Raw genomic sequence first — 46,936 nt, 5'->3', positions numbered from 1 at the left:
CGAAAAAATATGACGAAGGTTATATGTGCGAATTTGAGAAAGACGAGGAGCCGTAGGCGACGAGGCTTTCTCAAATTCGGCGCGGCTCGGTCTGGCCCTCTGTGAACGCAGCAAGCACCTCGTTCGGCGACTTGTAGTCCAAGCAGACTTTGGGGATTGTGTTCGAGAATCGGTTGTACTTCTTAAGCTGCTTGCGTCCATCCTCAAGGTTGTACATCCGCAGCTTCTTATAGAATCGCTTCTCGTCTGTCCGATGCTGGCGTTCAACCTTGCCGTTATGTCGAGGTGTAGCAACTCTGATGCGGGTATAAGCGATCTTGGCGCTCCGGAGCTCTTGTTCAAACAACGTCGGCGTCGGGTCGTCGCTTATCAGAGCTTTCGTCCACTCCGTTCCGTTGTCTGTCTGCACCATTTCAATTCTGAATGGGAAAAACGAAATCGCTTTCCGTATGAAGTCCCGGGAACTGTACGTACTGTGTTCATCGTACATCTCTCGATATACCAGCCTCGAATACTCGTCTATCGCCGTGTATTGGTAGTATTTTTTGTCTCCGGCCACGCAATAGCTCGGCACGAATTTGACGTCGATCTGTACTTTTTGACCTGGATATTCTGCCTTCGCGTAAGGCTTCGGCTTATACGCATGGCGAGCCTTTTCCTCGCTCTTGAGCTGCATTCGCTTCAATGCTCGACACATGCTCTTGTAGCTCCGCCTGTATCCTCGCTCACGGATCTTCATCCACAAGATCATTAGGTCGTCTTTGTTTCGCTGCCATTACCGTCGGATGAGTTCATATTCTTCCTGCGTATGCTCGGATGGATGATGGTGCGGACGGTGCGACCGATCCTGTAAGCTCTGCCAGCTCCCGTCGTATCGTTTCAACCAGCGATAGATGCTGTTGCGGCTAACATGGTATCGGTTTGCGGCTTTTGTTACTCCGTTCTTCTCTGAATACTTGATTACCTGTTGACGGAAATGCGCGCTAGATGCTAAACTGGTCATGGAAATTCATCTCTTTCATGGCTGATTTGTGTGGTAACTTCATCATACCATGTTCGAGTTGAATTTCCATTCTCTTTTGTCACATATCATTTGTACCATAACAATTAAGAAAAATATATTCATATAAATGTTCGGGCGTCAAACGATATGAACTGCTTTCTTAGAATAAAAGGCGAGCTTTTCTTGTGCGCTTAAAAAGAATATGCTAATATTAAAAGAAAACAAGCTATGAGGAAAATGATATGACGGACGACGAAAAGCTGCTTATAAAACGCTTAACAGAGCTTTCGCTTAGAGCATATAACCGTAATATACCGACATATTCCGGATTTTTGACTCTTACTGAGCAGAGCGCGCTCATAAAAACAAAGGCGGCTTCTTCATTTACGCTTTGGGGCGGATATCCGGCGGCCGAAAGGAAAGTCGCCTGCTTTGGTGAAGACAGCGAAGCGTCTGCACCGATAAGCCTCGTTAAAATCGCGCCCTCCGCGCCGAAATTTGCCGAAAAGCTTACTCACCGCGACTTTCTCGGCTCTCTTATGGGCCTTGGCATAAAGCGTGAGTTTTTGGGCGATATCGTCATATATGAAAACTGTGCCTTTCTTTTCTGTATTTCGTCTATAGTCGCTTATATAAAAGAAACGCTTGCGTCCGTAAGGCGCACAGGCGTTTTCGTATCAGACGCCCAAAGTCTCCCCGATGAGGCATGTAAGCAGCCCGAAAAAAGCCTTATCGTCGTTTCCTCAGAGCGTCTTGACGCAATAATCGCCGCAGTATATAAAATGTCCCGCACGCAAAGTCAAAAGCTGTTCGCCGCCGAAAAGGTATTTGCAAACAGCCGTCTTATACTCAACACGTCGTATGAACCGAAAACAGGCGAGATAATCTCGGTAAGAGGTCAGGGGCGCTTCATTTACGAATCGGTGGAGCGTGAAACGAAAAAGGGACGCCTAAGATGCGCCGTGCGAATATATAAATAGAAAATCGTCAGCGAAAAATTGCGCTGACGATTTTTACTTACAGTACGTGGTTCAAAAAATCCCGTGTTCTCGGTTCCTTTGGATTTGTGAATATCTCGGACGGAGGTCCTTCCTCCACTATGTAGCCGTCGGACATAAACACTATCCTGTCGGCCACGTCGCGCGCAAAGCCCATCTCGTGAGTCACAACGATCATCGTCATGCCCGCCGCCGCAAGCTCCTTCATTACCTGAAGAACGCCGCCGACCATTTCGGGGTCCAGCGCGCTCGTAGGCTCGTCAAAGAGCATGATATCGGGGTTCATCGCAAGCGCCCTTGCTATTGCCACGCGCTGCTGCTGACCGCCGGAGAGCTGTCTCGGATACGAATCGGCCTTATCGGAAAGACCAACCCTTTTTAAAAGCTCAAGCGCCTTTTCTTCCGCTTCCTTCTTTGAAAGCTTCTTTCTGTCGATAGGCGCCATCATGATGTTCTTCTTCGCCGTTAGATGATGAAAAAGATTGAACTGCTGAAACACCATGCCGATATTCTCGCGTACCTTATTTATATTCGTATGTTTATCGGTTATAAGATAACCGTCGATTTCAATTTCACCGGAAGTGGGCATTTCAAGCTGATTTAAGCATCTCAGAAAAGTTGATTTGCCCGAACCCGAAGGGCCTATAAGACAAACGACCTCGCCCTCGGAGACTTCCAGATCCATGCCCTTTAAAACCTCCGTATTGCCGAAGGATTTGCACAGATTTTTTACTCTAACCTTTTTTGCCATAATCAAGATTCCTCTCAATTCGCTTTATGATATAAGAAAGTATCGTTATTATCAAAAGATAAACACATCCGACTATTATGTACGTTTCAAAGCTTCTGAACGTGCGTCCAACATATATCTTGCCCTGATAAAAGAGCTCGGGAAGACCTATTACCTGAGCAAGCGAAGAATCCTTTAAAGAAATAATAAACTGATTGCACAGCATAGGTATGCTTATTTTAAGCGCCTGAGGAAGTATTACCTTTATCATGGCGCGCGTTTTAGGCAGTCCCAGGCTTCGCGCCGCTTCCATCTGTCCGGGGTCTATCGCCTGTATGCTTCCTCTGAATATCTCTGACATATATGCGCCCGCGTTAAGCGAAAGCGTGGCCACCGCCGCCTGAAAAATAGAAAAATTAAAGCTCGGGTCCCAAAGCTGAACGACTTGGGGTATACCGTATTTAATAATGAAAAGCTGAACGATAAAAGGCGTTCCTCTTATTACCCATACGTAAAACTTCGATATGAGCGACAGCGGAACGATTCGCGACATGCCCATGATGCACGACAGAAGACCTAAGAAAAAAGCGATGAGTATCGCAAGGAGCGACGTCTCCAGCGTCATTACAAGGCCGTCGAGCAGCATGGGGTAAATATTCGTAAGTACGCCGTAAAAATCCATACGTATTTCCCACGCTTTCAGTCTGATTAAATTCGTTCACGTAATGCGAGGACGCGCCTCGCATTACGTGACTTATAAAACGATTTTGATTAAGGTTTTTAAAGAAGATTAGTCCTTTAATTCGTCTGCTGCGCCCTGTACTGCGTCTGCCGCTGCATCTGCTGCATCGCTTACTGCGCCTGCTGCGTCGCTTACTGCGCCTGCCGCTGCATCTGCCGCGTCGCTTGCTGCGCCTGCTGCTGCATCTGCCGCATCGCTTACTGCGCCTGCTGCCGTGTCTGCTGCATCGCTTGCTGCGTCTGCCGCTGCGTCAACTGCTGCGTCTGCTGCTGCGTCTGCTGCGTCGCTTACTGCGCCTGCCGCCTGTTCGAGAAGGCTGCCCTCTGCGTCGGTGTTGTCAGCGCCGTACTTTGCAAGGATCTCCTTGTAGGTGCCGTTTGCCATGATGTTGTCAAGACCTGCGTCGAACATAGCTAAAAGCTCTGCATTCTGGCCCTTTAATACTGCGAAGCCGTAGGAAGAACCTCTTACCATGTCGCCGACGAGCTTAAGACCGTTGCCCTGGGATACTGCGTAGCCCATTACCGGATAGTCTTCGAAGCAGCCGACAGCGTCGCCGGTCTTTACAGCTTCGTACATATATGCGGAGTCGTCATAGTACGAAAGCTCGAGCGAATACTCTTCCATGATGGACTCAGCGTAAGCCGCGCCCTCGGTGCCGGTCTTAACGGCGATCTTAGCGCCTCTTATACCCTCGTAGGAGTCGATGGGCGATGCTGCGGAAACTGCAAGCACAACGCCGCTGTCATAGTACGGGTCGGAGAAGTCGTAAGTCTCTTTTCTCGTTTCGTTGATGCTCATGCCGGCGATCATACCGTCAGCCGTACCAGACTGAACTGCCGTCAGAGATGCGTCGAATCCGAGGGACTGAAGCTCATATTTAAAGCCCTGATCCTCTGCAACAGCCGCTAAAATATCAACGTCTATGCCTACGAAATTGCCGTCAGCGTCCGTAAATTCAAACGGTGCAAACGTGGTGTCGGTGGCGATAATGTAGACCTTCTCTGCATTGTCGCCCTGTGCATCGCTGTCGCTCTTATTATTCGAGCAGCCTGCCATAAACGCAAGGATCATTGCCGCCGAAAGAACGAGCGCCAGTATGCGAAGTTTCTTGTTCATGATAAATTTCCCCTTTCAAATTATTATTGAATTTAGAGACATTATATCAAACACATATTTCAAATGCAATAGCGAAGCACAGATTATGCAAAAATCTATAGTTTTATGTGCTTACTGATAATATAACTCATTTAATTTGATATTTCAGTATTATTACATCTTGCCGGATAATATGGACATAATGAAAAATGCGTGATATGCTTCACATATAAAGGAGTGATATTTAATGAAAAAATTTGTTCCCTACGAAAAGCTGTCGAAAAAAGAAAAGCGCGCGCTAGACTTGAAAAAACGCGGCACTTGGCAGAACATAAGCCCGGTAACGAGGGTATCGAAAAACAAAAAGGCATACGACCGCAAGAAGTCCCGAAGCTTTAACGAAAAAGAGCTTCGGGACTTTACTTTTTTGCGCTGTACACCGTAAACATGCCGTCGCCCACCGTGTCTATCACAACGGTACCGTCGTTATCGGTGCGCCAAACATGCGCGCCGAGTCTCTTAAATCTATCAAGCGTTTCGTCGGAGGGATGAGAGTAGGAATTGTCGCTTCCCACCGAGATCACGGCTATATTCGGAGTTGACATGTTAAGAAAATCAGCGTATGACGAATACTTTGAGCCGTGATGCGCGACAATAAGCACATCCGTATCCAAATCGTTCTTCTCGGCGATATATCCCTCGTCTTCGCCCGGCATATCGCCTTCTATAAGAGCGCTGGACTTATCATATTCCACATATACTGCCAGATTCTTCTCATTAGCATTATAATCTTTTTTGGTCTCCCCGGCTGCGTTATACATATGGTCGGCATAAATTCGCATAACAAGATCCCCTGCCGCCGTCTCGGAATCATGCTCCACTTTGCAAACGCTGATACCGAGTTCTTCGGCCGTTTCTGTCAGGCTTTCCATCATGCCGTCATCGTCGTCCCATGCCGGCATTATTATCATATCTGTTTTTATACCGGCTGCAAGCTTTTTGGCGCCGTTTGCATGGTCGTCGTGATAATGGCTTAGAATAAGCGCGTCTATATGATTTATGCCGTTTCTTTTCAGATACTCCGTTGCCGTTTGTCCCGCGTCGCAGCCGTAAGACGACGTGCCGCAGTCAATAACAAACGTCTTCCCCTCACTTTGTAAAAGCACACATTGTCCCTGACCTACATCAAGCACCGAAAGTCTGAAGCCCGTATCCAACAAGGCCGAAGGCACGCTGGGACCGGAAAACAGGCCTGTAAATAAAAGCGACGCAAGTATTATGCATACTGCCTGCCCTGTTCTTATCTTTTCTTTCGACGCGATGCATATCATAACTACAGCCGCCGCAAATGCAATCCACACATAATATATATCGCCTTTTGTAACGAGATACGAATAAGGCAGCTTTGAAAGCGACTCAGCCGCATATATAATATATCTGCATATCCCTTCAAGCAGTATTTGAAAAAACTGCGTCGCAGGCGTCGCGGCGAAAATCGCCGAAAGCGCACACAAAATAAATATAACTGGCAAAAGAGGCGCAACAAGCAGATTTGAAATCGGCGAAATAAGCGACAAACCTCCGAAAATAAACATAGAAAAGGGCGCCGCAAGCGACGTCGCCGCAAGAGTTACACAGATTATTCCTATAAAATAATTAAAAACCTTAAAAATCACGCCTTTTCTTTTTATTGTAAGAACACGCATCAGTTTTTGCGAAAACAGCAGTATGCCCAACGTCGATACGGCGCTTAAAATAAAGCCCGCATCGCCTATGGCAAAGGGGTTTTGAAAAAGGATACATACAGCGGCGCATCCAAGCGCCGTATACGGATCGTAGCTTTTGCCAAAAATAGAGGCGCCTGCCATAACGAAAAACATCGCGCCTGAACGCACCACAGATACGGAAAAGCCGGCTAAAGCCGCAAATCCGACAACGACAAAAAGCGCGGCGCACAGCGCATATCTGCGCCTAAGCCCCATCATGCGAAAGAGAAGCAAAACCGAGAATACGAGTATTGATAAGTGCATGCCCGAAGCGGCAAGCATATGCGAAAGGCCGACGGATGCAAATACTTCCTTTTGGTGTGGCGTAAGTCTCCCCTTGTAATTCATCGTCACTGCGCTTACAAGCGCCGCACTGTCATTTGACATAACTTTGCCAAGGAGCATCGCGTCAGAAACATATCTTTTAAGGCCCAGCGCCGTGCGCATGAACAAATTGCCGCATACCTCGTCGGTCCTTTTCATAAGCAGGTCGGATTTAAGTGTTGCTTCAAGATATATGCCTTTTGAGCGAAGAAAGGCTCGGCTGTCAAAATCACCGTCTTTGTCTGCCTCTTCGGGAAGCGAAGTTACGGCGGTTATCTCTATGCGCTCATAGGGCCTTGCCGAAATGGGAGCGTCGGTATAAAGCGCGATATCAAACGGCCGCGCATACGATACTCCTTTGCTTTCTATACTCTCGCATCTTAAAGTATATTTGTATCCGTGGTTTGTTTTTGATTCAAGGTCGCTTATATAACCCACAATGTGCGACGGTTTGTCTGCAAAATAATATACCGGCTCAATATAGCAGTGCGTCCAGACAAATAAAAGCCCTCCGGCAAAGAATACTGCAAACAAAACGATAAAATATGGACGGCTTATAATATTTCTTTTAAAGAACAGTATTATAACAACAGAAACGGCGGCACATACTGCGCACACAGCAAGCGAAATATAAGCGGGCGCAAATTGCAGGACCGCCACAGACAGAGCCAATGATAGCGCAAAAAGAAACAAAGGCCGCCGCGTTGTCATATTTTCCTCCTTCGTTTTCTATCAAAAGGTAAAAAGGGTGTTTTTTCGTTTGGGAAACTGCTATACTATTTTAATAAAAACTCATATATGCACTTAAATTGTACACCAATTACGAATATTGGCAACGGTTTTCGCGTAAAAATGATACAAAACAGCCTTATCGGAGGTAATTTCCCTTGAAAAAGAAATATTCTCGACTGATCGCAGCATTCTTATGCCTCATTTTTGTCATGTTCTGCGCCGTGCCGTCAGTACCGGCCGCCGCAAGCGGATCAAATGAAGAAAAAACATCCCCTGCCTCTGACGACAGAGGGCTTCTTGCCCAAAGCGCAATACTTATCGACGCCGAAACGGGCAATGTGCTTTACGAGCACAACGCAGACGAACGTCACGGCCCCGCCAGCGTCACAAAAATAATGACGCTGCTTTTAATAGTTGAAGCGCTCGAACGCGGCGAGTTTTCTCTCGATGATACGGTCTCCGCCTCAGCGGAAGCATCCTCGCTCGGCGGCTCTCAGATATACTTAAAAGAGGGAGAAACTTTAAGCGTGCGCGATATGATAAAATCCATTGTTATAGCCTCGGCCAATGATGCGGCCTATGCCATGGGAGAATTCGTGTCGGGTTCAAACGACGCTTTTGTAAGGCGCATGAACGAGCGCGCGCACGAACTCGGCATGAACAATACCCACTTTGTAAACGCACACGGGCTTGACGATGACGACCATTACACGTCGGCGCGCGATATCGCCGTTATGTCAAGAGAGCTTATCTCTCATAAAATGATATTCGACTATACTAAAATACGGCTTGATTCCATAAGAGACGGCGCTTTTACATTGACCAGCACCAACAAGCTTTTAAGATCATATGAAGGGATAACCGGACTTAAAACAGGTTCCACGAGCAAGTCTCTCTTTTCCATGAGCGCTACTGCCGAGCGAGACGGCGTAAGCCTTATCGCCGTTGTAATGACGTCGCCCACAGGCGACGACAGATTCAAGGATGCGGCGCGGCTCCTCGATTACGGCTTTGAACGATATACGAAATTCACAGCCGCAGAAAAGGAGGAGAACCCCGAACCCATGACCGTTTTGAACGGAAAATCAGATCTTTTAACGCTTTCTTTAGAAAAAGAACCCGGATTTTTGGTATTAAAAGAAGACGCCCCGCGCATAACAGGGCGCGCCTTACTTCCGGACAGCGTAAAAGCGCCCATAAGCCAAGGGCAAAAGGTAGGAAATCTTATCTATACGCTGGACGGCGAGGTTATAGCCGACGTGCCGATAATCGCCGCCGAGAGCGTGGAAAAGCTCAATGTGGGATACTGCCTTATGCTTCTTTTAAAAAGCGTCTTTTCGATCGGATGACACGCCATAAACCTCTGTATATGTAAGCCTGCCTTCTATGCGCTCCGATTTCATAAGGCTTATTCTCGATATGTTCATTGAAATAGGCCAAAGAGAGCTTCCGAATGCTTCAAGATCGAATTCTCGGCGCATCACGACGCGCCTTCCCAAAGTTATATGCGGCTTAAAGCGGCGCTTATCAATATTGAACCCCGCCGACAAAAGCCCGCGTGAAAGCTTATTTGCAATATCCGAAAGCTCGCCGTTTTCTTTCACGCCGATCCAATATATTGCGCCTTCGCCCGATGAAAAGCGTCCCAGCCCGCAAAGCTTCAAAGAAAAGGCGTTAAAAGAAAGCTTGTCCATGATGCGTTTCACATCGGATACTCTGTCTGTTTCTCCTATGAAGCAAAGCGTTAAGTGGTAGTTTTCTCTTCTTGAAAAGCTGCCGCCTGCGCTTTGCTTTTTTAGCTGCTTCGCCGTTTCATAAAGCTTATCTTTGACCTCATCCGAAAAATTGACTGCTATAAAAAGCCGCATTTTCTCTCACCCAATATATTAAAAGCCCGCGGGGTCAAGATCCCGCAGGCTTTTTACTCTTTATTCCTCTATGTCCTCTTCGTCGTATTCAACGGCTATCATTACTTTACAGTTGGGACATTCGATGCGCTCGATCTCGGCGGACTCAAGCGGAATAAGAACGCCGCAGTTCGGACATGCGACCTCAAGCTCCTCCTCGCAGCCGCATTCGGCGCCGTGGTCGTGGTGATGATGGTGGTGGTCGTGATCATGGTCATGCTCGCCGAACACAGCCTCTTCTACCTGAGCCAGATCCTCGTCGAAAAGCTGGAACGCTTCGTCTATGGCGTCAAGGTCGTCGTTTATATCATCTATTTCATTGGTGACGTCTGCTAATATATCCAGAACTATTGCAAGCGCTTCTTTGGCTTTTTCATCCTTAACTTCGGATATGAGCTTCACAAGCTTATCTAATTTTTCTTCCATGTCAATATCCCTTTCAGTTACACGTATATATGTATGCAAAGACGCCTAAAATTATGCGCGGCCCATGTATTCGCCCGTTCTCGTATCTATCTGTATTCTGTCGCCTTCATTTATGAACAGAGGAACTCTAACCTCTGCTCCCGTCTCAACGGTAGCGGGCTTCAGTACATTCGTTGCCGTATCGCCCTTTACGCCGGGCTCGGTAAAGGTTATCTCAAGCTCAACGAAGTTGGGCGCTTCAAGAGCGAACACCTTGCCCTTGTAGCTTAAAAGCTTTACGACAACGTTCTCTTTTACGAATTTGAGGTTGTCGCCTACGGTGTCGGGGCCTAAAGGCACCTGCTCGTACGTCTCACAGTCCATGAAATGATAAAGCTCGCCGTCAGTATAAAGATATTCTACATCGCGTCTTTCAACGAACGCCTGTTCAAATTTTTCGGTGGGGCTGAAGCTCTTTTCAACAACGCCGCCGGTGATAACGTTCTTTATCTTCGTTCTTACGAAAGCCGCTCCCTTGCCCGGCTTAACGTGCTGGAACTCCACTACCTGATATACGTTCCCGTCCATTTCAAATGTCATGCCGTTTCTGAAATCGCCTGCTGATATCATATATTTTCTCTCCCATATCCGCCGCACTGCGGTGAATCAAATTTTTACACCTTCATGGTGCGGTAGATTTCATGAAGGCAATCATTCATACTTATACGATTATATTTTAAATTATTATTGCACTTATTTCAAGCCTTTTTTACCACATTTTTAGGGTTAAAGCTCTATAAGCTCGGTCGTCATCGAATTAAGGCTTACGGCGGCGTCCTCGTCAACGAAGACAAGATCCTCGATCCTCACGCCGAATCTGCCCTCAAGATATATGCCCGGCTCTACCGATACAACGGCGCCCCCGGGGATCTCGCGCTCGTACATGGGTGCAAAATTGGGCTGCTCATGTACGACCACGCCTACTCCGTGGCCGAGGCTGTGGCCGAAAGCGGCGCCGTATCCCGCTTCCTCTATGATCGCGCGCGCCGCGCGGTCTATCTCGCTTCCTTTAAGGCCTGCGCGTATTATGCGCTCTGCCGCATTTTTGGCTTCTCTTACCGTCTCGTATACGCTGCGCATCTCGTCGGATGGGCTGCCTATCGAAAAAGTGCGCGTCATATCGGCGCAGTAGCCTTTGTATTTTGCTCCGAAGTCTATCGTAAGGAAATCTCCGCGTTTAAGCCTTCTGTCGGTAGGTACCGCATGAGGCTTAGAGGAGTTTTGGCCGCTTGCCACGATAAAATCGAACGACGCGTCCATGCCGCGCGTCCTAATTTCCCATTCAAGCATAAGCGCGATCTCCCTCTCCGTCATGCCTTCGCCAATGCGCCCCATGACGCGCATGAGCGCATCCTCGCTTTCCTTTTGGGCTCGGCGTATGTTTTCAAGCTCGCGCACAGTCTTTATCATGCGAAGATCGGATATAAAAGCGCCCATCTGCTTAAGCTCTATCTTTTCAAGCGCCATATGAAGCGCTCGGAAATCGGCAAACGATATGAGGTCGTCCTCAAAATAGAGCACGGATATATTTTTGTCCTTCATCAGCGCCGTTATGTACGACGTGATTTTTCCGCGAAACAGTCTTACCTCATAGGAAAGAGACGCGGCGCAAAGCTTCGCCGCCTCATAATAGCGCGAATCCACGAAAAGATACGCGTCGTTTTGGAAAACGAGCATAAATCCCGCGCTGCTTTTAAAGCCCGAAAGATAAAAGCGCTGCTCATCCGAAAGTATGAGCGCCGCAGGCATGCCGAAGCGTCTCATTTTCTCCTGAAGCCTTTTAAGCGTATCCATATCTTATACTCCTTTCAGAAGATGCGCCATGCCGTCTATCGCCATAAGGTACACCGCCTGCCCAAAGCCCGTGATCTCTCCTACGCATACGTCGGAAAGCACCGAGCGGCCCCTGAATTCCTCGCGCGCGTATATATTGGTCTGGTTTGTCTCAATGCAAGGCACCATAGACGCATACAGCGCGTCGCGTATCGCATATGAATAAACGGAATACGAGCCTGCGTTTATTATTATCCCTTCGCAGCAGCCTCTTGCTGCGTGTATCTTATCGACAAGCTCGCCCTCTATATTCGAATGAAACGCAGTGATCTCAAATCCGCGCTCCTGTGCGTACTCCTCCATTTTCTTTATAAGCTCTTCAAGAGACGCGTCGCCGTATATATTTGTCTGAGACTTTCCCATAAGGTCCATGTTCGCGCCAAATAAAACGAGTAATTTTTTCTTCATGCTCCCACCGCCATAAATATACTTTTGTTTTTTTAGACCGCAAAAAGACCGCGCGTGTTTTAAACGCCGGTCTTTGGCTTCATTCTTTTCATTTTATTTCTTTTTCTTTCGTACTGCTTGATGAAGGGCATTTCAAGCATCCTTCTCATTGCAAGCAGCTTGTTCCACGTCCTGCTTTTCGAGGTTATCATTATAGTGTACATGCCCACGTTATTGCCGCCCAAAACGTCGGTGAATATCTGGTCTCCCACTACGGCTATGCGGTTATGATTGAGGCCCATCTTCCGCGCGACCTCAATGTAACCGCGCTTGAAAGGCTTATTTGCGCGCGCAGCATTAAACTGGAGACCGAGCTTCGCGTTGAACTGCTCTACCCGCTCCTGTTTGTTGTTAGATATTATTCCCAATTTTATGCCGCTGTCGCATATGCTTTTTACCCACTCTATCGTATCGTCGCCGGGTTCGCGCTCGTCATAGCAGGCCAAAGTATTGTCAAGGTCCACCATAACTCCTCTTATGTTATTGTCAATAAGCAGCGAAGGCGTGATATCATGGATATCTGCAACTATGAGATCGGGCACCAGCTTTATCGCCATAAAATAACCCCAAATACTAAAACTTTAAAAAAACTGTTTTTTTATTGTATCACTGTTTCGTTTTCATTTCAACCACAAAAATCTGCGCGCACGCGCCGGCTCTCGGGCTTTTTAAGAATTACAGCAAAAATATCCCGTTCTTCTTTGCCTCGTTTCTAAGCTCGCTCGGCCATTCGCTCGTCTGCACTTCGCCTATATGCGCCTTTTTAAGGAGCATCATGCACATTCTCGACTGTCCGATGCCTCCGCCTATCGTAAGAGGCAGCTCGCCGCTTAAAAGCGCTCTGTGGAACGGCAGCTTTTCTCTTTCGGGGCAGCCCGCCTTATTAAGCTGCACGCGCAGGCTTTCCTCGTCCACACGGATACCCATACTTGATATCTCAAGCGCTGCCGAAAGAGGCTCATAATAAAATATCAGATCGCCGTTTAGGCGCCAATCGTCGTAATCGGGCGCGCGTCCGTCGTGCGGTAATCCGTTGGAAAGCTTATCCCCGATCTCCATAATAAAAACGCATTTCTTTTCACGCGCGATCTCTGTCTCGCGCTCTTTCGGAGAAAGAGACGGAAAACGTTTTAAAAGCTCCTCAGATGTGATAAAGAAAACATCGTCGGGAAGCGTGGGCTTAAGCACGGGGAACGCCTCATACACCGTCTTTTCAGTGTTCTTAATAGCCGAGAACAGCTTTAATACTACCTGCTTTAAAAAATCCTCCGTTCTGTCGGCTCTGCTTATGCACAGCTCCCAGTCCCACTGGTCAACATATATCGAATGGAGATTATCAAAATCTTCATCGCGCCTTATAGCGTTCATATCTGTATAAAGTCCCTCTCCGACATTAAAGCCGTAAGTCTTCAGCGCGTTTCTTTTCCATTTTGCAAGCGAATGCACTATCTCCAGGTCGACGTCCAAATGCTTCACATCAAATTTTATCGGGCGTTCCACGCCGTTTAGGTCGTCGTTCAATCCCGAATTGGACCGCACGAACAAGGGCGCCGATATGCGCTCCAGATTGAGCGCGGAAGAAATTTCGTCTTCAAATGTGTCTCTTATTATCTTTATGGCTCTTTGCGTATCTCTTACCGAAAGCAAAGATCTGTACTCTTTCGGTATCGTAAGCTTATGGCTCATAACATATCTCCGTTTCATAAAAATAGCATCAATCTATATAATATGTCAAAAGCCCGTGCTTTTCAAGTATTTATTATCCTTTTTGCCTATGTTTTTTCTCTCTTTTGATCATTCGATTCAATATCTTTATCCCTTGTTCGTCGATATCGTTTGACTTAGGTTCATAAAACACTCCCAGCTCATCTGAAAGCTCTTGACGGTATCTGTAAAACGCTTCCCTTAATTCCTGCGCGTTTCTTCTGTTGCTTTTCATAAATGATCACCTCCGTGAGTATTATCTCTCACGGAGGCTTAATTTATCGTCAGTTAAAAGTATTTTTCTTTTCGTCGTCAAAAAACATGCTTTCTATTTTTTTGAATATCAAGAAGTTTTCCTCTTTTGAGAGGGCAGGGTCCTCTCTTAAAAGCGCGTAAGCCCTTTTCTTTGAAAGCTCTATCATATCCATATCCGTAAGCTCTGCAAGTCTTAAATACGGCAGGCCGTGCTGGCGATTGCCCAAAAAGTCGCCCGGACCGCGCAGCTTTAGGTCAGCTTCCGCTATTCTAAAACCGTCGTTTGTTTCGGTAAGCGTTTTTAACCGTTTGAGCGTCTGCTCGTTTTTCGAGTCGCTTATAAGTATGCAGTAGGATTTTATATTTGAGCGTCCCACCCTGCCTCTTAACTGATGAAGCTGTGAAAGGCCGAAACGGTCGGCGTCCTCTATAACCATAAGCGAAGCGTTTTTTACGTCTACGCCCACCTCTACCACGGTCGTAGCTATTAAAGCCTGCACATCTCCCCTTGAAAAGCGTTCCATTATCTCCCGCTTCTCATCAGGCCTCATTCTGCCGTAAAGCACGCCCAACCTAAGCTCGGAAAGCGCTCCGTCTTTAAGTTCTTCATAAAGCCGCATTACCGACGTCATCGTGCTTTCTTCATCATATTCTACGGCAGGGCATATTATGTATACCAAATGCCCCATAGCCGCTTGCTTTTTTATAAAATTATATATGCGCTCCTTAAAGCTGTAGTCCACAAGAAACGTATCGATCTTGATACGTCCCTTCGGCAGCTCGTCTATCACGGAAATATCAAGATCGCCGTACATAATAAGGCCCAGTGTGCGCGGTATCGGAGTTGCCGACATTACAAGCGTATGCACTCCGTCGCCCTTTCCGATAAGGCTTGCGCGCTGTCTTACTCCAAATCGGTGCTGTTCATCCGTTATAGTCAGTCCCAACCGGCAAAACCTTACGCCCTGTGTAATTAGCGCATGCGTTCCCACAACAAGGTCTGCATAGCCGCTCTCTATCTTTTCATACGCCTCGCGCCGTTCTTTCGCCGTAAGCGAACCGGTCAGAAGCACGGTATTTATTGAAAGCTTTTCAAAGAGCCTGCTCATATTCTCATAGTGCTGGCGAGCGAGCACCTCCGTCGGCGCCATGAACGCCGACTGCGCGCCCGAACGCGCGCATCTGTATATAAGAGCCTCCGCCACGGTAGTTTTGCCGCATCCTACGTCTCCCTGCACGAGGCGGTTCATCGGCACACCGCGCGCCATGTCGTGCTCGCACTCCGCTATCGCCCGCTTTTGGGCGTTCGTCGGCTCGAATGCGAGCACGTCGTAAAATGGTTTCATATCTATATCGGGCATCATCTTTATTGCATTATGCTCGCGCCGGCGGTTCTTTAAAAGCGCCATACCAACCATAAGATAAAACAGCTCGTCAAAAATAAGCCTTTTTCGCGCCGCGCTTTGAAGGTCGGCGTTTTTTGGGAAATGTATTGAATTGATCGCGTCATAAAGCGGGATAAGGCCTTCTTTTTCGGCAATATAAAAAAGGGGGTCCTCTATCGTATCCGAAAACAATTCAAGCGCTTCGCGTATAAGCTTTCGCATATAATTCTCTGTAAGGCCCTCGCAAAGCGGATAAAGCGGCAGTATCCGCGTTTCGGGATCGTATGACGTCATAGGCTCCGCCGTCGGATTTATAAGTTCCTTTTTATACTCCGTGCCTGTGACTTTGCCGTAAAAGATATACTGTTCTCCCTGTTTTAATTTATCTGCCGCATATTTTTGATTGAAATAAACAATGGTTATGCGCCCCGTATCGTCAAACGCCTCTGAGCGAGACATTATACGCCGCCCCGGCAGGCGCGCATGAGTAAAGTCGCGCGCAAGCGTCGCGCTTATAGATACGCTTTGACCGGTTTCGGCGTCGCGCACCCGCGCAAACACGCTTCTGTCCTCATATGCCCGCGGATAGTAATATATAAGGTCCTTTGGAGTAAAAATACCCAGCTTATTCAAAAGCTTTTCTCTTTTCGGGCCCACGCCCGACATATCGCGAAGCGTATACAAGCGCTTTTCACCTCTTCTTCTTTTGCATATAGAAAATGCGGCGCGGGTATTGCCCGCGCCGCATGGACAAGCTCTATCCTATTCGGCAGAAATTATGTAGTAATAAACGGGCTGTCCGCCGTATACCAAATTGACCTCGATATCGTCTCCCAACCGTTCACGGCAAATTGCAAGCAGGGCCTCCGACTCATCTTTAGGAGCGTCCTTGCCGTAATAAATCGTAACGAGGCCCGCGCCGCTTTGGCACATGTCCGTTATGAGCTTTACCGTAGTTTCCACTCTGTCGGCGCTCACATCTACAAGCTCGCCTTCCGAAAGGGCAAGAAACTCGCCCTTCTTTATCTCTTTTTCAAAGTAAACGCTGTCTCTGTCGGCATAAGTGACGGATCCGCTTGATACCATGGATACCGACTCGTTCATGGCGGCGACGTTGTTCTCCACGCTTTGATCCGCATCGAAGCCGAGCATTGCGCCTATGCCCTGCGGCACGGTCTTCGTCTCTATGACTTCTATCCTTTTATCCTTTGTAAACTCCGCCGTCTGCTTGGCCGACATGATTATATTCTTGTTGTTCGGCAATATGAACACAACTTCACTGTTCGTATCGTTCACGGCTTTTAAAATGTCGTCTGTCGAGGGGTTCATCGTCTGTCCGCCGTCTACGACTATATCTGCGCCCATATCCTCGAATATACCCTTTAAGCCCTCGCCCGCGCATATCGCCACGATGCCGTAAGGCTTTCTTGGGGTGGGCAGCTTGTTCTCCGACGCGCTTATCTCAAGCTGCTGCGTATGCTGCTCGCGCATATTCTCTATCTTGATTTTTGAGAGCGTACCGCGGGTGAGCGCCTCCTCGATAACGCGGCCGGGATTGTTCGTATGTACATGAACTTTTATTATGTCGTCGTCGGCTACTACAACTATGCTGTCGCCTATATCGTTTAAAAACGTCTTGAATTCCGGCAGGCGTTCCTCTTTGTCTGCGTCTTTATTGATAAAGAACTCGGTGCAGTATCCGAATTTTATATCCTCGGTATCGACGAATGAAAAATCGGCCTCGTTCATCTCCTCGTATGAATCCGAGATCTCGGCAGGCTCTATCATCGTACCGTTCATAAGATAATGAAGCATTCCTCGGTATATTACCAAAAGTCCCATACCGCCCGCATCGACCACGTTGGCCTGCTTCAATACCGGCAGCATATCGGGCGTAGCCTTTAACGCCTCATCGGCCTTTGCGGCAAGTTGCTCGAAAAACGTCTCCATGCCGTCGCATTCCGGCGCTATTTTCTTCATATGCTCCGCCGAAAGCCTTGCCACAGTGAGCATAGTGCCCTCCGTCGGCTTCATAACGGCCTTGTACGCCATCTCTACTCCGAGCCCAAGCGCTGACGCCATCATTGCCGTGTCGGCATTCTTCGCGCCTTTAAGCCCCTGCGCTATACCTCTGAACATAAGCGAAAGTATAACGCCGGAATTGCCTCTCGCACCGCGAAGAAGCGCCGCCGCTATCTTTTCGGAAACCGACGATATATTGTCTTCCTCGCTGTTTTTTACGGCGTTTACGGCAACAGACATGGTGAGCCACATATTTGAGCCGGTATCGCCGTCGGGCACCGGAAAAACGTTCAAGCGGTTTATCATCGTCTTGTTGATGTTGAGATTGTTTGCGCCGCACACAAACATGTTTTTAAAATAATTACCGTCTAATGAAAGCAACAATAACTCCCCCTACACACTGCAAAAGTATTGCGTAATAAAAGCTTGGGGCGAATACGCCCCGAAACCTTAATTTGTACGCACGGAATCGACTACCACCAGTATATTCTCAACCTTAAAGCCGGTAGTCGTTTCAATAAAATATCTTACTCTGTTTATTATACTCTTAGTTATCGCCGGTATATTTACACCATATTCCACTATTATGTGAAGCTCTATCTCCAGTTTGTTCTCAGGGTTCAATCTTACTAAAACGCCCTTGTCAACGGAATCCTTCACAATAAGCTTAACTATATCTCCGGCCTTGTTGCGAAAGGCCATACCTACGACGCCGAAGCAGTTCGTCGTTTCGATTCCCACGAGATACTGAAAAACTCTGTCCGAAATGGTGATCTCGCCGAGGTTGTTTTTTATCTGCGCCTGCATATAATTCACCTCCAAAACTCAATCGCATATGCTGCGTTAATATACTTCTTGATTTAATTATAACCGCTGATTTGAAATTTTTCAATAAGGAATATATACGGTTGTCAAATAAGCTCGATCATTGCCGCAAGCGAGCCGCGCGCGTCGCCGTCGCGCCTGTGAGAAAAGTATTTTTCCGTGCCGCAGACGGTGCATTCCCCAAAAAGGCTTATGTTTTCTTCGGGTATGCCCGTGTGCCTTAAAAGCTCGAAGTTTGCGCGCCATAAGTCTATATGATACTTTCCGCCGCCCGTCTCCTTTATATACTCTGACGAGGGCAAAAAATCAAAGGCAGCTTTAAATTCCCGTACTACGGGCGCGTCAACTTCAAAGCAGCACGGACCTATCGAGGGACCTATCGCGCATAGTATATCCTTTTCTATGCATCCGAAGCGTTCGCGCATTTTTTCGAGCGTCTTTTTTGCGATATGCTGCACCGTACCTCTCCATCCGGAGTGACAGGCTGCGATCGCTCTTTTTTGGGGATCCAAAAAGAGAATAGGCACGCAGTCGGCCATGAATATCGTAAGCGTCGCGCCGCGCTCGTTTGTCACGAAGGCGTCGGCGTTCTCAAATCTGTTTTCGCGAAGAAGGCCGTTTCCGCAGTCGGACCTGCCCACTTCCCGGACCGTGTCGGAATGAGTCTGCCTGCTCAATATGATATCTTCTTTAGATATGCCCAGTTCTTCGCATATTATATCGTAATTTTTTAACACCTTTTCCCTGTCGTCGCCTCGGTTCACGCCAAGATTGAGCGACGAATAACAGCCTTCGGACACGCCGCCTAGCCTTGTCGTAAAACAGTGGCGCACGAGGCCCGTTTCGTCAAAGCTTTCGGCCGTTATATATTCAAGCGCGCCGTGTTTTTTTAGTATCATGCCGTTTTTCTTCATACAATGCCTCCCGTCTGCGCAAAGCGTATTATCTACCTGAATACGAACGTAATACGCCCCGCCTGCTGCCACGTCTGTATCGCCCGGAGTACCTGTATATTCATATCTCACCTTCCTCATATCATCCTTATACTATCCGTTAAAATGCTCCGGCTGCCATACGTAAAGGCCCTCTCCCAGGGATATTACGCCGATAAGCCAAAGCAGCTCTTCGTCGGGATTATAAAGAGTCATATACGTTTCGTCGGGCTCTGATACAAGCATTGAGCCGCCCAGCATAATATTCACATGTCGCCCTGTCACGGCTTCGTCAATGCGCTGCGGCGGCGGATTTAAGTCCGATTCCTCATCCAAAGAAAGACTGACGAAACAATTCAGCTTCAGCACTGTATTTACGTGCTTTTTCTTTATTTCGGAAAGCCGCGGCCGGCTCAGATAATACTTTTCCACGGCGAAGTACTGACCAGGGCTGTCCTTCGGTACCTGCATGGGCAGTATATCTATTATCCAATAAGGCGCCCGCAGCAATTCATCAATGCTCTTATTCAATCCGTCCACCTCCAAAGCGACATGACAGCTACAAAAGCCTGTTTCAGCCCTCCAATATCACCTTATGTCCATCCACGTATCTGCCTCTGAATACCTCCGCCGTTTCCCTGTCGGCTGAAATCTCCTTCGGGTATTTTGCGGCTATTTCGTCAAACTCGCTTTCGCTTATCTCGCTTGTGGTGAAAAAGTCGTCGTTACGGTTGGGGTATCCGTGCCACGCAAAATACTGCCGCTTCCCTTCGACCGTTCTGTATCCGTATCCGAACCTCACCTGATTTGAGATGACGCGAAAGACGTATTCCTTACTTTTATCGGGTTTCATTTTTTCGTTCCTCCGGCAAGCGTTGTTTCGGCTTTCAGTCTTTTACAACAAGGTCGCCGGGCTTTAAGGAGATCCCTTTTCCCAAAACGACCAGTTTGCAGGGATAACCGTTCTCTGCGACCGCTCTGCCCGGGTCCCACGTCCTGCGTATCCACTCCTTCAGCGATGCGGCGTCCATCGGTACCCTGTGTTCGTAGGCGTCTATCGCCTCCAGTGTTGCTTTTATCTCATTTCCGACGCTTAGTATCGTCACCTCGTCCCGCATATAAAACGACCCGTAAAGGACCTGTCCGAAAATGGTGACGATGGGGGGCTGAAGAAAACCTCCCTTTGATTCCGCCATCGCGTCCACCAAAAATACCGCGTTATGAAATCCGTAATGTTCCCTCATGTCTTCGCGAAACGAGACCGCTTCCGAATTGGCCCGAACGGCCTCTTCTGTGCTAAGCTCCGGAAGCGGGTCTTTTTTCACGACAAGCCGTTTCGTTTCGTCGAATTTAAACTGCACGGGGTACATGACTCTAAGCCTGCGCACACAAAGACCGCACAGGCTGCCGCCGTCCTTTAAACGAAGCGCGTTCGGTCCTTCTATCATGGTAAGCTCGCCTTCTTCCCGCGCTCTCAAGGCTGCGCGTCCGCATATCACACAGCTGCCCAGGCCTACTTCTTTTTCCCTGACTGCCATTTTAAGACCTCCCGTTCTTTTCTCAGCGCACAATCATCTTATCGCCGGGATATACAAAATCCATCCCCTGGCCAAACATCATGATAACAGGCTTTCCCGCGCTTGCCTTTCCGACAGGCGCTCCCGCGGCGTACGTGCCGACCCAGTCCTGCAGCTCTTCAATTTTCGCAAAATACTCTTTGTCCTTATGGGAAACGACGACCTCCGCACCGGTGATAAGTTCTCCGTGCACCACCTTGCCGAAAACGCCGAAGCGCTTGCGTTTGGAATACTTTGGCTTTTCCCGGGTTCCGATATTCGCGAAGTATCTCCGTACATAGTCCACCTCGATCACCGCTTTCGCGTCGGCATACCGGGCCGCCTGCGCCTCGGCCGCTTTCAGGGATTCTTCCATAGCTGTGCGGAATTCCTCCAGCGTCATCTCCCTTAACGGGTCGATACGCTGTCCCTGTATGGTGTTATCGTAGATCGCCTCGTTCTTTCGGGTCCATCCCGACGCGATCTCACCTTTTTTCAGCACATATGTATACCTGAAAGGATACAAAATGCGCGTCTTGTCCGCGCAGTCCCTGCAGACAATCTGACCGTCTTTCAGGCGGACGGCGCCGTACTCATTATCCGGGATGGGTCTGCCGCAGTAACAACAGTTTTGTTCCATATGCTTTTTCCTTTCCTGCACTTATATACTAAAGTTTAAAATAACGCTCCTATTTTCTTTTACGAATCCTTAGACACACCGCGCCGATGACCGCCAAAGCTATGCCGATGACCGCAAAAATGATCGACCGCTGATGAAGGCGGGCGTAAAGCTCCGACGAGCCGTCAAGCACGCTGTAATATCCGAATAAATTCAGTCCTGCAAAAAGCAGGGATAAAACGCCTGCAATAATAATTATGATACCGACGATAAGCAGCGCTTTTTTCATACTTTTCTCCTCACGATCATAGCCGGCGCCTATTATATATCGGCTTAGAGATCCTTTTTCTCATAAGGTTTATTCCACGAGCCTATCTCTATCAGGTTGCCTTCCGGGTCTGCGATATAGCAAGTTCTCTGTCCCCACGGTTCAAGAACAGGCTCAAGAACGGGCGAAGCTCCGCTTTCCACTGCCTTTTTGAACGCAGCGTCCACCTCGTCAAACGTATCGACGTAAAGTGCGATCTCAAAATGCCCGTTTAATCCTTTTACGTATTCGTACCTTTTATTCGTCATCTTTTCAAAATCTTTTCTGCCGAATAAAAGAAACAATGTCCCGTCTTTTACGAGATATACGTTCGACGCGTCCTCGCTTTCCTTTATCTCAAAGCCGAGAACGTCTCTGTAAAAGCGTATCATCTTCGCCATATCGTTGACCAACAATCCAAATCCGTCCAATCTCATTTTGACCTCCGAGATCCCGCGTCACCTTATGCGCTCCTTTAGCACCTCAACCGTCTTTCCCGTCGCCTCGTCAACGCCGAATACGGCGATATCCATTACTATCGGATTCTCCGACGTCACGAATTTGCGCGGCATCTTATATATGAATTTATCCACGACAGGAGCGGGATCCACGCCAAGCGCGGAAAACTGCGCGCCCGTCATGCCCACATCGGTTATATATCCCAGTCCGCCGGGGTATATGCATTCGTCGTTCGTCTGTACGTGCGTATGCGTGCCGAAAAGCACGCTTGCCCTGCCGTCGAGATAATACGCCATAGCGCATTTTTCGCTCGTCGTCTCCGCATGGAAGTCTATGACCTTTATGCGGCAGTCGGTGTATTCCTTTAAAAGTCTGTCCGCCGTAAGGAACGGATTGTCGAGGCTTTCCATAAATACAGTGCCTGCAAGATTTGCAACCATTACCGTAAATCTGCCCGCGTCCCATACTGCCGCTCCCTTTCCGGGGCAGTCCTTATGATAATTGGCGGGGCGCACCACGTACGGCGCCTCGTCAAGATAATCGTAGCTTTCCTGACGCGCGAAAACGTGATTGCCCGTAGTTATTATATCCGCACCCGCCAAAAACAGGCTTTCGGCCGACTTTTTCGTAATGCCGTTTCCCGGCGCGGAGTTCTCGCCGTTCACTATCGTAAGGTCGGCTTTGTAAAAACGCTTAACGGCGCGAAGATGCGCGTCCAGAAACTCGCACCCCCTGCTTCCTACAACATCGCCTACCGCAAGTATATTAAACATATCATCACCTTGATATTATTATATATTAAAACTGCAATTAAAAAAACAAAAAAATCAAAAGAGCATGAAGTTTTGTTTTACCTTCATGCTCTTTCTTCACTTATTTTGCATAATCAACGACGCGAGTTTCACGTATTATGTTTATCTTTATCTGTCCGAGATACTCAAGCTCGCTTTCGATCTTCTTTGCGATGTCTCGCGCTAAGATTATCATATCGTCGTCGTTTATCGATTCAGGCTTTACAACTACGCGCACCTCGCGTCCGGCCTGTATCGCAAATGATTTTTCAACTCCGTCAAAGCTGTTTGTAAGCTCCTCGAGACGTTCAAGACGCTTTATGTAATTTTCAAGATTTTCACGTCTTGCTCCCGGTCTTGCAGCCGATATGGCGTCTGCCGCCTGTACTATGCAGGCAACGACCGTCTGCGGCTCTATATCGCCGTGATGCGAATGTATCGCATGGACGATATCTGCGTGCTCCTTATACTTTTTGGCAAGATCTACGCCAAGCGTTACGTGAGAACCCTCCATCTCATGATCGACTGCCTTGCCTATATCATGAAGAAGTCCCGCTCTTTTTGCTACGGTAACGTCGGCTCCGATCTCTGCGGCGATAAGGCCTGCAAGATGCGAAACCTCTATGGAGTGGTTGAGCACGTTCTGTCCGTAACTTGTGCGGTATCTGAGTCGTCCCAGTATCTTTATAAGCGCCGGATGTATGCCGTGTATGCCTGTCTCAAAGATCGCGCGCTCGCCTTCCTGCTTTATAACGGTGTCAACTTCTCTGCGCGCCTTTTCCACCATTTCCTCGATGCGCGCGGGATGTATCCTGCCGTCGAATATTAGCTTTTCAAGCGACAGTCTTGCGATCTCCCTGCGTATCGGGTCAAAGCTTGAAACTGTTATCGTCTCCGGCGTGTCGTCTATTATAAGGTCTACTCCGGTCAGCGTTTCAAGCGCTCTTATGTTTCTGCCTTCTCTGCCTATAATTCTGCCCTTCATTTCATCGTTGGGCAAGGGTACTACCGATACAGTAACCTCAGAAGCATGATCAGCCGCGCATCTTTGGATCGCCGTAGATAAAATATCGCGGGCGCGGCTGTCGGCCTCTTCCTTGAGTCTCGTCTCAATGTCCTTTATCTTCATGGCCGCCTCATGGCGCACCTCAGATTCGATATTATGAAGAAGATATTCCTTTGCCTCTTCGGCAGTTATGCCGGAAATCCTTTCAAGCTCCGACATCTGCTGTTTTTTTATGTTGTCGATTTCTTCTTTTTCTGTCTCTGCTTCGTGGATCTTTTTTGAAAGAACTTCGTTCTTTCTGTCGAGGCTGTCCATCTTTTTGTCGAGGGACTCCTCTTTTTGCATGATCCTTCTTTCCTGTTTTTGCAGTTCGCTTCTGCGTTCCTTCAATTCTTTTTCAAGCTCGAGCTTTATCTGATGAGTTTCTTCCTTGGCTTCCACCAGCATCTCGCGTTTTTTATTTTCCGACGATTTTATTGCGTCGTTGATAAGCCTTTTCGCCTCTGCCTCGGCGCTTCCAATCTCAGCCTCCGCCGTCTTTTTCCTGTACGAAGAACCGACGTGAAAAAACACCAGCGCGAAAACTGCCGCCGTGACAACAATGGCTATTACCAAATGCAGTGTTGTAATTGCAAAACACCTTCCTTTCTGTTAAAAATATTTTCAAAACAGTAAAAATGACAAAATCGGCATGATTTATAATATCTATAGAGTATATCGGTACATCAATAGCATTATACTTTTTAATTTTATACATTTTTTTAGTCTATGTCAAGATTATTGCCCGTATTTTGGCGTGCGGCGAAATTAAAAAAGCCGTCTCCCCGCCTCTTTAAAGCAGGAAAACGGCTGATCATTCGTTTTGTTGCTTTAGCTTATATCGTAAGGACGCCGTTCGGAGATTCAATTAGCATGAATATTTTTTGCTGCTCTCCCGTTTCGTCGTTAATATACACAAGATATCTTCGGCCGTCGGAGTTCGCGCATAAAAATTCATGGCAGAACACTTCTGTGCCGTAATCAGTCGGGATCACAGAAAGCCCATGCGACTGCGGCGTAAGCCTTTCGCTCAGCCTCGCGCGCGCCTCGGCCTCCGAAAGAGACGGCGAAAGAGTCTCCCTGCTTTCATCGTGATTTTTTATATAGCCCGTAAAGTCCGCCCCCATTATCTCGCCCGTGTCAAGCGCGACGCTCACCTTTATAAGGTCGCGGTAATATACTATATCTCCGCGCTCCCATGCAAAGTTTGCGGTAAACACGCCCGCATCGCTCATATAGTAGCTTGGTTTCATATCGGTAAATCCCAGATCCGCAAGATACGCCTTTGCGTATTCAAGCGCCTCATCGGGCGATAAAACAGCCTCGCCCGGCGTGCGGCTGTTTAATACATACAGTACATATCCGCCGCTTTTCGTTATATCGGCGCTTACTGCCGCGCCGTCCTTAGAGACCTTAAAGCAATATGCGGGTATATTCCCCTCGCTTGTGCCGCAGTATTCCGTCTCTGATACATCTGCGCCCATTGCCCGCGCGGCTGCCGCCCTTGCGTCGTCCTCGGATACCTCCGGCGCAGACTCCAGCATAACGGAAACGCTGTCCATAAGATGATCCGAAAACGGCCCGTCATATATAAGCGTCGGATAGTCCGCGAACTGCTCCACGACAGGCTCGCACGCCTCGCTGAGCTCGATATCGCCGCTCTCAAATCCGCCGAGAAGCTTTGTCTTCATAAGTGAAAGCTCCCCGTGACTTACCCTGTTCTCCATATCCGACAGCGAAGCGAACAGCGCTTTGCTGTATGAGGAAAGGCGTTCAAGCGTTTCCTGTTCCTCCTTTGTTATCTCTTCATGGGCTGCCGCTTTTTTTGAAAGCATATAGGCGTAATCGCCTGTCTGCGACAGGAATTTTGAGACCTTTTGTGTCTGTTCGCCCGAAAGCGGCAAGGATGACAGATTTGCCTGCGCCCCGCCCGACTCTCGCCATATCTCCGACGAATACGCGATAAGCTCGGCGTCGGACGAGCTGTGTATGCCCTTTTCGAGACTTGAATCTATCGTTCTCACCGAATCCATAAGATCGTAAAACGAACGCGCGTTCTGATTTACTATATAATTTCTGTACGTCTGCGCAAGCGCCAACTGGTATATAAAAGCTCCCAGCAAAACGGCAAACGCCGCCGCGACGATAGATATCGTCCTTATCCTTTTTCGTTCCATATATTTACCTCCGACATGTTTTATACGCGCTTATTTTTCCCGCCGGAGGCGATTTGATACTTAAAAGCTTTGCTTTTATAAATTCTCGCGTGTTTTTTAATATTAAAGCGCAGCACAGGCAAAAACGCTTATACATAGTAAAAAAGCCCGTGCATAAGGCACGGGCTTTTTTTGTCGTAAGTAAAAGGTTTACTTATACTTTCTCTTTCTTGCCGCTTCGGACTTCTTCTTGCGTTTTACGCTGGGCTTTTCATAATGTTCTCTTTTACGAAGCTCGGAAAGAACTCCCGATTTCGCACACTGGCGTTTGAATCTGCGAAGCGCACTGTCCAGAGACTCATTCTCTTTTACTCTTATTTCCGACATGTTATTACACCCCCTCCGCATTCACGCCTGTAATGTATTGCTAAAGCGGTACATTACATTATACATTGTATTATACCGAAACTGCATCTCTATGTCAAGACAAATTCTCAAAACATCATATGCTATTTTGCAACGATGTTTACGATCTTATTCTTTACATATATTTCCTTTACGATCTTCTTGCCCTCAACGGCGGTCTTCACCGCCTCGTTCTGATACGCAAGGGCAAGCGCGTTCTCCTGCGTCGAATCTATCGGCAGTTTTATCGTGCCGCGAAGCTTTCCGTTTACCTGAACGGCTATCTCTATGCTCTCGTCTACGGTCTTCTGCTCGTCGAACTCGGGCCACGACTGCTCGGCTATCATGCCCTCGAAGCCCGCCATGCTCCAAAGCTCCTCCGTTATGTGAGGCGCAAAAGGATTCAAAAGCGTAAGGAACGTCCGCATCTCGCCGCGGGTTATCTTCTTTTTCGCATAAATATCGTTTAAAAGCGACATGAGCGCTGCGATAGCCGTGTTGAACTTCAGTATCTCTATATCGTTAGATACCTTCTTTATCGCCTTGTGCATCACTGATTCAAGCTCGGCCGAATAACCTTCTTCGTTCGAAAGCATCTCGTAAAGGCCGAATACACGGTCCAAAAATCTCTTGCATCCGCGTATGGACTGGCTCGACCACGGAGCAGCCTTTTCAAAATCTCCCATGAACATCTCGTAAAGACGCATGGTGTCTGCGCCGTATTCGTTTATTATATCGTCGGGATTTACCACGTTGCCGCGCGACTTTGACATCTTTTCGCCGTCCTCGCCCAAGATCATACCGTGCGAGGTGCGCTTCTTATACGGCTCCTTCGTAGGAACTACGCCGATATCATAAAGGAACTTGTGCCAGAAACGCGAATAGAGCAGGTGAAGCGTAGTATGCTCCATGCCGCCGTTGTACCAGTCTACGCTGTTCCAGTAAGTAAGCGCGTCTTTTCCGGCAAGAGCCTCGTGATTGTGCGGATCCATATAGCGCAGGAAGTACCACGACGAACCAGCCCACTGGGGCATGGTGTCGGTCTCGCGCTTTGCAGGGCCGCCGCAGTGCGGACAAGTCGTATTTACCCAATCGGTCATAAGCGAAAGCGGCGACTCGCCCGTATCTGTCTGTTCGTAGGACTCCACTTCGGGCAGTCTGAGCGGGAGCTCGCTTTCGGGAATTGCCACATATCCGCATTTTTCACACTTTACTATCGGTATCGGCTCTCCCCAGTAGCGCTGGCGCGAGAATACCCAGTCTCTTAATTTGAAGTTTACCTTTGGCTCGCCCAGGTTTTTCTCGTGGAGCCAGTCAATTATCGTCTTTATCGCGTCCTGTACCTTAAGTCCGTCAAGGAAGCCCGAGTTTATCATCACGCCGTTTGCGATATCGACATACGCTTCCTTTGTAACGTCGCCGCCTGCCACGACTTCGATTATCGGAAGGTCGAACGCCTTTGCGAAATCGTAGTCGCGCTCGTCGTGCGCGGGAACAGCCATTATAGCGCCCGTACCGTAGGACATGAGCACGTAGTCGGATACGAATATCGGTATCTCTTTGCCGTTCACGGGATTTACAGCCGTAACGCCTTCAAGCTTTACGCCCGTCTTTTCCTTTGCCACTTCGCTTCTCTCAAAGTCGGATTTTTTCGAGGCTTCTCTCTGATATGCGTGTATCTCTTCTATATTCGTAAGCTTATCGCTCCATTTTTCGATATACGGATGCTCGGGCGAGATTACCATATACGTAGCTCCGAAAAGCGTATCGGGGCGCGTTGTATATATAAGCAGCGTGTCGCCGGCGGATGTTGCGAATTTTACTTCCGCGCCGGTCGAACGGCCTATCCAGTTGCGCTGCTGCGTTTTTACTCGCTCTATATAATCCACCTCGTCGAGATCGTCCAAAAGGCGCTGTGCATACTCAGTTATTTTAAGCATCCACTGGCTCTTCTGAGCGCGTATTACCTCGCTGTGGCAGCGTTCGCACGTACCGTTTATAACTTCCTCATTGGCAAGCACGACTTTGCAGGAAGTGCAGAAGTTCACGCTCATCTCTTTTTTATAGGCAAGTCCGCGCTCGAACATCTTTAAGAATATCCACTGCGTCCACTTATAATATTCGGGATCGGTAGTGTCCACTTCTCTCGACCAGTCGAACGAAAGGCCGAGCGACTGAAGCTGATTTCTGAAGCGCGCGATATTGTCGTGCGTTACCTTTTTCGGATGTATCTTATTCTTTATTGCAAAATTTTCGGTAGGCAAGCCGAAAGCGTCCCATCCTATGGGATAGAGCACATTGTAGCCCTCAAGCCTGCGCTTTCTTGCCACGATGTCGAGCGCAGTGTAGGAACGCGGATGGCCTACGTGAAGTCCCATTCCCGACGGATATGGGAACTCTATCAATACATAGTATTTCGGCTTTTTTGAATTTGTCTCAGCGAAAAAAGTGCCTTCGCTGAGCCATTTTTTTTGCCACTTTTTTTCAATGGTTTTAAAATCATAATTCATAAGTTTTTTCGCACCTTCCGTCATATGTTTCCCGAATGAACCGTTTCCTTCGGGTTTATCCCGAGGTTCAAGCGTCCTTTTTTTCTATAAGACCCGATATGTCCATCTTTTCGCCGTCGGCCCACAGGCGCTCCAGATCGTAAAAATCACGCTGCTCACGCTCGAATATATGCACGATAACCGAGCCGTAGTCTAAAACTATCCAGCCGCCCTCGCGCGACCCTTCGATGTGTATCGGAACTATATCCTGCTGCTTTAACTTAAATTCAAGCTCCTCATAAAGCGCCTTAAGCTGAGTGGAGCTGTTTGCCGAGCATATGAGAAAATAGTCGGCAATTATCGTTACGTTAGTTACCTCTATTGCAACTATCTCGTCTGCCTTTTTTGCTTCCAGTACATTAAGCGCACACTTTAAAATATCAAGCGGAGCCGTACTCATAAAATAACCTCCTTATTATAATTAAAATACGTTGCCGTCGCAATATTATTATTCATAATCCTCATCATAATCATAGCCTTCAATATAGGAATCCTCGTACCCGGCGTTGTAATCGTCGTAGCTTACGCTCGCCGTTTCATTTTCATACTGCTGCGCCGTGGTGCCCTGATAATCCGTTACCGATTCCGGAAGCTGATGCTTAAAGTCAAGCGTTTCAAGATCATCCGACTCTATCGGCGTAGTATATACGTTAAAGCAATCGTTCATAAGCGCGGCGGCCTCATCACGGTACATCGCAAAGTTAGCGCCGTAATTCTCGCCGGGTATCGTATAGAACGTAGCGTCGTCAAGGCCTATCGTCGCGCACTGAAGCGCAAGATAAAGGAACTCGCCGCGCTCAAGATCCGTGTCTATCTGATCGAACGCGATCTGTGCGATATCCGATACGTTTACTATGTTCGACGGCTTCAGCATTGTCTTTATAAACGCCGCGATAAACTGCTTCTGCGCCTTTATCCTGCCCAGGTCCGCATCGGCATATCCGGAGCGGAAGCGCACGAAGCCTTCGGCCTTTTCACCGTTAAGCACCTGTCTGCCTGCCTTTATGTCGATAACGAGATCCTGATACGGGTCCTCATACTGCATGTCCTGCTGTACGTCGACCTCCACGCCGCCTATCGTGTCTACGACTTCCCTGAAAGCGTCCGTAGTTATGCTTACATACTTATCTATATGTATGCCCAAAAGCTGCTGCAGCTCCGCTATCAGGCCCTCTCGTCCTTTTGTCGCATAAACGTAGTTTATCTTATGCTGGCGGTTGTTATCGTCAAGATATACCGTATCTCTCGGCACATGCAGTATGTTTATCTTTCCCGACGTAGCGTCAAGGTTGACGACCATTATCGTATCAGAGTTCATTGCTACCTTGTCGCGCCCGTATACAAGTATATTATATACGCCCGGCTTTCTGTTCGCGCTTGCATCGTCTATCGATATGCGCGCGGGATCGCCTTCGTCGACCTGAACGGGTCCTTCGGGCGTTGTTATATTAAGTCCCCTGCCTGCGGATATCGCCGCTATGGCGGAAATGACTATTGCCAGCACTATTATGACGTTGAACACCGCCGTCACGCGCTTTCGCGCATGGCGTCTCTTGTCTCTTGCAGCAGTTCTGTTTCTAGGGGGCATCTTTTTTCCTCCTGTTTGTTATATGAAAATAGGATATCTCCTATGAGCCCTGTTTCTCCATAAATTCAATGGCTTCCAGCGTATTTTTATGTACTTTTTTGCCGTTTCGCCTTACTTCCTCTGCCGACATTTTAAGCGCGAGCTTCATTGCCTCGTCTATATCCTCAAACGCAAGCTTTCTTAGCTCTTCTACTCCGTCAAAATCGCGCATCGGCTCCACATAATCGGCAAGATATATTATCTTTTCCAAAAGGCTCATATCGGCTCTTCCCGTAGTATGATAGCGCACTGCGCGCGCAACGTCCTTAGATACGCCGAAGCGTTCCAAAAGAAGCGGGGGCGCCGTTATCGCATGCCAAAGCTTCGGCGTGTCCTTTTCGTCGTCGTCCAGCATTATGTCATACTCGCGTACAAGCTCCATTTGTTTGGCAGGCGGAAGTTCCTTTGTTATATCGTGCAGTATACCGGCAAGTCTTGCCTCGTCTTCGTCCCAGCCGCATTTGCGGGCAAGCTTTACCGCCGTATCCGCCACGCCGAGCGAATGCCTGAACCGTTTTTCGCTGAGTTCCAAAGATACGATATGTTTAATGCTGTCATAATCCATACGACACACCTCCGCCATGCGCCTGTCTGCCGAAACGACGGCAGACCGCTTTAGTGTTTCATGATCTAACGGTATAATTTATTATCATATATGTACTGCGCTACCCGCTTTGGTACAAATTCGTCTATACTTCCGCCGGCGCGTACCGTTTCTCTTATCTTTGTCGACGATATTTCTATCACTTGTGCATCGATCACCTGTATGCGCTTGCGCCATTTTGAAAATTCACCGTCGCGCTTTTGTTCTATCTCTAAAATGCCGCCCTTAAAACGGGGAAGCACTATAAGACCGCACATATTTAATATTTTATCATAACTTTTCCACTTTTCAAAGCTTAAAAACATATCCGTTCCTAAAATCAATGAAAGACTTTTCGGGGCATAAAGCTTTATAAATGTGTCGAGCGTATCCACGGTATAGCTTATCCCCTCGTTCTTAAGCTCGATATCGCTCACGAAAAAACGCGGCTCGTCCATTACGGCAAGCTTTGTCATTTCATATCTGTGGCGTCTCAGTTCCTTTTCGTTTTCAACTCTTTTATGCGGCGGTATGCCTGCCGGCATAAGCACTGCCGCGTCCGGCGAAAGGCGCTCCATCACCTCTCGCACCGCATGAATGTGACCGTTATGTATCGGATTGAACGTGCCTCCCAATATTACGGTATTAAGTCCCTTCTGCATAAAACAATTCTCCAAAATGTTAAAGCACGATCTTCTTGTTCTTTACGGACTCTCTGTACAGTATCATGCGGCTGCCTATCACGGCAACCACCTCGGCTCCCACGGCTGTCGCAAGCTCCTCTGCAGCCTCTCTTGCCGAAAGTCCCGACGTTTCAAGTACTCTTATCTTTATAAGTTCGCGCGCCTCCAGCGCATCGTCCGTCTGCTTTATAAGCGTGTCCTTTATATCCGATTTTCCCACCTGAAATATAGTATCTATACCGTTCGCAAGACTGCGAAGATATGCTCTTTGTTTACTCGTAAGCAAAGTCTCTTATCTCTCCCCGTTACTTTATTTTTATATCCTCGAAAAACTTTTTAAGCGCCGCGCTGCGGTGGCTTACTGCATTTTTCATCTCATGACTGCACTCGGCGAACGTCATTTTATACGGCGGATAATAGAATACGGGGTCGTATCCCATGCCGTCTTTTCCCCTTTTTTCAAAGGTTATCAGGCCTTCGCATTCGCCTCTGTACACATGCTCGTCTCCGTTTTCGTCAATATATGCAAGCGCGCAAACAAAACGCGCCGTGCGTTTTTCCTCTTTTTTGACTTCCTTCATGGCAAAAAGCAGCTTTGATATGTTTTCGTCGTCAGTTGCGCCTTCTTTTGCATAGCGCGACGTATAGACTCCTGGCGCCCCGAAAAGCGCGTCCACCTCAAGGCCGGAATCATCTGACAAAACAGGCGTGTGCGAGATCTTGTAAACAGTGCGCGCCTTTATAAGAGCGTTTTGTTCAAACGTTGCGCCCGTCTCCTCAAAATCCACCTTTATGCCCTCGTTTGAAAGAGATGATACGTAAAATTTAAGATCTTTTGTTATCTCCTCGATCTCCATAAGCTTGCCCTTGTTGTTTGTTGCGGCAATTATTTTCATATTGTATCCTCCTCTGAGGCTTCCTCCTGTTCGTCGTCCTTTGAGAATATCGCGTCCACGAACTGTTTTCCGTCAAACGGCTGCATATCGTCCATGCCCTCGCCTACGCCTATGAACTTTACAGGCACCGAAAGCTCGTTCTTAACGGCAAAGATTATGCCGCCCTTTGCTGTGCCGTCGAGCTTTGTAAGCACTATGCCCGTTATTTCGGCTGCCGCCTTGAACTCCTTCGCCTGGTTTAAGGCGTTCTGCCCCGTCGTCGCGTCGAGCACCAGCAAAACCTCTTTATCGGCGTCGGGAAGCTCGCGCGCTATTACGCGCGATATCTTCTCAAGCTCGTTCATAAGATTCTTTTTGTTATGAAGTCTGCCCGCAGTATCACAGATTATAACGTCGGCTCCGCGCGATTTTGCCGCCGCTATCGTATCGAACACGACGGAGGCGGGATCTGCGCCCTCGCTCTGCTTGATTATGTCAACTCCGACGCGATCGGCCCATATCATAAGCTGGTCGATCGCCGCCGCGCGGAACGTGTCGGCCGCTCCCAAAACGACCTTTTTGCCCTGTCCCTTTAAATAATGGGCTATTTTTGCGATAGAAGTGGTTTTTCCTACGCCGTTTACGCCTATAACAAGTATGACCGACGGCTTGGTATTCGTTTTAAGCGCGCTGTCTTCGTCGTCTATCATACCTGCCATTATCGTTTTTAAGGCCTCAACGGCCTCCATCGGCTCCTTTATCTTTTCTTCCTTCACCTTATCTCTCAGTCTGTCCATTATCTCAAGCGAAGTGTTCACTCCCACGTCGGCCATGATGAGCGTTTCTTCAAACTCGTCGAACAGCTCGTCGTCCACCTTTGAAAATCCGCGGGCCACATTGCCCAGCGATCCGAAAAGTGACTTTTTTGTTTTTTTCAGTCCTTCTGCAAGCTTTTTAAAGAATGACATAAAACCCCTGCTCCTTACCGTATAATATTCATCTGCTTTGCAGCGTCGCGCACGTTTATGGAAATGAGCTTGGAAACGCCCTTTTCCTGCATAGTTACTCCGTAAAGCATATCGGCAAATTCCATCGTGCCGCGTCTGTGCGTTATAACTACAAATTGAGTTTTATCCTTAAACGATTCGATATAACGTCCGAATCTTACTACGTTTACCTCGTCCAGCGCGGCTTCCACCTCGTCAAGAACGCAGAACGGCGCGGGACGTATTTTAAGCATTGCGAACAGCACGGCTATCGCCGTGAACGCCTGCTCGCCGCCGGAAAGCAGCGATATGCTTTTTACATTCTTTCCGGGCGGCTGAACGTGTATCTCTATACCGCAATTTAAGACGTCGTTTTCATCTTCAAGTTCCAGCCACGCGCGTCCGCCTCCGAAAAGCTCACTGAAAGTCGCAGAAAAGTTTTTGTTTATTATCCTAAACTGCTCCGAAAAGATCTCCCTCATGCGCCTTGTTAGCCCAGATACTATATTTTCAAGACTGTTTTTTGCCTTTATAAGGTCCTCTGTCTGAAGCTTTAAAAAATCAAGCTTTTCTTTTACCTCATCATATTCGTCTATGGCGTCGGCGTTAATGCTTCCGAGCGCGTGTATTTTACGCTTCAAATCGGAAGCGAGAGACTGAGCTTGCGCGTTTGACACCTCGTCTTCCGAAAGGACATACGCGCCCGCCGCAGCAGGCGTAAGCTCATAAGCTTCCCAGAGCTTTCCTGCCGCTTCCTCGATGCGTGCCTTCTCGGTCTCAAGCTTAGTTTCAAGCCTTACAAGCTCGCGTTCAAGCTCGCCAGTATGCTTTGCCGTCTCCCTTTGCTCTCTTATAAGCGATTCGTATGATTTGTCAAGCTGTATTTTCTCGGCTATCATCGCATTCAGACTGTTCTCGCCTTCGTTAAGCTCGTTCGTTATCCGCCGAGATTCCGCATTTGACTCGGTTATCCTGATTTTAAGCTCTTCATTTTTAGCGGCCAGACCCTTTGCTTCGTCCTCCAATGCGGCGCTTTCGTTGCCTATCTCGCCGCCCTTTTGTTCATACGATATAAGGCGCGCTTTTGAGACGTCCATATCTTTCTTTTTCATCTCTAAAGAAAGCTTTGCCTCCGAAAGCTCTGTCTCGGCGTCTCTTACTGCCTGTAAGAGCGCCTTATGACGGGTCTCTTTTGAAAAGAGGATCTCGTTTGCCGAAGCAAGCTTTATTAAGCAAGCGTCAAGCTCTTTTTCAAGCTCCGCTTTCGCCTCCTCATCCGTCTTCATAAGACTCGATGCGTCGGCGCGTTCGCTTATTGCCTCATTGTGCGCCGTCTGTGTATCCATGATACTGCGTCTTAAAAACTCGCCTTCGCTCTTTTTTTGAGAAAGGGCTTCCTGTATGGCGCGCACCTCGGCCTCAAGTGTTTCTTCACGTTTTTTATGCTCCTCTATATGAGCATTTTTTTCATCCGAAGCCTGTTTCAGGCTTTTTATTGTCTTTTCATTCTCGGCGCATTCGTCTTTTAGGCGCGCCATCTGAGACGCGCGCGTGACTATGCCGGCGGTTTTCGAAAGGCTGCCTCCCGTAAGACTTCCTCCGGCGTTTATAAGCTGACCGTCAAGCGTTACTATTCGCGTTTTATAGCCGGTAGCTTTTGCCGCCGAAACGGCGCTGTCCAAATCCTCAAAAAGAGCGGTGCGCCCCAAAAGATAAAGGAATATGCCCTCATATTTCTTATCGCATTTCACAGCGTCAAAAGCGCATGAAATAAAACCCTTATGGTGGGAAAGCGCTTCAAATCCGTATCTTTGACCCCTTACGGCGCTTAACGGCAAAAACGTGGCGCGTCCGCTTTTCGTCTCTTTTAAAAGCTTTATGGCCGCTTTCGCCTCTTCCTCGTCGCTTACTACGATGTTTTGCACGGCGGCTCCCAGCGCAGTTTCAACGGCAGCTGCGTATCTCTCCCGAACGGCAAACAAGTCTGCCACCGTTCCTTCGACGCCTGAAAGTCTGCCCGCCTGCTTACTATGTATTACGAACTTAACGCTGCCCAAAAAGCCTTCAAGCTCGCGTTTAAGCTCAGAAAGCATATTAAGTCTCGCGTGTGCCGCCGCATTTATCCTCTCAAGATCGTTCATACGCGCCCTATCCGCCGAAAGCTCATTCGAAAGCTTTTTCCCAAGTGCCCGTTCATTCTCATAAAGCGTTATCTTCTCTGAAAGCTCTTTAGAAAGCGTCTTTTCTTCCTGGGTGTTCTTGATGAGGCCCGCGCGCAGCTCGTCAGCCTTATTTTTTAGCGAGAGCACGCTTTGATCCCTGCCGCTTTGTTGTGAGCGTCTTATGCTTACAGCCGACGCAAGCGACGATATCTTTTCTCTAAGCGAAGCGATCTGCGTCTTTATCTCGTCTGTTTCGCGTCGAAGCGCATATATCTCGGTTTGCTTGTTTTGTTCGTCCGCCCTTTTCTTTTCACATTCTTTATCTATTGCATCAAGCCGTTCTCTTAACGCTTCATGCTCGCTTATCAGCGTATCTATCTGAGTCCTCGTTTCGTTTATAAGCGCTTCGTTCGATAAAAGCGTCTGCTGTTTTGCGCCGCTCTTTAATAAAAGCCGGTCTATATCGGAAAGATTTCGTTTGACTTCATCTTCCATTACGGCGGCGTCGCTCTGCGTTTTTTGAAGCTTCAGCCTTTGCTCCTGCAAAAAGGTGCGTTTTGTATTTATCTCTATATCGGTCTCCCGTATGCGCCCGGTCATGCTTTCAAGTCGTGATTCAACGTCGTTTTGTATGTCTCTCTTCTCTGAAAGCTCTGCTTTTAAATCGGCTGTGCGCTCCGTAAGCCTTATGTTTTCTTGTTTTGCGCTCTCATAGGAGCGAATAAACAGCGTGACCTCGAACTTTCTTAAGCTTTCGCGCAGCGAAAGATACTCCCTCGCCTTTTTCGACTGGACTTCAAGCGTTTTTTCACGTTCGGATAAAAGCACGATAATATCAGAAAGGCGTTCCAGATTTTCCTGTGTGGATCTAAGCTTCTTTTCGCTTTCAAGCTTTTTATAGCGATACTTCGATATTCCGGCCGCCTCCTCAAATATCTGACGACGGTCAAAACTTTTCTGCGAAAGTATCTCCGCTATGCGTCCCTGTCCTATTATCGAATACCCGTCTCGCCCCAGTCCCGTATCCATGAAAAGCTCGTGAACGTCTTTAAGACGCACCTGGGCGCGGTTTATGAAATATTCGCTTTCGCCCGAGCGAAAGTACCGGCGCGTAACCGAAAGCTCCGAATAATCCGAATTGAAGATACCCGACGAATTATCAAGCGTCAGCGTTACCTCGGCAAATCCTGTAGGTCTTCTTGTTTGCGTACCGCCGAAGATAACGTCTTCCATTCTGTCGCCCCTGAGCGTTTTTGCAGACTGCTCTCCGAAGACCCAGCGTATCGCATCGCATATGTTGCTCTTTCCGCTGCCGTTGGGGCCGACTATGGCGCATATCCCGTCCGTAAAAGCAATATTCACTTTATCGGGAAAAGACTTAAATCCCGAAAGCTCCAAACTTTTCAGATACGCCAATCAATAACTCTCCTGTCGTTTTATTCTGAATAAATAGTATATCATATATTCGCCTCTCATTTCCAAATAATTTGTTAAGTTTTTTATAAAAGAGCATATTTTCTCCCTTTTTCTCACCTTTTGTTGACAAATCGCCGTTTTTATGTCATATCTTTTAGAAAAAGCAAGTGCAAGGAGAATAAAAGATGAACGAGGCGCTTTATAAAAGAGTACAAGAAAGTTTTGACACACAGGGATTCTTAAAACTTATAGGCGCAAGGATAGAAAGCGTTGAAGAGGGATGCGTGGCCATAACGCTCAAAAAGCGCGACGATCTTACTCAGCGGAGCGGCGTCATACACGCGGGCGTTATCACTGCGCTGGCCGATACGGCCTGCGGTTACAGCGCGTATACTGTTGTGCCCGGCGGGGTCGATATCTTCAGCGCGGAATTTAAAATAAATCTGCTCCGCCCCGCCTCGGCCCAAAACATCAAGGCTGTCGGCCGCGTAATAAAATCGGGGCGCAGGCTTATTGTGACCGAGGCCGACGTAAGCGACTCGGAAAGCGGAAAGCTTATCGCAAAAATGACGGCGACTATGATACCTGTATAACTTTAAAAGCCGCATCGTGTTTTCGATGCGGCTTTTTTCTTACGCTTTATTATTTCACCATTCCGGCTACTTCTTCTGCGAAGTTGTCTTCACGCTTCTGGAGGCCTTCGCCCTTTTCAAGACGAGCAAATTTAACTATCGAGATCTTCGTGCCGAGCTTCTTCTCTACCTCTGCAACATACTGAGCGACAGTCTGGTCGCCGTTCTTTACGAACGGCTGCTGCATAAGACAGGTCTGCTCGAAGTACTTGCCCATTTTGCCTTCAACTATCTTAACGAGAATGTTCTCAGGCTTCTTGGAGTTCTTCGGGTCGTTTTTAAGAGCTGCAAGATTTATCTCCTTCTCCTTCTCGATAACGTTTGCGGGAACGGTCTCCTTCGAGAGGAAGGTCGGATTGAGAGCGGCTATCTGCATTGCAACGTCCTTGCCCATAGTGATGAACTCTTCGTTCTTTGCAACGGCGTCGTCAACCTCAAAGTTTACCATAACGCCTATTTTGCCGCCGCCGTGGATATAAGTTATATTCTTGCCGGTGTAGCGCTCGAAACGGCGGATATTTAAGTTCTCGCCTATCGTCAATATCTTTTCGCGGAGCATCTCTTCAACGGTAAGAGAATCGTCATACTTCATGGTAAGCAGAGCTGCAACGTCAGCGGGGTCGTTCTCTGCTATTACCTTTGCAACGCCTGCAACATAATCCTTGAAGCTCTGGTTCTTTGCAACGAAGTCGGTCTCGGAGTTTACCTCAACGAGTACGCCTACGTTATCGGTAACGTATGCGTCTACCATACCCTCTGCTGCTATGCGAGACGCCTTTTTTGCAGCTGCCGCAAGTCCGCGCTCTCTTAAAAATTCAATAGCCTTCTCCATATCGCCGTCAGACGCGGTAAGCGCCTTCTTGCAGTCCATCATGCCTACGCCTGTCTTTTCTCTTAAAGCCTGTACGTCTTTAGCTGTAAATGCAGCCATCGTATTTGCCTCCTTATATTTCAGATATCTTATTTTTTTAATTATTCAGCTTCTTTTGCTTCCTCTGCGGGTGTCTCTGCTGCAGGTGTCGCTTCGCCTTCTGCGGAGGTGTCGTCAAACTGTTCGCCCTGTCTGCCCTCAAGTATCGCGTTGGAAATGATGGAAGCCATAAGCTTTACGGCGCGTATAGCGTCGTCGTTGCCGGGGATAACGTAGTCTACCTCGTCGGGATCGCAGTTCGTGTCAACTATGGCAACGATCGGTATGCCGAGCTTTCTTGCTTCTGCAATAGCTATGCGCTCTTTTCTCGGATCTACCACGAATATAGCGCCGGGAAGCTTCTTCATATTCTTGATGCCGCCTAAGAACTTTTCAAGCTTTTCAGCCTCAAGACGAAGCTTAACTACTTCCTTCTTCGGCAGAAGGTCAAACACGCCTTCCTGCTCCATCTTCTTTAACTTATCAAGACGCTCTATTCTCTTCTTTATCGTCTTGAAGTTTGTGAGCATGCCGCCGAGCCAGCGGGCATTTACATAATACATGCCAACTCTCTCGGCCTCTTCCTTAATGGACTCCTGCGCCTGCTTTTTCGTGCCGACGAAAAGCACTTCGCCGCCGTTTGCCGCAACTTCGCGGATGAAGAAGTATGCTTCTTCGATCTTTTTTACGGTCTTCTGCAGGTCGATGATGTAGATGCCGTTTCTTTCGGTGAAGATGTATTCCGCCATTTTCGGGTTCCATCTTCTTGTCTGATGACCGAAATGTACGCCGGCCTCCAGAAGCTGTTTCATAGATACTACTGCCATTATTTTTCCTCCTTCGGTTAAACCGCCACCGCGCAGTAAGATTTACCCTGTCACCAAAGGCATACGCGGTGTGTGTATTTGGCATGGCTTGCCTAACAATACCACCAGAGCATTTTATCACATGGATCTTAATATTACAAGAGGAAATTTTAAAAAAATCGTTTTTTGGCGAAAAGTCCTCCCGCGCGCGAACGCGCGGGAGGACTTTTGTCATTTTTAAACCGTTTTAAACTTTTACATGTGTTCCGTAGTAAGCGTTTAGATACATCTGTTTTATCTCGCTCATAAGCGGATAGCGCGGATTTGCTCCGGTGCACTGATCATCGAAGGCCTGCTCGACCATTTCGTCAAGGCTTGAAAGGAAGGTCTTTTCGTCTATGCCGTAATCCTTTATCGTCTTTTTTATGCCGACCTTTTCTTTCAGCTCGCAAATAGCCTCTATAAGGTTTTCAAGCTTTTCTTCATTGTCCTTGCCCCAAATGCCCAAGTGATCTGCCACCTCTGCGTAGCGCGCAAGCGTATGCGGATGGTCATACTGCGAAAAAGTACCCATCTTTACCGGTGATTCCGATGCGTTAAAGCGCATTACCTCGTCTATCATCAGCGCGTTTGCCACGCCGTGAGGCAGGTGGTGGAACGCGCCCAGCTTATGCGCCATGGAGTGGCATATGCCAAGGAACGCATTTGCAAACGCCATTCCGGCCATATTTGCGGCGTTTGCCATCTTCTCGCGCGCCTTTGGGTCATTGGGCCCGCTTTCGTAAGCTCTCGGCAGATATTTAAATATAAGCTTTAAAGCGCCCAGCGCCAGATTGTCGGTATAATCCGTCGCAAGCATTGCGGCATATGCCTCAAGAGCATGAACTGCCGCGTCTATGCCTGACGCCGCCGTAAGTCCTTTTGGCGCATCCATCATCATATCCGCGTCAACTATGGCCATATTGGGCATAAGCTCGTAGTCGGCAAGGGGATACTTTATGCCGGTCTGCTCGTCCGTTATAACTGCGAACGGCGTTACCTCACTGCCGGTGCCCGCAGACGTCGGTATTGCGATGAAGTACGCCTTTTGCCCCATTTTAGGAAACGTGTAGATGCGCTTTCTTATATCGACGAAACGCATAGCCATATCCATAAAGTCAGCCTCGGGATGCTCGTAGAGCACCCACATTATTTTTGCCGCGTCCATCGCGCTGCCGCCGCCTACCGCTATTATCGTGTCGGGGGCGAATGCGGCCATTTTACGCGCGCCCTCCTTTGCGCAGGCAAGCGTAGGATCAGGCATAACATCGTAAAACGTCGTATGCTTTATTCCCATTTCGTCGAGTTTGTCGGCTACAGCTTTCGTATATCCGTTCTCATATAAGAACTTATCCGTTACTATGAATACCTTCTTTTTGCATAGCACGTCCCTAAGCTCCGCCAGGGCTTGGGGCATGCATCCTTTCTTTATATATACCTTTTCGGGCGCTCTGAACCACAGCATGTTCTCTCTCCTTTTTGCAACCGTCTTTATATTCAACAGCTGTTTTATTCCCACGTTGTCCGATACGCTGTTTCCTCCCCATGACCCGCAGCCCAGCGTAAGCGACGGAAGAAGCTTAAAGTTGTAAAGGTCGCCTATTGCTCCCTGAGAGGACGGGGTATTCACGATTATACGCCCCGTCTTCATTGCAGCCTCGAACTTTTCAAGCTTTTCCTTTTCTGCCTGCTCGTTTATATATATTGCCGATGTGTGGCCGTATCCGCCGTCCTCGACAAGGCGCTCGGCTTTTTTTATCGCATCGTCGAAATCCTTTGCCTTATACATGGCAAGCACCGGAGAGAGCTTTTCGCGGGCAAACTCCTCGCTCATTTCAACGCTGTCGACCTCGCCTATTATTATCTTTGTTTCGGCCGGCACCTTTACGTCTGCCATGGCCGCGATTTCGGCCGCCCTTTTACCTACTATGCCTGCGTTCAGGGCGCCGTTTACGATTATTGCTTTTCTTACCTTCGCCGCCTCGTCCTCAGTAAGGATATGGCAGCCTCTTTTCTTAAATTCGCGCTTTACCTCCTCATAAACTGCGGGAAGTACTATAACCGACTGCTCGGATGCGCATATCATGCCGTTGTCAAAGGTTTTCGAGTGTATAACGGAGTTCACCGCAAGCTTTATATCTGCGCTGTCGTCTATTACGGCCGGCACATTGCCCGCGCCCACGCCTATTGCTGGCTTGCCGCTCGAATATGCGGCCTTCACCATGCCGGGACCTCCCGTTGCCAAAATGACGTCGGCAGACTTCATAACTATATTTGAAAGCTCCACCGACGGAACGTCTATCCAGTCGATGACGCCCTCGGGCGCGCCCGCCGCCACCGCCGCTTCAAGCATAAGGCGCGCCGTCTCGGCTGTACAGCGCCTTGCCTTGGGGTGCGGGCTTATTATTATGGCGTTTCGCGTCTTCAAGGCTATGAGTATCTTAAATATCGCCGTAGATGTGGGGTTGGTCGTAGGTATCACGGCTGCTATAACGCCCACCGGCTCGGCAATCTTTTTAATGCCGTAGGTCTTGTCCTCCTCTACTGTGCCGCACGTTTTTACATTTCGGTACGCATTGTAAATATATTCCGATGCAAAATGGTTCTTTATCACCTTGTCCTCAACTACGCCCATCTTAGTCTCTTCCGCAGCAAGCCTTGCAAGCGGTATGCGCGCTTTGTTTGCGGCAGTTGCAGCCGCAAGGAATATTTTATCAACGTCTTTTTGCGAATATGTCGAAAATATCTTTTGCGCGTTCTTAACTCTTAAAATAGCCGCGTCAAGCTTTTCTATGCTGTCGATCATCTCGCGGGGGCTCGAACTTTCTTTTAACATTTGACACATCTCCTTTGCTTTATTTGCTTTGTTGAAAAGTTATTATAAATTACTGCGTTTATAAAGCTGCCTTGCCTCCGTGTATACTCTTCCCTTTGTATTTTCAGTATAATCTGTGCTTCTGCCGATTTGAAGAAACCAAAAATGCATATCGATATGCATATATTGATATATCTTTAACAATGTTTTTGTTCTCACTTGCTTTTAAGCGCGTCTCTTAACTTTTCCAAAGCCTTTTTCTCTATGCGCGAAACGTAGCTTCGCGATATGCCAAGGCGATCTGCCGCCTCCATCTGCGTAAGCGGCCGCATGCCGTAAAGCCCGTAACGCGATTTTATTATCTTTCGTTCGCGCGTATTCAATACGCTGTTTATACATTCGAGAAGGCGTTCCGTCTGTATTTTTAAAGCTACCTCGTCCGATACCGTATCCTCCGTCTTTAAAACGTCCATTATCGCAAGCGCGTTGCCGTCGGAGTCGCTCTCTATCGGTTCATAAAGCGAAACTTCGCAGGACAGGCGCTTAGAGCTTCTTAAATGCATAAGTATCTCATTGTCTATGCAGCGCGAAGCGTATGTGGCAAAGCGCGATCCCTTATCCGCATCAAAAGTATTAACGGCCTTAATAAGACCTATAGTGCCTATAGATATAAGGTCCTCGCTTTCCTGCGGGCGCGCATTATATTTTTTTACAATATGCGCCACAAGCCTGAGATTGTGCTCTATAAGCTTTTCGCGGGCGCAAGGATCTCCGTCTTTCATCGCTTTAAAGCACTCCCGTTCGTCAGCGGCGGAAAGCGGACGGGAAAAAATATTCTGCCCCGTAACATAAAGAATAAGACACCATGCGTTGTAAAGCGCGTAAATAAGCATCTGAAAAGTCAGCATAAATACCTCCGATATCGTAATATTGCTACATTTATATGCGCGCTTCCCCTAAAAAACTGTCTGTCCGACAAGTCTTTAAAAATATTTGTTTTTTTATGCGTCGAGTTATATAATAAAGAAAAAACGGAGCGTATTTATGGAATATAAAACGAATGTAATGAGAATACTTGACAAGGCGGGCGTACAATATATCCCGCATACATATGTAAATACGGGTGCGACAAGCGGCGCCGAGGCGGCCGCGGCTATGGGCAAAGATCCGGCCCTGGTGTTTAAAACGCTTGTAACGGTGGGAAAATCGAAGAAAAACTATGTTTTTGTGATACCTGTTTTGGAAGAGCTTGATCTGAAACGCGCGGCAGCCGCCGTCGGCGAAAAATCGATAGAGATGATAAAGCAAAAGGAGCTTCTTCCTCTTACGGGATACATACACGGAGGCTGCTCGCCCATAGGCATGAAAAAAATTTTCAAGACGACTCTCCACGAAAGCGCTCGCGAACTTGATACTATAACCTTCAGTGCCGGCAAAATAGGATATCAGGTGGAAATGAGCGCCGACACGCTTAAAAAGATAATAGAATTTGATTTCGCGGACATTATTGTAAAAAAATAACTCCTTTGGATCTGCGGCGTCGCTTGAGCGGCGAAATAAAGACCTCAGACCCGCAAGACTTTTAAAAAAAACGAGCTCTCCCGCACTAAATCGCATAAAAGAGCTCGTTTATATCCTTACGTCTTTAAAATCCTCGTATTCGCCTCCGAGAAGCATACATGCAAGCGCCGACGCCATCGCATCATATTGCGCCGTTCTTTCCTTTTTTAATATCGGCAGTTCCTGCTGACAGATCACATCCCCGTTAAGACGCGTAAACTTTCTTTGTATGAACATACATAGCTTTGCGCCTGCGTTTGAAGATACGGTGACGCTGCTTTTATGATTTATGCCGCAGCTTATGACCGTTTGCCCTGCTGTATCGGCGCTTATAAAAAGCGTATGTTCGTCCGGCAGTATAACATATGCGAAGCTGCTTTTGGGAAGCGCTCTTACGTCTCTTTTAACTATCAGTATATCGCCTCCCGAAAAAAGCGCCTCCCTGCACGATGTTTCCGCGATAAAAACATCTGCGTCCTTCCCGCGGCGATAAAGCCCGCCGCGCGCATCCGAAGCGATATATCCGAGATCCAAAGCATCCAAAAGCCTTAAAAGCCCCGAAAAGATCCCCTCGTTTGGATCGTTTCCGTAAACGACTGTAAGATAAGCCATGTCATACGCTCCTTTTCAAGACTTATCTTATGAAAAAAAGCAGGCGTTATACGGTCAATTTATGGCAACCATGTTGCCGTCCTTATCAAATTCTATAGGTTTGTTCGGTATATACATAGTAGTAACGGCCTTACACAGCGTCCTGCCGTTTTCGTCCTTTACCTCGATATCGTATGTAGCTGTGCGGCGCGTGTGGCTCACTTCTTTTGAAGTTGCAACGACACGCCCGCTTTTTGCTGCGGCCACATACGTTATATTTGAGGAAAGAGTAACGCAGTGCTTACCGTATGCGGCAAGCGAGCTGCCCGCTACTATATCCACAAGACCGAACAGCACTCCGCCGTGTATAGTGCCCATAAAGTTTAAATTCTCATCGGAAACGGTAAACTCAGCTTCCGCATAGCCGGGCTCCATCCTAAGAAGCTTAAGCCCGTTATGTTTTGAAAAACCGTCGTGCTCATTGAAATACTTTACAAAATACTCTAAATCCATTTTAACTCACCTTTTCTCATAATATTTTATCAATGCCTGAGTACCTAGCTCATTCATGCCCTCTTTAGAAAGCTCTTCGTACATGGACAGCACTTTTTTAAGTATATAAAGCTTGGCGCCGTTTTCTTCCGATTCATTTACGGCGATCTTCATGTCCTTTATAAAGTGCTTTATATAAAAGCCCGGCTCAAAATCGCCCGAGATCATTTTCGGCCCCATATTGGTCATCTGAAAGCTGCCGGCCGCGCCGCCGCTTATTGAGGAAAGCACGTTCTCGGGCGAAAGGCCTGCCGATCTTGCGTATGTTATCGCCTCGCATACGGCGGCTATCGTTCCGGCTATCGCTATCTGATTTGCCATCTTCGTATGCTGTCCGCTTCCGGCGCATCCCTGATATACCGCAGCCTTGCCCAAAGCCTTAAATATCGGCATGCAGGCCTCAAAATCGGCCTTATCTCCGCCGGCCATTATCGACAGTGCGGCGTTCTTTGCGCCTATGTCGCCGCCCGACACGGGCGCGTCTATCGCATGTAGCCCCCTTTTTCGCGCTTCGTCGTATATGCGGCGCGAAAGATGCGGGCTTGTTGTCGTCATGTCTATAAGATAAGCTCCCTTGGCTGCATTTTCAAGTATGCCGTTCTTTCCGAAATATACCTCCTCAACGTCTTTTGGATAGCCTACCATCGTTATGACAGCCTCTGCCGCCCCAACGCACGAGGCTATATCCTCGCTCCATACGGCTCCTGCCGCGACAGCCTCTTTTGCTTTGCTTTTCGTTCTGGTGTATACGCTTACGCCATAACCTGCCTTTAAAAGATTTATCGCCATGGGGCCGCCCATTACGCCCGTTCCTATAAATGCGATATTTTTCATTACGCCCTCCTTTATTACCGCTTACAAACGATATTGTATCACAAATACGACCGAGTTTACAAAAAAACGCATAAAACGCATCGTTATCCGCGTTTTTTACGCTTGCCAACATATATCGCCGCATGATATAATTATAAAAACCAATGAGGTATTGTAAGAAAACAACCGCTTTAAAGTCGAAAGGGGAAAATATTATGTCGAAAGTGCAAAAATTCTTTATCTGCAAGAAGTGCGGCAACTTTGCGGGAATGATCGTTTCAAGCGGCGCGCCCATGACCTGCTGCGGAGAAAAAATGAGCGAAGTAGTGCCCAATACTACCGAGGCTGCCGGCGAAAAGCACGTGCCTGTTGCGAAGCTTGAAGGCGACGTCCTCACCGTAAACGTGGGTAGTGTGGACCACCCCATGAGCGAGGAGCATTCTATAGAATGGGTATACGTTCAGACGGAAAACGGCGGCCAAAGAAGAAAGCTTTATCCCGGAGCAAAACCCTGCGCAAGCTTTGCTTTGAACGGCGAAAAGCCCTTGGCTGTTTTTGCTTACTGCAACCTTCACGGACTTTGGAAGGCCGACCTTTAAAAATATGCGTTTATAAAAACGATATTGCAAAAATAAATGCGGGCTGATTTGCCCGCATCTATTTTTATGCTTTCACCTATAAACAGCGTTCCGGGGTCTGTCCCAAAATTTGTGTAAAGTCCGAAGCATGGTGTAAAACAGAGCAAAAATAATATATTGCGGGAGGGCGGATTATTCCGGCCTCCCTTTCTTGCAGTATAAGCGGGAACGGAATGCATGTCAAGGGCGGCGG

48 protein-coding genes and 1 pseudogene are annotated in these 46,936 nt (G+C 48.0%); 6 read left to right on the top strand and 43 right to left on the bottom strand.

Annotated elements, in window-relative coordinates:
- Positions 1-70: 70 nt before the first annotated feature.
- A pseudogene (locus IJG50_01715) lies at positions 71-1,003 on the bottom strand (DDE-type integrase/transposase/recombinase).
- A 242-nt stretch (positions 1,004-1,245) separates the two neighbouring features.
- Between IJG50_01715 and IJG50_01710 the strand changes: the two are divergent.
- Entirely contained in the window at positions 1,246-1,983 is a 738-nt protein-coding gene (locus IJG50_01710; GenBank protein MBQ3378563.1) for an RNA-binding protein, read from the top strand.
- A 37-nt stretch (positions 1,984-2,020) separates the two neighbouring features.
- On the opposite strand, the gene IJG50_01705 is transcribed toward IJG50_01710, so the two are convergent.
- The 3 genes from IJG50_01705 to IJG50_01695 form a co-directional block, all read right to left on the bottom strand.
- Positions 2,021-2,752, bottom strand: coding sequence for an amino acid ABC transporter ATP-binding protein (locus IJG50_01705; GenBank protein MBQ3378562.1), 732 nt, complete (start codon positions 2,750-2,752; stop codon positions 2,021-2,023).
- Positions 2,736-3,413 carry an amino acid ABC transporter permease gene (locus tag IJG50_01700; GenBank protein MBQ3378561.1) on the bottom strand — a complete coding sequence of 226 codons (678 nt, stop codon included), beginning with the start codon at positions 3,411-3,413 and terminating at the stop codon, positions 2,736-2,738. The genes IJG50_01705 and IJG50_01700 overlap by 17 nt, the downstream gene beginning before the upstream one ends.
- Before the next feature lie 108 nt (positions 3,414-3,521).
- Positions 3,522-4,592, bottom strand: a complete 1,071-nt coding sequence (locus tag IJG50_01695) for a transporter substrate-binding domain-containing protein (GenBank protein MBQ3378560.1) — start codon at positions 4,590-4,592, stop codon at positions 3,522-3,524.
- 226 nt (positions 4,593-4,818) lie between these two features.
- Here IJG50_01695 and IJG50_01690 point away from each other — a divergent pair, with 226 nt between their 5' ends.
- Positions 4,819-5,016 (top strand): hypothetical protein, encoded by a 198-nt coding sequence (locus tag IJG50_01690; GenBank protein ID MBQ3378559.1) that lies wholly within the window; start codon positions 4,819-4,821, stop codon positions 5,014-5,016.
- Here the strand turns inward: IJG50_01690 and IJG50_01685 are convergent.
- Positions 4,991-7,372, bottom strand: coding sequence for a DNA internalization-related competence protein ComEC/Rec2 (locus IJG50_01685; protein MBQ3378558.1), 2,382 nt, complete (start codon positions 7,370-7,372; stop codon positions 4,991-4,993). The genes IJG50_01690 and IJG50_01685 overlap by 26 nt on opposite strands.
- 176 nt (positions 7,373-7,548) lie before the next feature.
- Here IJG50_01685 and IJG50_01680 point away from each other — a divergent pair, with 176 nt between their 5' ends.
- On the top strand, positions 7,549-8,742 hold the full coding sequence (locus tag IJG50_01680; GenBank protein MBQ3378557.1) for a D-alanyl-D-alanine carboxypeptidase: 1,194 nt from the start codon (positions 7,549-7,551) through the stop codon (positions 8,740-8,742).
- Here the strand turns inward: IJG50_01680 and thpR are convergent.
- The 31 genes from thpR to smc all read right to left on the bottom strand — a co-directional run bounded on the left by thpR (position 8,716) and on the right by smc (position 37,387).
- Complete coding sequence (gene thpR, locus IJG50_01675) at positions 8,716-9,261, bottom strand: RNA 2',3'-cyclic phosphodiesterase (GenBank protein MBQ3378556.1); 546 nt, start codon at positions 9,259-9,261, stop codon at positions 8,716-8,718. The two genes, IJG50_01680 and thpR, sit on opposite strands and share 27 nt — an antisense overlap.
- 60 nt (positions 9,262-9,321) lie before the next feature.
- On the bottom strand, positions 9,322-9,726 hold the full coding sequence (locus IJG50_01670; GenBank protein ID MBQ3378555.1) for a hypothetical protein: 405 nt from the start codon (positions 9,724-9,726) through the stop codon (positions 9,322-9,324).
- 51 nt (positions 9,727-9,777) lie between these two features.
- Positions 9,778-10,335, bottom strand: a complete 558-nt coding sequence (gene efp / locus IJG50_01665) for an elongation factor P (protein MBQ3378554.1) — start codon at positions 10,333-10,335, stop codon at positions 9,778-9,780.
- A 156-nt stretch (positions 10,336-10,491) separates the two neighbouring features.
- Positions 10,492-11,559 carry an aminopeptidase P family protein gene (locus tag IJG50_01660; GenBank protein MBQ3378553.1) on the bottom strand — a complete coding sequence of 356 codons (1,068 nt, stop codon included), beginning with the start codon at positions 11,557-11,559 and terminating at the stop codon, positions 10,492-10,494.
- Positions 11,560-11,562: 3 nt separating this feature from the next.
- A complete protein-coding gene (locus IJG50_01655) occupies positions 11,563-12,006 on the bottom strand; it encodes a 3-dehydroquinate dehydratase (protein MBQ3378552.1) in 444 nt (147 codons plus the stop codon).
- Between the two features lie 59 nt (positions 12,007-12,065).
- Positions 12,066-12,602, bottom strand: a complete 537-nt coding sequence (locus IJG50_01650; protein MBQ3378551.1) for a YqeG family HAD IIIA-type phosphatase — start codon at positions 12,600-12,602, stop codon at positions 12,066-12,068.
- 118 nt (positions 12,603-12,720) lie between these two features.
- Positions 12,721-13,731 carry an aspartate--ammonia ligase gene (locus IJG50_01645; protein MBQ3378550.1) on the bottom strand — a complete coding sequence of 337 codons (1,011 nt, stop codon included), beginning with the start codon at positions 13,729-13,731 and terminating at the stop codon, positions 12,721-12,723.
- Positions 13,732-13,804: 73 nt separating this feature from the next.
- On the bottom strand, positions 13,805-13,984 hold the full coding sequence (locus IJG50_01640; GenBank protein ID MBQ3378549.1) for a hypothetical protein: 180 nt from the start codon (positions 13,982-13,984) through the stop codon (positions 13,805-13,807).
- Between the two features lie 49 nt (positions 13,985-14,033).
- Positions 14,034-16,073 carry an ATP-dependent DNA helicase RecG gene (gene recG / locus IJG50_01635; GenBank protein ID MBQ3378548.1) on the bottom strand — a complete coding sequence of 680 codons (2,040 nt, stop codon included), beginning with the start codon at positions 16,071-16,073 and terminating at the stop codon, positions 14,034-14,036.
- A 78-nt stretch (positions 16,074-16,151) separates the two neighbouring features.
- Positions 16,152-17,792 (bottom strand): DAK2 domain-containing protein, encoded by a 1,641-nt coding sequence (locus IJG50_01630; GenBank protein MBQ3378547.1) that lies wholly within the window; start codon positions 17,790-17,792, stop codon positions 16,152-16,154.
- 69 nt (positions 17,793-17,861) lie between these two features.
- Positions 17,862-18,218 carry an Asp23/Gls24 family envelope stress response protein gene (locus tag IJG50_01625; protein ID MBQ3378546.1) on the bottom strand — a complete coding sequence of 119 codons (357 nt, stop codon included), beginning with the start codon at positions 18,216-18,218 and terminating at the stop codon, positions 17,862-17,864.
- A gap of 104 nt (positions 18,219-18,322) precedes the next feature.
- Positions 18,323-19,270 (bottom strand): peptidoglycan editing factor PgeF, encoded by a 948-nt coding sequence (gene pgeF / locus IJG50_01620; protein ID MBQ3378545.1) that lies wholly within the window; start codon positions 19,268-19,270, stop codon positions 18,323-18,325.
- A gap of 12 nt (positions 19,271-19,282) precedes the next feature.
- Positions 19,283-19,699, bottom strand: a complete 417-nt coding sequence (locus IJG50_01615; GenBank protein MBQ3378544.1) for a hypothetical protein — start codon at positions 19,697-19,699, stop codon at positions 19,283-19,285.
- Positions 19,700-19,742: 43 nt separating this feature from the next.
- Positions 19,743-20,021 (bottom strand): hypothetical protein, encoded by a 279-nt coding sequence (locus tag IJG50_01610; GenBank protein ID MBQ3378543.1) that lies wholly within the window; start codon positions 20,019-20,021, stop codon positions 19,743-19,745.
- Positions 20,022-20,055: 34 nt separating this feature from the next.
- Complete coding sequence (locus IJG50_01605) at positions 20,056-20,706, bottom strand: hypothetical protein (protein ID MBQ3378542.1); 651 nt, start codon at positions 20,704-20,706, stop codon at positions 20,056-20,058.
- Between the two features lie 22 nt (positions 20,707-20,728).
- Positions 20,729-21,364 carry a hypothetical protein gene (locus tag IJG50_01600; GenBank protein ID MBQ3378541.1) on the bottom strand — a complete coding sequence of 212 codons (636 nt, stop codon included), beginning with the start codon at positions 21,362-21,364 and terminating at the stop codon, positions 20,729-20,731.
- A gap of 49 nt (positions 21,365-21,413) precedes the next feature.
- The gene (locus IJG50_01595; protein ID MBQ3378540.1) at positions 21,414-21,632 is read right to left on the bottom strand and encodes a hypothetical protein; all 219 of its coding nucleotides are present in this window, start codon (positions 21,630-21,632) and stop codon (positions 21,414-21,416) included.
- A gap of 44 nt (positions 21,633-21,676) precedes the next feature.
- Complete coding sequence (locus tag IJG50_01590) at positions 21,677-22,087, bottom strand: VOC family protein (protein MBQ3378539.1); 411 nt, start codon at positions 22,085-22,087, stop codon at positions 21,677-21,679.
- 21 nt (positions 22,088-22,108) lie between these two features.
- Positions 22,109-22,882, bottom strand: coding sequence for a YmdB family metallophosphoesterase (locus IJG50_01585; GenBank protein ID MBQ3378538.1), 774 nt, complete (start codon positions 22,880-22,882; stop codon positions 22,109-22,111).
- 100 nt (positions 22,883-22,982) lie between these two features.
- Positions 22,983-24,527, bottom strand: a complete 1,545-nt coding sequence (gene rny, locus IJG50_01580; GenBank protein ID MBQ3378537.1) for a ribonuclease Y — start codon at positions 24,525-24,527, stop codon at positions 22,983-22,985.
- A gap of 254 nt (positions 24,528-24,781) precedes the next feature.
- Positions 24,782-26,122, bottom strand: a complete 1,341-nt coding sequence (ypeB, locus tag IJG50_01575) for a germination protein YpeB (GenBank protein MBQ3378536.1) — start codon at positions 26,120-26,122, stop codon at positions 24,782-24,784.
- Between the two features lie 189 nt (positions 26,123-26,311).
- Positions 26,312-26,488, bottom strand: a complete 177-nt coding sequence (locus IJG50_01570; GenBank protein MBQ3378535.1) for a 30S ribosomal protein S21 — start codon at positions 26,486-26,488, stop codon at positions 26,312-26,314.
- Between the two features lie 122 nt (positions 26,489-26,610).
- Positions 26,611-29,016 carry a leucine--tRNA ligase gene (locus IJG50_01565; GenBank protein MBQ3378534.1) on the bottom strand — a complete coding sequence of 802 codons (2,406 nt, stop codon included), beginning with the start codon at positions 29,014-29,016 and terminating at the stop codon, positions 26,611-26,613.
- Between the two features lie 67 nt (positions 29,017-29,083).
- On the bottom strand, positions 29,084-29,455 hold the full coding sequence (rsfS, locus tag IJG50_01560; protein MBQ3378533.1) for a ribosome silencing factor: 372 nt from the start codon (positions 29,453-29,455) through the stop codon (positions 29,084-29,086).
- 48 nt (positions 29,456-29,503) lie between these two features.
- The gene (locus IJG50_01555) at positions 29,504-30,643 is read right to left on the bottom strand and encodes an LCP family protein (GenBank protein MBQ3378532.1); all 1,140 of its coding nucleotides are present in this window, start codon (positions 30,641-30,643) and stop codon (positions 29,504-29,506) included.
- A 40-nt stretch (positions 30,644-30,683) separates the two neighbouring features.
- Positions 30,684-31,247, bottom strand: coding sequence for a bis(5'-nucleosyl)-tetraphosphatase (symmetrical) YqeK (gene yqeK, locus IJG50_01550; GenBank protein MBQ3378531.1), 564 nt, complete (start codon positions 31,245-31,247; stop codon positions 30,684-30,686).
- A 65-nt stretch (positions 31,248-31,312) separates the two neighbouring features.
- Positions 31,313-31,927: a nicotinate (nicotinamide) nucleotide adenylyltransferase gene (nadD, locus tag IJG50_01545; protein MBQ3378530.1), complete on the bottom strand. Its 615-nt coding sequence runs from the start codon at positions 31,925-31,927 to the stop codon at positions 31,313-31,315.
- Positions 31,928-31,946: 19 nt separating this feature from the next.
- On the bottom strand, positions 31,947-32,234 hold the full coding sequence (locus IJG50_01540) for a YhbY family RNA-binding protein (GenBank protein MBQ3378529.1): 288 nt from the start codon (positions 32,232-32,234) through the stop codon (positions 31,947-31,949).
- A gap of 19 nt (positions 32,235-32,253) precedes the next feature.
- Entirely contained in the window at positions 32,254-32,844 is a 591-nt protein-coding gene (gene rdgB / locus IJG50_01535; GenBank protein MBQ3378528.1) for an RdgB/HAM1 family non-canonical purine NTP pyrophosphatase, read from the bottom strand.
- Entirely contained in the window at positions 32,841-33,791 is a 951-nt protein-coding gene (gene ftsY, locus IJG50_01530) for a signal recognition particle-docking protein FtsY (GenBank protein MBQ3378527.1), read from the bottom strand. The genes rdgB and ftsY overlap by 4 nt, the downstream gene beginning before the upstream one ends.
- Before the next feature lie 14 nt (positions 33,792-33,805).
- The gene (gene smc, locus IJG50_01525) at positions 33,806-37,387 is read right to left on the bottom strand and encodes a chromosome segregation protein SMC (GenBank protein ID MBQ3378526.1); all 3,582 of its coding nucleotides are present in this window, start codon (positions 37,385-37,387) and stop codon (positions 33,806-33,808) included.
- Positions 37,388-37,572: 185 nt separating this feature from the next.
- Between smc and IJG50_01520 the strand changes: the two genes are divergently transcribed.
- Entirely contained in the window at positions 37,573-37,980 is a 408-nt protein-coding gene (locus IJG50_01520; protein ID MBQ3378525.1) for a PaaI family thioesterase, read from the top strand.
- A gap of 49 nt (positions 37,981-38,029) precedes the next feature.
- Here IJG50_01520 and IJG50_01515 read toward each other — a convergent pair whose 3' ends face one another.
- The 4 genes from IJG50_01515 to sigK form a co-directional block, all read right to left on the bottom strand.
- A complete protein-coding gene (locus IJG50_01515) occupies positions 38,030-38,950 on the bottom strand; it encodes an elongation factor Ts (protein ID MBQ3378524.1) in 921 nt (306 codons plus the stop codon).
- Between the two features lie 41 nt (positions 38,951-38,991).
- Positions 38,992-39,756: a 30S ribosomal protein S2 gene (gene rpsB / locus IJG50_01510; GenBank protein MBQ3378523.1), complete on the bottom strand. Its 765-nt coding sequence runs from the start codon at positions 39,754-39,756 to the stop codon at positions 38,992-38,994.
- A 226-nt stretch (positions 39,757-39,982) separates the two neighbouring features.
- Positions 39,983-42,610 (bottom strand): bifunctional acetaldehyde-CoA/alcohol dehydrogenase, encoded by a 2,628-nt coding sequence (adhE, locus tag IJG50_01505; GenBank protein MBQ3378522.1) that lies wholly within the window; start codon positions 42,608-42,610, stop codon positions 39,983-39,985.
- A gap of 194 nt (positions 42,611-42,804) precedes the next feature.
- Positions 42,805-43,497, bottom strand: a complete 693-nt coding sequence (sigK, locus tag IJG50_01500) for an RNA polymerase sporulation sigma factor SigK (protein ID MBQ3378521.1) — start codon at positions 43,495-43,497, stop codon at positions 42,805-42,807.
- 136 nt (positions 43,498-43,633) lie between these two features.
- Here sigK and ybaK point away from each other — a divergent pair, with 136 nt between their 5' ends.
- Positions 43,634-44,110: a Cys-tRNA(Pro) deacylase gene (ybaK, locus tag IJG50_01495; GenBank protein ID MBQ3378520.1), complete on the top strand. Its 477-nt coding sequence runs from the start codon at positions 43,634-43,636 to the stop codon at positions 44,108-44,110.
- Between the two features lie 108 nt (positions 44,111-44,218).
- Here ybaK and IJG50_01490 read toward each other — a convergent pair whose 3' ends face one another.
- From IJG50_01490 to IJG50_01480, 3 genes are read right to left on the bottom strand one after another with little or no spacing between them, the layout of a single operon-like run.
- Entirely contained in the window at positions 44,219-44,761 is a 543-nt protein-coding gene (locus tag IJG50_01490) for a hypothetical protein (protein MBQ3378519.1), read from the bottom strand.
- Between the two features lie 54 nt (positions 44,762-44,815).
- Complete coding sequence (locus IJG50_01485) at positions 44,816-45,253, bottom strand: PaaI family thioesterase (protein MBQ3378518.1); 438 nt, start codon at positions 45,251-45,253, stop codon at positions 44,816-44,818.
- 6 nt (positions 45,254-45,259) lie between these two features.
- Positions 45,260-46,126 carry an NAD(P)-dependent oxidoreductase gene (locus IJG50_01480; GenBank protein ID MBQ3378517.1) on the bottom strand — a complete coding sequence of 289 codons (867 nt, stop codon included), beginning with the start codon at positions 46,124-46,126 and terminating at the stop codon, positions 45,260-45,262.
- Positions 46,127-46,320: 194 nt separating this feature from the next.
- Between IJG50_01480 and IJG50_01475 the strand changes: the two genes are divergently transcribed.
- Positions 46,321-46,704 (top strand): desulfoferrodoxin, encoded by a 384-nt coding sequence (locus IJG50_01475; GenBank protein ID MBQ3378516.1) that lies wholly within the window; start codon positions 46,321-46,323, stop codon positions 46,702-46,704.
- Positions 46,705-46,936 lie beyond the last annotated feature (232 nt).

Source organism: Clostridia bacterium (genome assembly GCA_017405765.1).
Lineage (GTDB): Bacteria > Bacillota > Clostridia > Oscillospirales > RGIG577 > RGIG577.
Note: the sequence above shows the minus strand (reverse complement) of the source record. Positions and strands in the feature narration are given on the sequence as shown.

Excerpts from the sequence above, each read along its gene's own strand:
- rdgB (MBQ3378528.1), bottom strand. The coding sequence starts at position 32,844 with ATGAAAATAATTGCCGCAACAAACAACAAGGGCAAGCTTATGGAGATC.
- thpR (MBQ3378556.1), bottom strand. The coding sequence starts at position 9,261 with ATGCGGCTTTTTATAGCAGTCAATTTTTCGGATGAGGTCAAAGATAAG.
- IJG50_01480 (MBQ3378517.1), bottom strand. The coding sequence starts at position 46,126 with ATGAAAAATATCGCATTTATAGGAACGGGCGTAATGGGCGGCCCCATG.
- rpsB (MBQ3378523.1), bottom strand. The coding sequence starts at position 39,756 with ATGGCAGTAGTATCTATGAAACAGCTTCTGGAGGCCGGCGTACATTTC.
- ypeB (MBQ3378536.1), bottom strand. The coding sequence starts at position 26,122 with ATGGAACGAAAAAGGATAAGGACGATATCTATCGTCGCGGCGGCGTTT.
- IJG50_01565 (MBQ3378534.1), bottom strand. The coding sequence starts at position 29,016 with ATGAATTATGATTTTAAAACCATTGAAAAAAAGTGGCAAAAAAAATGG.
- IJG50_01610 (MBQ3378543.1), bottom strand. The coding sequence starts at position 20,021 with ATGAAACCCGATAAAAGTAAGGAATACGTCTTTCGCGTCATCTCAAAT.
- IJG50_01595 (MBQ3378540.1), bottom strand. The coding sequence starts at position 21,632 with ATGAAAAAAGCGCTGCTTATCGTCGGTATCATAATTATTATTGCAGGC.
- ftsY (MBQ3378527.1), bottom strand. The coding sequence starts at position 33,791 with ATGTCATTCTTTAAAAAGCTTGCAGAAGGACTGAAAAAAACAAAAAAG.
- IJG50_01590 (MBQ3378539.1), bottom strand. The coding sequence starts at position 22,087 with ATGAGATTGGACGGATTTGGATTGTTGGTCAACGATATGGCGAAGATG.
- IJG50_01490 (MBQ3378519.1), bottom strand. The coding sequence starts at position 44,761 with ATGGCTTATCTTACAGTCGTTTACGGAAACGATCCAAACGAGGGGATC.
- IJG50_01645 (MBQ3378550.1), bottom strand. The coding sequence starts at position 13,731 with ATGAGCCATAAGCTTACGATACCGAAAGAGTACAGATCTTTGCTTTCG.
- pgeF (MBQ3378545.1), bottom strand. The coding sequence starts at position 19,270 with ATGAGGAAGGTGAGATATGAATATACAGGTACTCCGGGCGATACAGAC.
- IJG50_01520 (MBQ3378525.1), top strand. The coding sequence starts at position 37,573 with ATGAACGAGGCGCTTTATAAAAGAGTACAAGAAAGTTTTGACACACAG.
- IJG50_01700 (MBQ3378561.1), bottom strand. The coding sequence starts at position 3,413 with ATGGATTTTTACGGCGTACTTACGAATATTTACCCCATGCTGCTCGAC.
- IJG50_01650 (MBQ3378551.1), bottom strand. The coding sequence starts at position 12,602 with ATGGCGATAAAGCTGGTGCCCGATCTCATAGTTGCAGATATCCATGAT.
- IJG50_01705 (MBQ3378562.1), bottom strand. The coding sequence starts at position 2,752 with ATGGCAAAAAAGGTTAGAGTAAAAAATCTGTGCAAATCCTTCGGCAAT.
- IJG50_01685 (MBQ3378558.1), bottom strand. The coding sequence starts at position 7,372 with ATGACAACGCGGCGGCCTTTGTTTCTTTTTGCGCTATCATTGGCTCTG.
- IJG50_01475 (MBQ3378516.1), top strand. The coding sequence starts at position 46,321 with ATGTCGAAAGTGCAAAAATTCTTTATCTGCAAGAAGTGCGGCAACTTT.
- nadD (MBQ3378530.1), bottom strand. The coding sequence starts at position 31,927 with ATGCAGAAGGGACTTAATACCGTAATATTGGGAGGCACGTTCAATCCG.
- IJG50_01625 (MBQ3378546.1), bottom strand. The coding sequence starts at position 18,218 with ATGCAGGCGCAGATAAAAAACAACCTCGGCGAGATCACCATTTCGGAC.
- yqeK (MBQ3378531.1), bottom strand. The coding sequence starts at position 31,247 with ATGGATTATGACAGCATTAAACATATCGTATCTTTGGAACTCAGCGAA.
- IJG50_01660 (MBQ3378553.1), bottom strand. The coding sequence starts at position 11,559 with ATGGATACGCTTAAAAGGCTTCAGGAGAAAATGAGACGCTTCGGCATG.
- IJG50_01655 (MBQ3378552.1), bottom strand. The coding sequence starts at position 12,006 with ATGAAGAAAAAATTACTCGTTTTATTTGGCGCGAACATGGACCTTATG.
- sigK (MBQ3378521.1), bottom strand. The coding sequence starts at position 43,497 with ATGCTGACTTTTCAGATGCTTATTTACGCGCTTTACAACGCATGGTGT.
- IJG50_01485 (MBQ3378518.1), bottom strand. The coding sequence starts at position 45,253 with ATGGATTTAGAGTATTTTGTAAAGTATTTCAATGAGCACGACGGTTTT.
- IJG50_01515 (MBQ3378524.1), bottom strand. The coding sequence starts at position 38,950 with ATGGCTGCATTTACAGCTAAAGACGTACAGGCTTTAAGAGAAAAGACA.
- ybaK (MBQ3378520.1), top strand. The coding sequence starts at position 43,634 with ATGGAATATAAAACGAATGTAATGAGAATACTTGACAAGGCGGGCGTA.
- IJG50_01555 (MBQ3378532.1), bottom strand. The coding sequence starts at position 30,643 with ATGCCCCCTAGAAACAGAACTGCTGCAAGAGACAAGAGACGCCATGCG.
- IJG50_01605 (MBQ3378542.1), bottom strand. The coding sequence starts at position 20,706 with ATGGCAGTCAGGGAAAAAGAAGTAGGCCTGGGCAGCTGTGTGATATGC.
- adhE (MBQ3378522.1), bottom strand. The coding sequence starts at position 42,610 with ATGTTAAAAGAAAGTTCGAGCCCCCGCGAGATGATCGACAGCATAGAA.
- IJG50_01600 (MBQ3378541.1), bottom strand. The coding sequence starts at position 21,364 with ATGGAACAAAACTGTTGTTACTGCGGCAGACCCATCCCGGATAATGAG.
- IJG50_01690 (MBQ3378559.1), top strand. The coding sequence starts at position 4,819 with ATGAAAAAATTTGTTCCCTACGAAAAGCTGTCGAAAAAAGAAAAGCGC.
- IJG50_01640 (MBQ3378549.1), bottom strand. The coding sequence starts at position 13,984 with ATGAAAAGCAACAGAAGAAACGCGCAGGAATTAAGGGAAGCGTTTTAC.
- efp (MBQ3378554.1), bottom strand. The coding sequence starts at position 10,335 with ATGATATCAGCAGGCGATTTCAGAAACGGCATGACATTTGAAATGGAC.
- IJG50_01710 (MBQ3378563.1), top strand. The coding sequence starts at position 1,246 with ATGACGGACGACGAAAAGCTGCTTATAAAACGCTTAACAGAGCTTTCG.
- rsfS (MBQ3378533.1), bottom strand. The coding sequence starts at position 29,455 with ATGAGTACGGCTCCGCTTGATATTTTAAAGTGTGCGCTTAATGTACTG.
- IJG50_01670 (MBQ3378555.1), bottom strand. The coding sequence starts at position 9,726 with ATGGAAGAAAAATTAGATAAGCTTGTGAAGCTCATATCCGAAGTTAAG.
- IJG50_01585 (MBQ3378538.1), bottom strand. The coding sequence starts at position 22,882 with ATGTTTAATATACTTGCGGTAGGCGATGTTGTAGGAAGCAGGGGGTGC.
- IJG50_01570 (MBQ3378535.1), bottom strand. The coding sequence starts at position 26,488 with ATGTCGGAAATAAGAGTAAAAGAGAATGAGTCTCTGGACAGTGCGCTT.
- IJG50_01695 (MBQ3378560.1), bottom strand. The coding sequence starts at position 4,592 with ATGAACAAGAAACTTCGCATACTGGCGCTCGTTCTTTCGGCGGCAATG.